This is a genomic window from Burkholderia sp. BCC0397 (genome assembly GCF_902832865.1).
Classification (GTDB): Bacteria; Pseudomonadota; Gammaproteobacteria; order Burkholderiales; family Burkholderiaceae; genus Burkholderia.
In genome coordinates, this window is sequence record NZ_CADFDL010000011.1 from 173015 (window position 1) to 228621 (window position 55607).

Genomic DNA, 55607 nt, shown 5'->3' on the forward strand with positions numbered 1-55607 from the left:
TTGCCGGATGCGTTCGAGTGCCGCCACCTCGAGCTGACGAACGCGTTCGGCCGACAGGTTCAGTTGCCGGCCGATCTCACGCAGCGAATACTCGTTGTCGACATCGATCCCGTAGCGCAGGCGAAGAATCCACGCTTCGCGGGCGGGGAGGCAATCGATCAGCGCCGCGACCGCCGTGCGCAACTGGCCGGCGCTCGCGGCTTCTTCCGGCGTCGGCGCGTCGGGGTCGATCGTGACGTCGCACAGCGTGAGGTCGTGATCGGGCGAAACCGGCAGGTCGGCCGAGATCGGTTCGCGCACGATGCCCATCAGCTCGCGCACCTTGTCGACCGGCAGCCGCATCTGCGCGGAAAGCGCCCGCGCGTCGGCGACGTCGCCGGTTCGTTGCCGATGGATGCGCGCGAGCCGCGACAGCTTGTTGAGCGTATCGACCGTATGCGCGGGCACACGTATCGTGCGCCCCAGATCGGCGAGCGCATGCGTGATCGCCTGCCGGATCCACCAGGTCGCATAGGTCGAGAATTTGAAGCCGCGCCGGTGGTCGTAGCGATCGACGGCCTTCATCAGGCCGATATTGCCTTCCTGGATCAGATCGGCGAACGGCAGGCCGCGATCGGCATAGCGTTTGGCGACCGAGACGACGAGACGCAGGTTGCTCTGGAACAGCTTCGTTCTCGCGGGTTGCATCGCCCGCTCGATACGCGAGAACCGCGTGTCGAGCGCGATCGCGATGTCGAGCGGCAAGAGCGACTGGTCGGCGAGGCGAGCGAGTGCGCTGCGTGCGTCGATCAGCGCCGGCGCATGGCGGGAGAGGGCGGCGGCGCAGTCGGGGTGCGCGGCGCTGCATGCGTGCAGCCATGCGTATACGTCGTCGCACGGCGTGAAGCGGTCGTGGCGTGCGGATTCCGTACGGATGCCCGAGGCGGCCAGCGTGTCGACGAGCCGCTTTTCGAACGTGCGCGCTCGGCTCGCGCGCTCGGCTCGCGCGCTCGCGGTTCGCTTGCCCGATGCGTTCGATCGCGCGCGAGGTGAAGCGGATTCTGCCGGTCGATACGGCAGCCTCGCGCAGCAGCACCCGGTAAGCGGCCGACGCGAAACCGTCGGCGTGCAACGCATGCTGCATCGCCGATGCCAGCACACCGGCGCGCTCGAGTGCTTCGACGACCGTATCGCGCCACGCCGGGGTGTCGAGGGAAGGACTGGCGTCGTCGTCCGGCGCCGGCGATTCCGCGGTTGAATCGTTGGGCAACATCGTCGGCGCACTCGCGGGCGGAGCGATATCGCCGGCGAATCCCGTCACGTAAACCGACGCCGCCACCTTGCCGGCACGGATGTCGTCCGCGATCGCTGCGACGGCGGCGAGCGCCGCCGGATCGCGGCTCAATGCGTCGATGCATGCGGCACGGCCGCTTTCCAGACGAAGCGCGAGCGCGATCTCTTCGTCGCGTTCGAGCAGCGGCGTCGCGCTCATTTCCCGCAGATAGAGCCGGACCGGATCGTTGGTCCGGCCCGCGAGCAGGTCGTCGGCCGCGAGCGGCGTCGATGCGTCGGCGAGCGACGACGCGACTTCCGACACCGGAGAAAAATGGCGGTCGAGCGTCCACGCAGTACGCGCGCCGGCATGCTCGCGTACGTCGATGCCGAACTCGCGCAGCATCGACGCGGCCGCGTCGACAGCCGCGCGTTCGGCCGCGTCATCCGGCAACGCATCGGGCAACGCATCGGCGATTTCGCCGTGCGTCACGTATCCGCGGTCGATGCCCAGCGCGATCAGCGCATGCAGATGGTCCGCGCGTTCGGCGTCCGCACCGCGACGCGACGCGTCGTCGCGCTCGCGGGCGGGTCCGGCATCAAGCGAGCTTCGCATAGACGTTGCACCAGCCTTCGGCGGCAACCGTCTTGCCCGCGAACATCGGGCACGTACCGACGGATTCGCCCGCGGCGGCCTTGTAGAAGCGGCAGTTCGAACACGTCTGGCCGGCCTGATACTTCGGGAACTTGCCTGCGTCGACGGCCGTCGCCTTTGCGCGGTAGCCGAGCGTTTTCGCTGCCGCGTCGTTTTCGTCGACGGGCGGTGCGGCGGCGAATGCGCGCGGGCTGGTCGCGAGCGCGGCGCACAGGCCGGCGGCCTGCACGAAGAAGGTTCTGCGATGGCGGGAGATCATGGTGTCGTCCTGGATGAAATGACAAGAAAAAATCCGGCCCGCGCGCCGGGCATGCTGCCCGGCGCGGCGGTCGACCGAAACGAAAGCGGGCGGGAAAGTTACTTGCGCGGCCCGGCGATGAGCGGCGCCTTCGACGCGTTGGCGAGATCGGCGGTCAGCTTGCTCTGCGACGCGTCGTAGCCGTTCGAGTAAAGCAGGAACGCCATCAGGTCCTCGTATTCCTGCGCGGTCATCTTGCCGGGGCGATCGGCCGGCATGTTGCTCGACATGTACAGGAAGATTCCGCCGACCGTGATGTGGGACTTGCCTTCGGGCGCGAACGATTCACCGCTCAGCGCGGGCGCGGTATTGCCTTCGAGCTGGTCTCCGTGGCATTTCGCGCACGCATCGGTATAGAGCTTCTTGCCGTGTTGCACCTGCGCCTGGTCGAACGACGGGACGCCGCTGCCTTCGCTCGTCGAAACCTTGATGAAGCCGCTCTTTGCCGGCCGCTGCGCGGACGCGATCGCGCCGTCTAGAAACCGGCCGGGCACGGGCGTGGCGGCGGCTTGCGCGATGTCGTCGGGAAGCGTCCAGCCGCGCGTGAGCGACGCGAGACGGCCGTTGCCGCTCATCTGCGACAGCGTGGCGTCGATGCGCTTTTGCAGCGCGTCCTTGCCCGGCCCGAAGGCGAACGACAGTTGCCAGTCGGAGTACGGCGATGCAGTCGCCGCCACCTTGAACCGTTGTTTCGGATGTGCACGCTCGTAGGCGACGACGCTCGGATACCAGACGATCGCGCGCTGCGCGCGACCCGCGGCGAGCGCGCCGATCGTTTTCTCGCTCGTGTTCTCGAGGTCGAAGCGGGCGTTCGCCTGCTGCGCGGCGATCAGTTGCGACGGGCTGCCGTACGTGGCCGCGATCGTTTCCTTCGCGCCGGTCGGCGCTTGCGCATCGCGCAGCGACACGCTGACGTAGCCGGAGCGCAGATAGCCCTGCGAGAACGTCATTTTCGATCCCGACGCATCGGCGATCGCCGAACGCGGGAAGCCGGCGATCACGTCGCAGTCGCGTTCGAGCGATTTCGTCAGCTCGCTGGCGGAGATGCCGTCGTCGTCGCCGTTGTCGTCGACGCCGCGTTGGTTGAAGGTCGCGGCGATGCCCGCGGTGCGGAACACTTCGCGCGCCACGGAGCGGTCGAGCGCGGTGGTCGGGCTGCCGGGCAGCGTGCAGACGCGCACGCCGGCCGATGCGGCTGCGGGTGTCAGCGCCACGCCCACGGCGAGCAGACTGGCGACGGTGACGGAAGTGAGACGAGTATTCATGATCGTGTGTCCGGTTCAAGCGGGTGGGGCGTCGCGCCCGCATCGGGCGCATGCGGGCGCGACTGGGGCGTGGCGCCGGTTCAGTCGAGCGCGAACACGTAGAGCGTGCCGCCGCGCGGAACGTCCTTCGCGATGTCGGCCATCGGGCCGCCCCAGATCGGGTTCGCGCCGCCGTAGCCGGCGAGCACGGCGACATATTCCTTGCCGTCGACCTCGTACACCGACGGCTGCGAAATGATGCCGCTCGCCAGTTGCGGGCTTTCCCACAGCACCTTGCCGGTCGCCGTATCGAACGCGTACAGGTGGCCGTCGAGCGAGCCGCTGAACGCGAGGCCGCTCGCCGTGGTCGCGACGCCGCCGTTCCACGGCTTCTTCGACCAGTGGCTCCACAGCTTCTTGCCGGTGTTCACGTCGATGGCCGTCAGCTCGCCGTAGCCTTCGCTACCCGGTTCGGGCTTGATCTCGAAGCCTTCGCCGAGATACGGCAGGCCTTCCATGTAGCTGACCGACTTGCCGGTCAGGCTCATGCACGCATGCAGCGCGGGCACGACCGCGATGTTGCGTTCCTGGTCGTACGAGATCGACCACCAGTTCTTGCCGCCGAGGAAGCTCGGGCACGTTTCGATCGTCGTGCCGGCCTTCGGGAACTTCGATGCGTCCTGGATCGGCTTGCCGTCGGCCGTGTAGCCGGTGACCGACAACGCCTTCACGAACGGCGTCGCGTAGATCAGCTTGCCGGTCGTGCGGTCGATCGCGTGGAAGAAGCCGTTGCGGTCGGCGTGGATGATCGCGTCGTAGTCCTTGCCCTTGTACTTGATGTCCGCGAGGACGGCCGCGTTCACGCCGTCGTAGTCCCACGTGTCGTTGTTCGTGTACTGGTAGTGCCACTTCAGGTTGCCGCTCTTCGCATCGAGCGCGAGCAGCGAGTCGGAATACAGGTTGTCGCCGGGGCGCAGCGCGGCGAGCCACGGGCCGGGGTTGCCGACCCCCCAGTACAGCGTGCGCGACGCGGCGTCGTACGTGCCGGTGAGCCACGCGGCGCCGCCACCATGGCTCTGCATGCCGTCGGGCCAGGTTTCCGCGCCCTTTTCACCGGCGGCGGGGATCGTATAGCGTTTCCAGACCTGCGAGCCGTCCTCCGGATTCAGCGCGGCGATGTAGCCGCGAATGCCGTATTCGCCGCCGGACGTGCCGACGACGATCGCGCCGTCGATCGCGAGCGGCGCGAGCGAGAACGCGTAGCCGAGGCCCGGCTCGAACATCTGCTTCTTCCACACGAGATTGCCGGTCTGCGCGTCGAGCGCCGCGATTTCGCCGTTCAGCATCGCGATATAGACGTTCTTGCCGTACAGCGCGACGCCGCGGTTGACGACGTCGCAGCACGCGGTCTTGAACGACGCCGCGCCGAGCTTCGGCTCGTATTTCCACAGCTGCTTGCCGGTCTTGGCGTCGAACGCGTAGACGTTGTCCTTCGGCGTCGTCACGAACAGATAGTTGCCGTTCACGATCGGCGTGGCCTCGAAACCCTGCTTCAGGTCGGCGGGGAACTTGTACGCCCACACCTGCTTGAGATCCTTCGCGTTCGACGTGTCGATCTGCTTGAGCGGCGAATGCGAGCGGCCGTCGTAGGTGCGGTAGTAGGTCAGCCAGCCCGGATCGCCGTGAGCATCGGTCAGGCGCTGGTAGGTCACGGCCGGGTAGTCCGCGGCCGCTTCGACGAGGCCGGGGTTCAGCGCGACGGCGGCCGCCACCGCGATGCCGATCGTCGCCAGCCGGCTCGCTGAAGCCGAGAGTTTCTTCATGGTTGTCTCCTGGGTCATTGTGGTCGCACCGCCGCGAACGATTCGTCGCGCCGGCACGGTTGGGGTTCCGGGCCGAGTGCACTGCCCGTCACGCAAGTCGCATGCCATCGCGGCTGGAAGCCGGTGTGGCGCGGCACACCGGCGCATCGCCGCTGATGCGTCGATCGACGACGCGCGCCATGGCGTCAACGAAGGTGTTGCATTCAGGTACACCGTCGCGCGCGAAGTGTTGCCAAACATGACAGGTGGTGCAGTCCGCAGAACAGCGGGCCGTCGGTCGCACGCATGCCGGTCCAAATCGATGTGCGGCGCAGCGCGCACCGCTTGCGCTCGCGGCGCTGGCACGGTTCTCGCACGCCGGCTTCGCGACAACCCGTCGCCGCGCGGTGCATCGCACGGGCCGGCGGAATACAGGTGCGGAGACAACGGAAATGATCAGGAGACCAAAGGCAGCCGGGCGCGACGGCGCGACGCGGCGCGGCCGGCGTGCGCGATGCGTCGGCACGACCCTCGGCGCGCTGGCGCTGTTCGGCCTGCCGCCCGGCAGCGTGCGCGCGCAGCAGCAGGCGGACGGCGCCGCGATCGCGCTGCCCGCATCGACCGTCGTGCTGCCCGCGGTGGTGGTCGTCGGCACGACGCCGCTGCTCGGGATCGGCACGCCGCTGTCGAAGGTGCCGGCGAACGTGCAGACGGTGCGTGCGGCGGAACTCGACGTGCAGCACCGCGCGACGCTCACCGATTTCTTCGCCGCGAACCTGCCGAGCGTGACGATCTCGGACGCGCAGGGCAACCCGTATCAGACGGACGTCAACTATCGCGGCTTCACCGCGTCGCCGCTGCTCGGCACGCCGCAGGGGTTGTCGGTGTTCGTCGACGGCGTGCGCGTGAACGAGCCGTTCGGCGACGTCGTGAACTGGGACATCCTGCCCACGCAGGCGATCGACCGCGTGCAGCTGATCCCGGGCTCCAACCCGGTGTACGGGCTCAACACGCTCGGCGGTGCGCTCGCGATCACGACGAAGAACGGCAAGTCGAGCCCGGGCGGCGAAGCGGAGGTATCGGGCGGCGCATGGGGCCGCAAGACCGCCAGCGTCGAGCAGGGCGGCACGATCGGCCCGAACCTCGACTACTACGCGACCGCGAACGTCGCGAACGACGGCGGCTGGGCCGACCATAACGCGAGCCGCGTGCGGCAGGCGTTCGGCAAGCTGCGCTACATCGATGCGGACACGACGCTGTCGATCGCCGCAGGCGGAGCGGACAACACGCTGTCCGGCACCCAGACGATCCCGCGCTCGTTCCTCGGCAACCCGAAGCAGGCGTATACGTATCCGGACCGGAACCGCAACAGCGCCGGCTACCTGACGCTGTCCGGCGACCTCTTTTTCGGCGAGCACGTTGAGCTGAGCGGCAACGCGTACTACCGGCACCTGCGCAACGCGAACACGAGCAGCAACAACAATACGGATTACGGATCGGTGGACGAGGACGGCACGGTCGACACGGTGCAGGGCAGCAACGCGCAATCGACGATCGTCACCGACAGCTACGGCGGCAGCGTGCAGCTCACGCTGCTCGGCAAGCTCGGCGGGATGGCGAACCGGCTGGTCGCGGGCGTGTCGGCCGACGTCGCGAACTCGAGCTACGTCGCGTCGTCGCAGGACGCGTCTTTCACCGATGCGCGCGCGGCGATCGGCATCGGCGAATTCGTCCGGCAGACCAGCGCGAAGACGCGCAACGCGAACGTCGGCGTGTACTTGAGCGATGCACTGTCGCTGACGCCGCACTGGACGCTGACGCTGTCGGGCCGCTACGACTGGTCAAAAGCGCAGATCGGCGACGAGAGCGGCGTGCAGCCGCTGCTCGACGGCAACCATGTGTTCTCGCGCTTCAACCCGGCGGTCGGACTCAACTGGAACCCGGTCGCGGGCTTCACCGCGTATGCGGCCTACAACGAAGGCATGCGTTCGCCGACCGCGATCGAGCTCGCATGCGCGGACCCGGCCGCGCCGTGTTCGCTGCCGAACGACTTCATCGCCGACCCGGCGCTCAAACCCGTGATCTCGAAGACGTTCGAAGCCGGCGTGCGCGGCCGCTTCGGCGCGGCGACGACCTGGAGCGCTGCGGCCTACCGCACGACGCTGACGGACGACATCCAGTTCATTAGCAGTCCGGCCAGCGCGCAGGGCTATTTCCGCAACGTCGGCGATACGCGGCGGCAGGGTATCGAGCTCGCCGGCCGCACGCGGCTCGGCCCGCTCGGTGTCGGGCTGTCGTATAGCTATGTCGATGCGACCTACCGTTCGTCATGGACCGAACACAGCCCGGCGAATTCGGCGGCCGACGCGAACGGCAACGTGACGGTCAAGCCGGGCGACCGCATCCCCGGCATTCCCGCGCATACGGTGAAGCTGCGGCTCGACTACGAGGCGACGCCCGCGTGGGACATCGGCGCGAACGTCGCGTGGCGCAGCGGCGTGTACGCGCGCGGCGACGAGAACAACGCGGACGTGAACGGCCGGATCGCGGGCTATGTGCTGGTCGATCTCGACATGCGTTACCGGGTCACGAAGCGGTTCGAGGTGTTCGCGAGCGTGACGAACCTGTTCGACAAGCGCTATGTAAGCTTCGGCGCGCTCGGCCAGAATTTCTTCAACGGGCCGAACCATACGTTCGACGGCGCCCATCCGGTGAACGAACAGTTCGTCGGGCCGGGCGCGCCGCGTGGCGAGTGGGTCGGCGTGCGCTATGCGTGGGACTGAGCGTGGTGCGGCCGCGTGTGTGGTCGCGCCGTGACGCGAACGAGCGCCGGGTCGTCACGTGAACGGCACCGTCGCGAACATCGCATTCACCGCCCGTGCGACGCTGCGCGCCAACGCGGGCTCGCTTGCCAGATGCCCGGCCTTCACGCGTTCGATTTCCGCTTCGGGGGCGGCTCGCGCGAGTCGCTCGACATTGCCGACCGGGCAAACGGGATCGTGCATCCCGTGCGCGGCGAATAGCGGCACGCGGGCCTGTGCGGCCCGTCGCGCGAGCGCGAGTACGCGGCGCTCGCCGAGCCAGCAATCGTGTTGCAGGTAGTGCGCCTGGATCCGGTATTTGTCGATCAGCCGGCCGACGGTCTTGTTCGACCGGACCGCGCGCACGGGCGAGCGGCGCGTTCGCGCCGATGCGAGGATGGCGTTTTCGTACGCGTGCCACGCGAGCGCCACCGCGCGCTGTCGGGCCGCGCTCGCGCCGTGGCGCAGTCGCTGCGCGCAGCGCGACAGCAGGCGATCCGGCCGGCCGCCGCCGGCCGCTGCATGCAGGCGTCGCCATTCGCGCGGCGCACGCGTGCGGGAGGTCATGAAGAGTCCGCGAACTTCGCGTGGCGACGTCAGGAACAGGCCGCGCAATACGACGCCCGTCACCCGCTCTGGATGCGTGCCCGCATACGCGAGCGCAAGCGCGGCGCCCCACGATCCGCCGACGACGCCCCAGCGTGCAATGCCGAGCTGCTCGCGCACCGCCTCCAGATCCGCGATCAGCCGCGCGGTGTTGTTGTGACGCGTGCCGCCGCGCGGTGTCGACGCGCCCGCGCCGCGCTGGTCGACGAGCACGACGCGCACGCGGGTGAGGTCGAACAGCCGCAGGATGCCGGCCTGGCTGCCGCTGCCGGGCCCGCCGTGCAGCACGACGACCGGATGGCCCTGCGGAGCGCCGGCCACGGCGAATGCGATCGATTGCGCGTCGCGGTGCAGGCGCCGGCGCGCTGGCGTGGCCGGCGACGCCGGCGTGTCGGGCAAGGCCCGAGGCGCGGGCGACGGCGTGGATCGAATCGGGCGACGCGTCATGTCGATAGGGCTCGGGCGGAATCGGGAGGGCAACCGTCACTCGGCCGGCCAGTGGCCGGATCGGTTCTGCGATAAAGCCAGAAACGCGCCAGCCGCGCAGATCCGGATTCGCACGGGTAGTCACGCGTCGGGAAATCGCGGTATCACGAAGGCCTGGCCGTCGCGTGACGCGACACGCCGCCGCCGCGCCCGGCCGATTCATTACATCGTGCTTTCAATTCGTGCCCGGGCGCCGGCGTGGCCCGATGCTTGCTTGCAATGACGGCAAAGAGTCCGGCAGTTGACCGGAAGGATCCCCCGGAGGAGACAATGCGCGACGACGTAGAGCAGGCGGCCGGGTCACGGGCCGCGCATCCCGCTGGCTGGCCCGCGCCGTCGATCCAGAAGGCCCACGAGCGCTCGGAGACGTTCGGCCTGCAGGTATCGGCACGGCCCGACTACGACGTGCTGTCGAACGCGGCGCTGGTGCTCAAGCGCGAGCAGAGCCGGGTGCTGTGCGTGCACGCGATGCCGGTGATGGAGACGCTGCACGAGCAGATCGTCAACACGCAGAGCATGATCGTGCTGACCGATGCGGAAGGGCTGATCCTGCATTCGATCGGCGACGACGATTTCCTGCGCCGCGCGGAGAAGGTCGCGCTGCGCCCGGGCGCGAACTGGGCGGAGAACCGGCAGGGCACCAACGCGATCGGCACGGCGCTGGCCGAGCTGTGCCCGATGGTCGTCCACGGCGACCAGCACTTCCTGGCCGCGAACCGCTTCCTGACCTGTTCGAGCGTGCCGATCCTCGATCCGTACGGCGACGCGATCGGCGTGCTCGACGTGACGGGCGACCACCGCAGCTATCACCAGCACACGATGGCGCTCGCGAAGATGTCGGTGCAGATGATCGAGAATCACCTGTTTACGACGACCTTCCAGGAAACGCTGCAGGTGTCGTTCCATGGCCGCCCCGAGTTCCTCGGTACGCTGATGGAAGGGATCGTCGCGTTCACCGCCGACGGCCGCTTCCTGTCGGCCAATCGCAGCGCGCAGTTCCAGCTCGGCATGCCGCTCGCCGCGCTGCGCGCGCACACGCTGTCGTCGCTGTTCGACATCACCAGTGCGCAACTGATCGACCGCATGCGCGCGAGCACCGACCGGCACCTGATGCTGAATCTCGGCAACGGCGCGGTGGTCTGCGCGCGCGTGCACTTTCGCCGCGCGACGCTCGCCGAAGGCAGCCGGCCGACGGACGTCCGCGACGCGGGGGCGCCGGCCGCGCGCGCGAACGCGGTGCCCGCGCCGGCGGCGGGCACGTCGGCCGGCCTGTCGCGGCTCAACTATCTCGACACCGGCGATGCGCACGTCGCGTGCGTGATCGCGAAGGTGCGCAAGGTGATCGGCAAGGACATCCCGATCCTGATCACCGGCGAGACCGGCACCGGCAAGGAGTTGCTCGCGCAGGCGATCCACAACGACTCGCCGCGGCGCGACGCGCCGTTCGTCGCGGTCAACTGCGCGTCGATTCCGGAGACGCTGATCGAGTCCGAGCTGTTCGGCTACGAGGAGGGCGCGTTCACCGGCGCGCGCCGCAAGGGGGCGATCGGCAAGCTGCTGCAGGCGAACGGCGGCACGCTGTTTCTCGACGAGATCGGCGACATGCCGTATCCGCTGCAGGTGCGGCTGCTGCGTGTGTTGCAGGAGCGCCTCGTGAACCCGCTCGGGTCGACGAAGACGATCGCGGTGGACATCGCGATCATCTGCGCGACGCACCGCGATTTGCGCGAGATGATCGCGCAGAACCGTTTTCGCGAGGATCTCTACTACCGGCTGAACGGCCTCGTGGTGCGCCTGCCGCCGTTGCGCGACCGCACGGATCTCGCGGTCGTCGTGCAGAAGATGCTGCAACGCGAGGCGTTCGCGGGCCCGGGCCGGCCGCCGCTGTCGGTCGCGCCGGACGTGATGGAGTTGTTCGTGCGCTGCACGTGGCCGGGCAATTTCCGCCAGCTCGGCAACCTGCTGCGCACGGCGGCCGCCATGGTCGACGACGACGGCGAAATCCGGCGCGAGCACCTGCCGGACGACTTCTTCGACGACCTGCGGCGCGGCGATGTACAGGCCGTGCCGGCCACGCCCGATTCGCCCGCCGCGGCGAGCGCCGGCGCCGGGCCCGGCGTCGCGGACGTGTTGCCGCCCGCCGATGCGCGCCTGCAGGACGTCGCCGCGTCCGCGATCGCCGCCGCGTTGGCCCGTCACGGCGGCAACGTATCCGCCGCGGCGCGTGCGCTCGGCGTCTCGCGCAACACGATCTACCGGAAGATGCCGGGCGCCGACGCGGGGCGCCATCCGTCCGACGAAAGCTGACGCGCCGCCGTCGTGCGGTGCGCGACCTGTCACAGCCGGTGTGTCAAGTTGCAACACCGGTGTTCAACGATTCAACACCTGTCACCACTCGCGGACATCGTGCCGCCGGGGTGGTGGCACGCATTCGCGCGAATCGTGTCGGCGATTCGTAAGGATTCCGCCCCGCTGCCCGGATGACGGCGGTCTACCGCCGCTGCACCGCCGAAATACGGCTTCGGCACGCTCCTTGCTGAAGATGAATCGACCGCTCGATTGCCGCGGTCGTTCGACTCACCCAGCAACGCATCCATCATCAACTCGACAGGAGACACACCATGCAGTGGACGACACCGTCTTACACCGACCTGCGCTTCGGCTTCGAAATCACGATGTACATCGCCAACCGCTGATCGCCGTGCGTGCCGCCCGTTTCGCCGTGGTCGGCGCGGGCGGCCTCGGGAGCTGACGCCATGAAGATCAAGATACTCGGCTCGGGAGCCGGCGGCGGGCTGCCGCAATGGAACTGCAATTGCGCGAACTGTCGCCGTGCGCGCAGCGGAAGCGGCCACGTGCTGCCGCGCACGCAGTCGTCGATCGCGGTCAGCGACGACGGCATCGACTGGGTGCTCGTCAACGCGTCGCCCGACATTCTTTCCCAGTTGCGCGCGGATCCGGACCTGCAACCGGCGCGCGCGATCCGCGACAGCGGCATCGCCGCCGTCCTGCTGTGCGACGCGCAGATCGATCACGTGACGGGCCTGCTGATGCTGCGCGAGCGCTCGACGCCGCTGCCGCTCTACGCGAGCGCGCCGGTGCTCGACGACCTGTCGACCGGCTTGCCGCTCGTGCCGCTGCTCGGCCATTACTGCGGCGTCGCCGCGCACACGATCGTGCCCGGCGAGCCGTTCGCGGTGCCGGCGGCGAGCGGGATCCGTTTCACCGCGATCGCCGTCGACAGCAAGCCGCCGCCTTATTCGCCGCGACGCGCGTCGGCCGCGCCCGGCGACAACATCGCGCTGTCGATCGAGGACGTCGCGAGCGGGCGGCGCGCGTTCTATGCGCCGGGGCTCGCGTCGGTCAGCGACGACGTGCGCGCGGCAATGGACGGCGCCGATCTCGTGCTGGTGGACGGCACGTTCTGGACCGGGACCGAGATGATCGATCTCGGCCTGTCGGGCAAGCACGCGGCCGACATGGGGCATCTCGCGCAGTGCGCGGAAGCCGGGCGGCCCGGCATGATCGACTGGCTCGACAGGCTGCCCGCGCGAACGCGCAAGGTGCTCACGCACATCAACAACACGAACCCGATTCTCGATCCGCATTCCGTCGAGCACGCGCAGCTGCGCGCGCATGGCATCGACGTCGCACACGACGGCATGCAATTCCAGGTCTGACGATGAACGCACCGATCCCCGCTACGGCGTTGCACGCGACGCCCTGGACCGCGACCGAATTCGAGGCGCGCCTGCGTGCGCTCGAATCGCGCTATCACATCCATCATCCGTTCAACCGGCGGCTCAACAGCGGCGCCTGTTCGCCCGCGCAGATCCGCGGCTGGGTCGCGAACCGCTTCTACTATCAGATCTGCATCCCGCTCAAGGATGCGGCGATCCTGTCGAACTGCCCCGACCGCGAGACGCGGCGCCGCTGGATCCAGCGGCTGATCGACCACGACGGGCAGGGCGACAACGAAGGCGGCATCGAGGCGTGGGTGCGGCTCGGCGAGGCATGCGGCCTCACGCGTGCCGAACTGTGGTCGCTCGAACACGTGCTGCCCGGCGTGCGTTTCGCGGTGGATGCGTACGTGAACTTCGCGCGGCGCGCGCCCTGGCAGGAAGCCGTGTGCTCGTCGCTGACCGAGATGTTCGCGCCGCAGATCCATCTCGACCGGCTCGCGGGCTGGCCGTCGCATTACCCGTGGATCGAGCCGGCCGGGCTGCATTACTTCCGCAGCCGCGTGCCGCTCGCGCAGCGCGACGTCGAGCATGGGCTCGCGGTGACGCTCGCGCATTTCACGACACCGGACGCGCAGCAGCGCGCGCTCGGCATTCTGCAATTCAAGCTCGACATCCTGTGGTCGATGCTCGACGCCGTCGAAAAGGCCTACCCCGTATGAACGCGATCGAAGCCGCCAGCGGCGTGCCGCTGCGCCCCTGCCTCAGGGGCATGTACCGCCTGCAATGGGAGGCGGCCCAGGATGCGTACGTGCTCCTCTATCCGGAGGGCATGGTCAAGCTCAACCCGAGTGCAGGCGAGATACTCGCGCGCTGCGACGGCACGCGCGAACTGGACGACATCATCGGCGAACTCGAGCGCCTGTTCATGCAATCGGATCTCGCGACCGACGTCTACCGTTTCCTCGATCATGCGCGACTGCGCGGCTGGCTGGACTGACATGACGCCCGACACTTCCCGTCCGTCCGCGCCGCTGTGGCTGCTCGCGGAACTCACGTACCGCTGCCCGCTGCACTGCGCGTTCTGCTACAACCCGGTCGACTTCGCGACGCACGGCGCGGAACTCGACACCGACGCATGGCGCACGGTCATCAGCGATGCGCGCGCGCTCGGCGCCGCGCAAATCGGCTTCTCGGGCGGCGAGCCGCTGCAGCGCGGCGACCTCGAGACGCTCGTCGCGCATGCGCGCGGGCTCGGCTTCTATACGAACCTGATCACGTCGGGCATCGGGCTGAACGTCGCGCGCATCGAGCGGCTCAAGGCCGCCGGGCTCGATCATATCCAGTTGTCGCTGCAGGATTCGACGCGCGAGCTGAACGATTTCCTGACCAGCACGCGCACGTTCGGACTGAAGCGCGACGTGGCGCGGCTGATCAAGGCGCATGGCTACCCGATGGTGCTGAACTGCGTGCTGCATCGCTACAACCTGCCGCACGTGGGGCAGATCATCGAGATGGCGCTCGATCTCGGCGCCGATTACCTGGAACTCGCGAACACGCAGTACTACGGCTGGGCGATGCTCAATCGCGACCAGTTGATGCCGACCGTCGAGCAGGTGCGCGAGGCCGAGGAAACGGTCAACCGCTATCGCAAGCTGATCGGCGAGCGCTGCAAGATCCTGTTCGTCGTGCCCGACTATTTCGAGCGCCGCCCGAAGGCGTGCATGAACGGCTGGGGCTCGGTGTTCCTCGGCGTCGCGCCGGACGGCACTGCGCTGCCGTGTCATGCCGCGCGGTCGCTGCCGGGGCTCGCGCTGCCGAACGTGCGCGACCGGCCGCTGCGGGAAATCTGGTACGACAGCGATGCGTTCAACGCGTTTCGCGGCGACGACTGGATGCGCGAGCCGTGCCGCACGTGCGACGAGCGGTATGCGGATCACGGCGGGTGCCGGTGTCAGGCCTACCTGCTGGCCGGCGATCCGAAGGAGGCCGATCCGGTGTGCGCGAAGTCCGCCCATCACGGGCAGGTCGAACAGGCCGTGCAGTTCGCGCGACGTCGCGCGCCGAGCGACGAACAGCCGCTGGTTTTCCGCAGCAAGGAGAATTCGCTCGCGCAATGCGGCGCGGCGTGCGACGGCTGAGGGGGCACGGCCAGGACGAAAGCCGGGCGAGTGAGACAGCGCGACGCGATGGATATCGGGAAGATCGATATGCAGTCCTCTTCATATCCCCAGAGCGATTTGCGTATGCAAGAACGGCCGGACGCTGGACGGAGCGCGTGATGCGGACCGCTGCTTTCGGTATGCGACAGACGAGCGGGGTACGCAGTGTCGTCGACGATCGCGCCGGCTCGCGTGGCATGCGCATCGCGTTGGCTGTCGTTGCGCACGGCACCGCGCTCGTCGAACTGGATGCCGATGCGGCAGGGCGGGTGGTCGCCGCGCGTGTCGTGACCGGCAGCGGCTATCCGCGTCTCGATACGGCGACGCGGTGCTGGCGAGCCGCTGCGCGACGCATGCAGAGAGCGGCGCGCCGTCGCCGATGCGGGCGCGCGTGCCGATCACGTTCAATCTCGATGAAGGACCGCGCACTTGCGCGACATCACCCGTCATCCGCCTTCGCCTGCAAATCCTTCAGCCCCCGAATCACGACCAGCAGCGCGCGCCCGTGCTCGTCCGAGCCGTCCCACGCGTCGACGATCGCGTCGCGCAGCAGGTCGTTGTACCGGCGGCGCGACGGCTCCGCATCGACACCATAGAAACTGCATAGCTTGTTGAATGGTGCGCTGCGACGCAGCCGGCGTCCGTTCGACAGCCGAAGGCGCGACACGGTTGGCTGGCTGACCCCGGAAAGTCGCGCGATTTCGCTGGACGAGCGTGTATCTGCCATCAGGCGGCGCAACAGGTCTTGAACGGGAAAATCTTGGTCCGGGGCTTCCATGCGATGCATTATACCTATACAGTTACGGCTGTTGAATGGGCTTGCTGTCAGCAGCGAGGCTGTATCCCGAGAAAGTTGATGACACTGAAACACCTCCCACCCACGTTCTGCTGGACCAAGATCGGTACCGAGTCCGGCGAGGAACTGCCGACCGTCGTGCTCCGCAAGGAATGGGAGCGCCGGCTCGGGGGCGGGCGTTTTCTGTGGGGCATCAACCAGCCGCTCGGCAGCAGCGCGCAAGTCGCCGCGCATCGCACGGGCTCGCTGCTCGCGCTGTTTTCGCCGGTCGCGTCGCGCCCGCGCGCGGGTGAGCGCAAGGACGCGCTGCTGTGGAATGCGTGGGTCGACGCGAGCGGGCAGGTGCGGCCGTTGCCGCCGCATACGTTCATCGCCAGCCGCTCGACGTTACCGTCGGGCCGGCGCCGCGAGCAGCACTACGCGCTCGTGTGTGCGTCATCCACCGCGCTGACGGTCGGCACGCAGTTGCGCGTGTTTCCCGACCATCTGCGCAGCGTGAGCACCGGCAGGCCGCTGGGCGCCGCGCAGGGCGCGGCCGTGGTCGACTGCCTCGGGCGTGCGAAGGAACAGACGGGCAAGAGCTATCCGCTCGCGCTGTCGGTCGAGCTCGAGGCACCGTATTTCGTGCGGCTCGCGCAGCCATGCGTGCTGAAGGCGCGCGATCTCGCGGAAGTGAACAAGGCCACGCGCGCGGGCGATTTCGATCGCTTCGTCGAGCTGGTCGCGCGCCTGCGCGGCCGTTCACCGACGGACGCCGTGCGCGGCGTCACGCGTGATCTGTTCGACGTGCCGCCGCTCGAAACGGCCGCCGCGTACGTGGCGCCCACGCATGCCGCGCGCATGCGCAACCGGCCGGCGGCCGAGCATCCGCGCGATCTCACCGGCGATCTGTTCGACCTGTCGCCGGGCGAGGCAGCCGCGTTCGCGGGGCTCGCGCATCCGCCCGTCGGGCGCGCGTGACCCCACGCGCGAAGTCGTTCGCGCAAGAATTTGTTGCAATCTCGCCGTAGCGGATCGGCGAGCGCGGAGGGACAATCGGCACGAAGCGCGCGGCGCGGCGGCCGATGCGTCGACACGCGACGGGTCGTGGTTCACGCCGCCGACATGCGTACCACGCACACTGAGCGTCGGCGTGCTTCACACTGCAATCCTGAGGGAGGAGTGTCGATGTCGACCCACATCTGTTCGCGGGAAGCCCGGGCCGCACAACGCTTCGTCGAAGCGACGCGCAACGTCGATCAGGCGTTTCGCGCGGTGCGCGGCGAAAGCGACGACGACGGCTCGTCGGTCGAATACGCACGCGCGATGTCGCGTCTCGATCGCGCGCTCGACGAGTTGGCGCGTGCACAGGAATTCTTCGATCGCATCGTCGGCGCGGACACCGCGCACGACAACTGACGGCTTCGTCGTTTCTCTTTTTCGCGCGTCGGGCGACGCGCGTTCATCTTCTTGCCGGGCGCGCATGCCCGGCATGCCGGTTCGTCATCCCGTTTCGACTTTCGACGTCAGGCCTTGCAGCCTTCGGCCGGATCGCCGCCGTAAGGGGGGAGCCGTGCGTCAGCCCGCGCGTGTCATGCCCGGCGCGGACGGCGCGGCACGAGACGCGTAGCCGCGATGCTGGAACGACGTCGCGAAAAACCGCATCTGGTAGCGGATCGCATTCGCCCAGTAATCCCACGTATGGCCGCCCGGCCGCTCCGCATAGTCGTGCGGCACGCCGAGCGCGACGAGCCGTTCGTGCAGCGTGCGGTTCGAGTCGACGAATGCATCGTCGCGGCCGCAATCGATCGTCAGGTCGAGATGCGCGCGCACGAACGCCCGCGCGCTTTCGGCGATCACGTTGCGGTTCCAGAACGACGGATGGCGGTCGGGATCGCCGAACACGTGGGCGATCCCCGGCTCGTCCGTGCAGCAGCGCGGATCGACCGCGCCGCTGATGCTGCCGACCGCGCCGAACGTGTCGGGCCGGTCGAGCGCGATGCGCAGTGCGCCGAAGCCGCCCATGCTGAGCCCGGTGATCGCGCGCGCGTGCTGGGCCGCGATCGTGCGGAAATGCAGGTCGACATAGGACACGACTTCATCGCCGATGAAGGTCTCGTAGCGGCTGCCCGAATCGAACGGGCTGTCGATGTACCAGCTTTCATGTCCGCCGTCGGGCATCACGAGGATCACGCGATAGCGGTCGGCCAGCGCGGCGATGTGCGTGTTCGACGTCCAGTCGGTATGGTCGCCGCCCGAGCCGTGCAGCAGATAGACGACCGGATAGCGTTCGCCGTGGTTGTCGCGTGCGTAGTCGTCGGGCAGCACGATGGTGGCCTTCAGCGTTTCGCTCATCGCGGCGCTCGGAATCGCGACGACCCGCGCGTGGAACGCGAACGCAGGGCTCGTGACGGCGAGCAGCAGAAGCAGCCAGAAGGTACGTGCCAGGCGCATCGATCCTTGCATGTGTCGACCCAGTCCGGCCGGAGGCCGGGAAAACCCTGTTCCGACGACTCTAGCAACCGCGCCTTTCAACCATATTTCGGCGAATCCTACGGGTTGTCAGGCAGACGGCTTGCATACGATGCGTTCGATGGCGGCGCGCAACGCGTCGGGCCGCTCGGCCGCGATCAGGTGCCCGCAGCCGGCGATCGTGTCGAAGCCGGCGCAGCGGGCGAGCGCGTGCCCGGGCACGTGCCAGCCCGCGCGCGAGCGTTCGCCGGCGATCAACCAGACGGGGTGACGCTCGAACACCTGCGCGAGCGCCGGCAGGTAACCCGCAGCGCCGGTCGTCTCGATCACCGAGCGGCCCATCGCACGCAGCGTCGAGGCCGGCTGATGCACGAGCCAGCGGCGCGCGTCGTCGAGCTGGCCCGGCGACGGTGCGTCGATCGCGCCGCGCAGCCAGGCGAGCGGGGCCGCGCGCAGGCCGTCGAGCATCGCATCGGCTTCGTCGGGCGTCATGCGGCCGACCGATGCGGACCAGAACGCATCGTCGAGCGTGAAGTTGCCTTCGACGTTGACGATGCGCCGCACGCGTTCGGGGTGCGCGTGCGCGAACAGCATCGCGATCGCGCCGCCGACCGAATGGCCGACGACGTCGACCGGCTGCATGCCGAAGTGCGTATCGACGGTGTGCTGCACGTGCTCGACCTGCGCGGCAAGCGAGATCGCGTCGGGCGGCGTGGCGCGATGCGCGCCGTAGCCGAGCAGGTCGGGGCAGAGATGCGGGCCGTTCCATCCGCGCACGTCGAACGTGCCGATGAAACCGTGAATGAAGACGACGGGCGTGGGCGGGATCATGCGGCCGCCGCTGAAGGCAGGGGCGGCAATTCGAGTTCGGCGAGCAGTTCGTCGAGTTCGAGCACGTGCGTGCGGTCGTGGTCGAGCAGCTCGCGCACCAGTTCGTCGAGCGACATGCGGCGGATGCCGTCGCGCAGCCCGCAGCGTGCGAGTTGCGACGGTTCCAGCGCGGCCGCGGTGGCGCACAGCGCGGCGCGGCCGCGGCCGAACGCCGCGACGGCGAGATCGAGCGGCTGCGCGAGATAGTCGCGTTGCGCGGCGAGCACGGTGCCGTCGACGGACTCGATCACGGGCAGCTCGGCCGTGCGCACGGCGTCGATGCGCGCGGCGAACACCGCATCGAGATCGCGCAGGTGGCACGCATGTTCGACGAGCGAGAAGCCGGTGCCGGCCGGGCGGCGCGTGGCCAGCCCCGCCGGCACGTGCGCCGCACAGGCAGCGAGCCGGGCGGGCATGCGAGCCAGCGCGGCGACGACGTCGGCGAACGGCAGCCGGTGCGGGTACGCGCTGAATACCGCGCCATAGCTGAACAGCGCACCGCCGAGCCGCCCGCGCGCCTGCACGACCTCATGGCCGTGGCGGCGCATGACGTCGGCGACCATCGCGCCGCAGAACTGGCGGGCCGTCGTGTCGGCTTCGACTTCGGGGAAGGTGCGCGCGATCTCGTCCTGGATCGCGCCGATCGCGGCGACGCCGACGCGCGACAGCGCCGCGAACTCGAGATAGCGCTCGGGCTGTTCGATCAGCGCTTCGAGCTGGGCGCCGAGCGCGGTCAAGCGGAAACGGTCGAAACGGGAATGCATGACGAAGCCCTGCCGAATAACGTGTCAAAACGATACGTTACTTGGCAGGGCTCCGTCAACCGGTTCCTCCGAGTGCGTGCGAGGCGGCTCTCGCCGCCCGCCGCCCGCCGGCCGTTTCAGGGCTTCTGTCGGGCGTCGACTTCCGCACGCATCCGCGCTTCCTGCTCCTTCAGCTCGGGCGTGAATGCGTCGCCGAAATCTTCAGCCTCGAACAGCGGGCGGATCTCGATGTCGGAGTCGCCGGGCATCGGGTTCGGGCAGCGCTTCACCCATTCGACGGCTTCTTCCATCGATTTCACCTGCCACAGCCAGTAGCCGGCGACGAGCTCCTTCGTTTCGGCGAACGGGCCGTCGATGACGGCGCGGTTCTTGCCGGAAAAGTGCACGCGCTTGCCGCGGCTGCTCGGGTGCAATCCGTCGGCGGCGAGCAGGATGCCGGCTTTCACGAGTGCTTCATTGAAGCGGCCCATTTCGGCCATGAGTTCGGTGTCGGGCATCCGGCCGGATTCGGAATCGGCGGTGGCTTTGACGATGACCATGACGCGCATTGTCGTATCTCCTTGAACGGGAAGAGGGCGTTTGCCGGCGGTGCGATGGCAAAACGATCGGTTACGACAATACGACGCGCGACGGCGACGCGAATCGACATCGCGGACGAAAAATTTTCACGCGCGGTCGGAACGGTGGGAGCACCGCGCGGCCGTTCCGTTGTCACGGAGTGCATCGGCAAAACTGGTATGCTGATCCGCATCACGTGTACGCGGAGGACGCCATGGCTGCTAAGGAAGTGTCGAAGAAGAAGTACCTGAAAATCCTGAACAAACGCCTGCGCGCGGAGCCGGCGGCCCCGGCCGGCGCGTCGTTCGTCTTTTTCCCGCTGGGAGCGAAGGCGAAGCATGCGACGGGCGTCGTGTCCGGCGACACGCGCAGCAAGCGCGAACTGGCCGTGCTGGCCGCGGTCCAGCGCAAGGCGGCCGAAGAGTTCGTCGTCGCCGACGCCTGACGGGCTCCGCTGCACCCCTGCCGGATGACCGCTGCCGCGGCCTACGCGGCGGCGGCTTCGCAGTGAGCGATCGCGCCGGCGAGCACGCGTGGAATGTCGTGCGCGCCGGATGCGAAGCCGGTCGATTCGCGCAGCAGGCCGGGCACGGCGGTGAACGCCCGCCCGGCCTGAATCGGGCTCAAAGCCAACCCCGCGATCAGGACGCCTCGTCCGCTGCCGCCGCCGGATACCGGCCGCTGCCGCCCGCTTCGTCGCCTGCCGCCAGTTGCTCCAGCGCGAGCCCCTTCGTCTCGATCCCGAGCGTCCACACGGCGATTGCCGCCGCGATGAACGACAGCGCGCCGAGCGTGAACACGCCGCCCTGGCCGAACACCGGCAACACGACGCCGACCACGTAAGGCCCGATCAGCGAGCCGACGCGACCGATCGCCGACGCGAAGCCCGAGCCCGTCGCGCGTGCGCCGGTGCCGTACAGCTCGGGCGTGTACGTGTACAGCGCCGCCCACATCCCGAACAGGAAGAACTGCATCGCGAGGCCCGTGACGATCAGCAGCGTCGTGCTGCCGCCGTACAGCGCGCTCTGGCCGTACGCGTACGCCATCACGCCGCCGCCGATCAGCGACGCGATGCAGGTCGGCTTGCGGCCCCAGCGTTCGACGAGCCACGCGGCGCACAGGAAGCCCGGCACGCCGCCGAGCGAGATCAGCACCGTGTAGAACACCGATTTCGTGACTTCGAAGCCGGCCTGCTGCAGCAGCGCGCCGAGCCACGACGTGAGGCCGTAGAAGCCGAGCAGCGCGAAGAACCACAGCAGCCATACCATCACCGTGCGGCGGCGGTACACGCCGCTCCAGATCTCGCGCAATGCGCCGCGGCCACGCGCTGCGGCCGGTTCGGCGAGCCGCGACGGCGGCGGCAGCGTCGTGACGCCGGCCGAGCGCATCACCTTCGCCTCGATCGTATGCATCACCGTGTCGGCTTCCGCATGCCGGCCCGCATGTTCGAGCCAGCGCGGCGATTCCGGCACGATGCGGCGCACGACGAGCACGAACACGGCCGGAATCGCGAGCAGCGCGAACACGGTGCGCCAGCCGAATTGCGGCAGCACGAAATACGCGACGATGCCGGCCGTGATGAAGCCGAGCGGCCAGAAGCCGTCCATCAGTGCGATCAGGCGGCCGCGCTTTGCGGCCGGCACGAATTCGGACAGCAGCGTCTGCGCGACCGGGAACTCCATCCCCATCCCGATGCCGAGCAGCACGCGGTAGACGATCAGCGCGTCGACGCTCTGCGCGGTCGAGCACAGGTACGACGCGGCGCCCCACAGCACCATGCTCCACTGGAACACGGGCCGGCGGCCGAAACGGTCGGCGAGCAGGCCGGCGACGGCCGCGCCGAGCACCATCCCGAAGAAGCTCGCGCTCGCGACGAGGCCGGCGGCCGCGGTCGACAGTCCGAACTCCTTGCGGATCGAACCGAGCACGAACGTCATCGTGCCGAGATCGACCGAGTCGAAGAAGAACGCGATCGCGATGATGAAGAAGATGCGCTTGTGATAGCCGGAGAACGGCAGGCGTTCGAGCCGGGCGGCGGCGGAGGCGGGAGCGGTGGCGGCGGGCATGGCGTCCTCTGAAATGAAAAGGGGCCGTGCAGCGCATGCTCCAGGGCCCCGATGCTTCGTATTCAGTAGACGCGACCACAAACTGCCGCATCAGAGGAAAAGCGCCGCCTGCTTGCCCAAATGCGTCATAGGCGGGGCGGCGCGCGTGACGCCGGCCGGCGTCAATTCTTCAGTTTGTAGCCGGTGCGGAACATCCACGCGACGATCGCGAGCAGGATCACGAGGAACAGCGCGGTCGCGGCGAGGCTGATCCACACGTGCACGTCGGCGATCCCGTAGAACGACCAGCGGAAGCCGCTGATCAGGTAGACGATCGGGTTGAACAGCGTGATCACGCGCCACGCGGGCGGCAGCATGTCGACCGAGTAGAAGCTGCCGCCGAGGAACGTGAGCGGCGTGATGATCAACAGCGGCACGAGCTGCAGCTTCTCGAAGCTGTCGGCCCAGATGCCGATCACGAAGCCGAACAGGCTGAACGTGATGGCCGTCAGCACCAGGAACAGCACCATCCAGAACGGATGCAGGATGTGCAGCGGCACGAACAGGCCGGCCGTGGCGAGGATGATCACGCCGAGCAGGATCGACTTCGACGCGGCCGCGCCGACGTACGCGATCACGATCTCCCAGTACGACACGGGCGCGGACAGGATCTCGTAGATCGTGCCGGTGAAGCGCGGGAAGTAGATGCCGAACGACGCGTTCGAGATGCTCTGCGACAGCAGCGACAGCATCACGAGGCCCGGCACGATGAACGACCCGTAGCCGATGCCGTTCACGTCGCTGATGCGCGAGCCGATCGCGGAACCGAACACGACGAAATACAGCGACGTCGAGATCACCGGCGCGATGATGCTCTGCATCAGCGTGCGGCGCGTGCGGGCCATTTCTGCGCGGTAGATCGCGCGGATTCCATGCCAGTTCATACGTCAGGCTCCTTGCACGCCGTTGCGGCGGTTGTCGATCAGGCTGACGAAAATGTCCTCCAGCGAGCTTTGCGTCGTGTGCAGGTCGCGAAAGCCGATGCCGGCCGAGCCGAGCGCATTGATCAGCTTCGCGATGCTCGCGTCGTCGCGCTGCGAGTCGTACGTATAGACGAGCGCGGCGCCGTCTTCCGCGCGTTCGAGCCCGAACGGCGCGAGCGCGGGCGGCACGTCCGCGAGCGGCTGCTCGAGCTGCACGGTGAGCTGTTTCTTGCCGAGCTTGCGCATCAGTTCGCGCTTTTCCTCGACGAGCACGAGCTCGCCGCCGAGGATGATGCCGATCCGGTCGGCCATCTCTTCGGCTTCCTCGATGTAGTGCGTGGTCAGCAGGATCGTCACGCCGCTTTCGCGCAGCGAATCGACGAGCTTCCACATGTCGCGGCGCAGCTCGACGTCGACGCCGGCCGTCGGTTCGTCGAGGAACAGGATGCGCGGCTCGTGCGACAGCGCCTTCGCGATCATCACGCGGCGCTTCATGCCGCCCGACAGCGTCATCAGCTTGTTGTCGCGCTTGTCCCACAGCGACAGCGCCTTCAGCGTCTTCTCGATGTACGCGGGATCGGGCGCCTTGCCGAACAGGCCGCGGCTGAACGACACGGTGGCCCAGACGGTTTCGAACGCGTCGGTGGTCAGCTCCTGGGGCACGAGGCCGATCATTTCGCGGGCCGCGCGGTATTGATCGCGGATGTCGTGGCCGCCGACCGTCACGCGGCCTTCGGTCGGCGTGACGATGCCGCAGATCGAGCCGATCAGCGTCGTCTTGCCGGCGCCGTTCGGCCCGAGCAGCGCGAAGATCTCGCCGGGGCGGATGTCGAGGGTCACGTGCTTCAGCGCCTGGAAGCCGGACGCGTAAGTCTTGGAGAGATCGGAGACGGAAAGGATCGGTTGCATGCTCACGGATGGCACGGGCGCCCGGCGCGACGGCGGGCGCCGCGCGTGCCCGGCGCCGCCGCCGCTGCGAAGCGGCCGGGACCGGGGACGGCATGGCGAACGGGCGTCATGTCGAACGGTATTGTGGTGCGGGATCGCGGGACCGCCATATTAGCAATCGGCAGATCGAAATGCATTCTGATGGAAAGGCCGGGCCGTGCCGGTGCCGGATTTGCGTGAATTTCGGCGATATCGCTCGATGATTCGGTGATTTATTTGAGTGGCGCGAACAATCCGGATTGTTTTCCGCGAATCGGGCCACGACCGCGTGGCCGCCCGGCAGGCCGGCCGACTGTGCTGCCCGCCGGCCCGCGCGCCGTACCGGGACGGCACGCGTGGCGCTCGCGATAATGCATTCCTTTCACGATGATACGGAGCGCGGCGCATGTCCTTGATCGATTTCAAATCCGTGGCGGACGCGCAGGCTACCGCATGGAAATCCATGATCGTCGGCGAAGTCGGGCCGGCCCGGATCAAGGTGCTGCGCATGGATGCGCAGCCTTACGAAGCGGAAGTGCACGACTACAACGAGGGGCTGCTGGTGCTCGACGGCACGCTGATGCTCGAGGTCGACGCGGAAACGATCGTGGTCGGGGCCGGGCAGATGTATCTCGCGCGCGCCGGCACGTTGCACGCGGTGCTGCCCGGCAGCCACGGCACGCTCGCGATCATCGACGTCTAAGGTTGCGGCGCAGCATGCGTGCGGGCCGCTGAGGGCCGGCCGGCTTGGCTCGGCGCGGATTGGCGGTCGCCGTTCAAACGCGTGTTCTACAGCCTGGGTATTTGTCTGAGCAAATAAAATGAAGGCTGTTTGAAAATCTGTTAAATACCGTATGAACGCTAGGATCGCGCGGTTTCATTCGTTTGGAACTCTGCATCCATTTACTTGTGTGAATGGTCCGATCATAGTCTCGACACACGACGCATCACGATAACGAATCAAGCGTACGTATGGAGACCACACCATGAGACGCCTATCCGCGGGGCCAGCGGGACTGCCGTTTTCCGATTTTTCGCCGAATGCAGGCACGACGCAGGTTGCGTGGCTGCATCGTCACCTCGCCGTGTAGCGGCGAACCATAGCGGCAAGCCGTAGCGGCAAGCCACTTTCCGTTTCGATCGTTCCGACGGCGCCGTGCCGCATGACGGCGCTGCGGGAGCGCGCTTGTCTGCCGCCGCGGCGTGTGCCGCATGTGCCCGACCGGCATCGCGGCCGCCTTGCGTGCATCGTCATGCGCCGCGCCTTCGTGCGGCGGCGCGATACCAACCGGCGGGCCATGCAGCCCAGCCGGACGAGACTTGTCGTACCTGAAAAGGAGGGGTTGATGATTTGCATTCCTGAATGGCGGAAGGCGATCCTGTCGTGCGCGATGCTGGCGCTGCCGTTCGTCGCCGGTTGCGGCGGCGGCGACGATCCGGGGCCGATCACCGTGCCGCAGTGCTCGGGCAGCGCCTGCGGGCCGAGCGGCGCCGAAACGACGCCACCGGTCGTGACGAAGCTGTGTCCGGACGCGCTCGATTACACGACGACGTATACGGGGGGGGCCGGCAGCGGCGAGTACGTGAAGGTGAAATTCGACACGACGAAGCTCACCTATCAGATGCAGTTCATCGAATCGTCGGTGCCGACGTCGGCGGGGCAGGTCAACAACACGCGCGCGGGCCTGACGATCAGCGGCGCGTTCCACCATCCGACCAATCTTCCGACGGCCGAGCAGAACCGCTGCGCGTTCGTGCTCGACAGCGGTGCGACGAGCGACGGCGCGTATGCGGTGACGATCAAGCGTACCGATCCGCCGATGCTGTTCGTCGGCAATGGCGTGGTGGGCGGCGGGATTCCGGGGGCGACGATCGCGTTCAAGGGCCTCGAGCCGATTCCGGGTCTGGTACTCGGCGTGGTGCCGTCGCGCACGTTCGATTTCTATCCGTTCATCGGCTTCATCGAAACGGAAACCGACTTCACGAAGGTCGCGGGCAACTACAACGAGGTCGGCATTCACCTGTCGCCGGTCGGCTCCAGCTATCAGGATTTTCTGGGGCCCGTCGGCTGGCAGCCCGACGTGGTCAACTGGAACCAGACGCTCAACGCGGATGGATCATGCACGATCACGCCGAGCAGCGACTACTCGTGTCAGACCACCGGAACGCCCTGGACGTTGCGCAAGAACGCGGACGGATCGGCCGATAATGTCTTCGTGAGCAATGCGAAAGCCAGCGGGTTCGGCCCGGTCGTCTATCCGTTTGCCGGACAGGGGTCGGCCATCGTGATTCTGTCTCCTAGCCAGGCGAAGGGCATCATGATCGTCGGCAAGCTGAATGGCGTGCTCGTGCCGGTGGTGATTCGTGTCGGTTACACGCATGTCGACGAGAGCAACGCCCTTGCGTCGGTTGCCGATGCCGAAGTCGGCATCTCGATGCTCTCGTCGAGCAAGGCGATCACGGCGAATTCGCTGAAGGGCGGGTACATCGGTGCGACCAGCGCGTCGGCGTGCGGCATCGTGACGTCGGCGGGTGTGACAGGGGCCTTCGCGACAGGCGGCCCGAGTTTCAACGTCAATATCCCGCATCCGGACTTGCCCGGTACCTTCAACGGCAGCAACTTCCTGCCTGAAGCGGGCACCTGCAACGACGGCACCGCCGTGTCGACGCTGGCCGCGAACTATACGTCCACGCTGTTCCAGGGCAATACCGCGGCGTTCATCGATCCACAGACGTCGTCGGTCACCTCGCAGTTCGCGCTCGACTATACGCAGGCCACGCCCGGCAAGATCAAGGTCACGGCCACGCAGGACTTCAACGCGAAGGGCGCGAACGGCAACGTGGCGATCTTCAGCAAGGGCGACACCGGCTGGCTCGTCACGGCCGGCAACGTCTACGCGATGGTCGTCGACAACAACAAGGTCAACCCGTTCTTCACGGTCGGCGCATTCGTCCAGTAACCCTGCACTGAACACGTCACACCGGCGGCGCATGCGCTGCCGCCGGCGAATCGAATTTCAAGAGGATTCCTATGAATTTGAAGCAATGGATGGCCGCGGCGTCGCTCGCGCCCGTGCTGGCCGCATGCGGCGGAGACGGCGACCCGCCGCCCGCGCCGGCAGTCCGGTTGTGCCCGCAGACGATCGACTACAACACGGTGTTCATCGGCGGCTCCGGGTCGGGCGAGCTCGTGAAGGTGCAGCTCGACACGACGAAGATGACGTACCGGATGACCTACCTCGCGTCGCCGGTGCCGACCACCACGGGCACCGTGCAGCCGACCCGCGACACCGCGCCCGCGAACGTGGTCGACGGCACGCTGGCCGACGAAACGGGGCTGCCGACGGTGAAGCTGAACCAGTGCACGTTCCGGATGCAGAACGCGAGCCTCGACCCGAGTCGGCCCGCGCGGCTGTTCCTCGGCGAAGGCGTGCTGGGCGGCGCGATCCCCGGCGCGGCGATCCAGTTCGACGGCGTGATCGGCGTCGGCAAGATCCCGAAGACGACGTTCCCGTACTACCCGTTCATCAGCTTCTCGTCGCTGGAAACCGACCTGACGAAGATCGCCGGCACGTACAACCAGCTCGGCTATCACCAGGTGCCGTCGCAGAGCTTCCAGCCGGTGGCGCTCGACCAGAAGGTGACGATCAACGCGGACGGCAGCTATACGGAAACCGACAACTTCGGCAAGAAGAACGGCGGGCAGCCGCTGGCATCGAGCGCGACCGTGAACCAGCCGTTCACGCTGCGCCCGGATGCGCCGGCATTCCAGTCGCTGAACTACCAGCCGCAGATTCCGCCGACGCTCGCCGCGCTCGATCCGGCGAAGGCCGGCAAGGGGATCCTGATCGTCGGCAAGCTGCGCAACCAGCTCGTGCCGGTCTTCATCCGCACCGGCGCCGCGAACGCGGACCTCACGCAAGGGCCGCCGAGCGCGGACGACGAATCGGGCATCTCGTTCCTGAGCCCGCAGACGGCGATCGCGCAGGGCTCGCAGGACGGCGAGTACACGGGCGTCGACAGCGCGTTCAACTACCGCGCGACCGCGCTCGTCGGCGCGCAGGCCACGCTGCTCGATCCGTTCAACGCGTCGCAGGCCGCGCTCACGCGCGCGCTGAACCTCGACTACACGCAGAAGGTGCCGGGCGTCGTGACGACCGTGCACGCGGATGCGGCATCGGGGCCGGCGACCGGCAAGTTCGCGTTCACCGGCGGCGTGTTCGGGTTCCTCGACATGGCCGATCCGAGCAACCCGTACTTCACGGTCGGCGCGTTCGTGCAGTGACCGCAGGGATGGAGACACGGCGGCGCCGCGCGCAGGTGCGCGGCGCCCGGACAGAATGAGGGGGAGACTTCATGAAGAAGCTGATTGTCGCGGGTGTCGTCGCAGGCGTATCGACGCTCGCATCGGCCCAGCAGGCGGGCGACAACGTCGCGACGCTGGGCTGGCTGCACATCATGCCGCAGGATTCGACCAACGGGCTCACGACGAATCTCGCGAGCATGCCGATCAACGGCCCGCTGCGCCTGCCCGGTTCGTTCACGTCGCCGGGCACGAGCCTGACGGTCAACAACGCCGACACGGTCGGCCTCACGCTCACGCACTTCTTCACCGATCACATCGCGGTGACGTCGGTGCTCGGCGTGCCGCCCGAGTTCACGCTGACCGGCCATGGCGTGATCAAGCCGCCGGGGCCGGCCGGCGCGCTCGGCAACGTCGACATGGACAAGTCGGCGAACCAGCCGGCCGTGAAGAACGCACGGCAGTGGAGCCCGACGATCATTCTGCAGTACTACTTCAATTCGTCGACGGCGAGGTTCCGCCCGTTCGTCGGGATCGGCGTGGCCTACAGCTGGTTCAGCAACATCGAACTGAACGGCAACTTCGCGAAGGACATCAACGAGAACCTCGGCAGCGTGCTCGCCGCCGGCGCCGGCAAGCCGGGGGCGACGTCGGTGGAGGGCAAGGCGTCGTCGTCGTTCACGCCGGTCTACAACATCGGCGCGAGCTACGCGATCGACAAGCACTGGGGGCTCACGGCGACGCTGACGTACATGCCGCTGAAGACCTACTCGTCGCTCGTGATCAAGGCGGCGGACGGTTCGACGCTCGCGACCACGCGCACGAAGCTGAAGGCCGACCCGCTGATCACGTTCGTCGGGATTTCCTACAAGTTCTGAGCCGACCGGCGCGCATGACGCGTGCCGGCGGCTTCCTGCGACCGGCTGGCCGGATCGTTCCGGCCGGAAGGTCGCGTTCCTGGCGGCGTGCCGCCATTTGTGAAGAGAGGGGGCAGTTCAAATGAGCATTCGCAAAATCGTATCGCTTGTTGCTGCAGTGGCTTTCACCGCGGTTTCGGCCGCGCCTGCTTTTGCCGTCACCGTTTCGCGTGCCGATGGCCAACCGATGAATCCGAACGGCGAGCCGTTCTCGGCGACGGGGCTGACGGCCCTTGCCAAGGGGGCGATCAACGCAAATTGCAACGCGACGTTCAACGGCACGATCACGTCGACCGGCATCCTCAACATCACGTCGGCGACGTTCTCGGGCGGCGCGACGTGCGGCCTGATCAGCGGCAGCGCGAGCAGCACGTCGCCGTGGACCGGCCAGGCCGACAGCACGACGCAACTGTCGATCAACAACGTGAAGGTGAACGTCACGCTGCTCGGCACTTGCGGGCCGAGCAAGGTCGTGACGGCGTGGAGCGATGCGAACTCGTCGCTGACGTTCAACAACGCCGCGCTGACGCCGGACTGTACGGTGGGCGGCACGGTCCTGACGTCGCCGAAGTTCCACGTGCAGTAAGCGTCGCGAACCGAAGCGGAACCCCGCCGCGCGCGAGGGCCGTGCGGTATGCGCGGCGGGTTTCCACGGTTTTGATGGGCTCGTGCCGTCGCGCGTATCGGCGCGGCGGCCGCTTGACCCCCCGTGTCGCGATCCGACACGGGCGGAGTGGCAGGGCCGGCGTGGCGTACTGCGCCGCCCGATTCGATTGAACAAAACCAAGCCAATTGAATTGGCCAGAACCATCCCGGACGACCCATGCTGACCGATCCAGCAAAGTATGGCGACGCCCGCGGCGCGACGCCCGACCGGCTGCGCACGGCCGCGTGGTTGCAGTACCTGATCGAACATCTCGACGCGGCGGCGGGAGACGGTGGCGACGCGGCCTTCGTTGCGTCGCACGCGATACGTGCGGGGACGGGTGCGAGCCTGTCCCGCGAAGCGACTGCGGTTCTCCAACGGCTGGTCCCGTGGATCGCGACGGACGGCGGCGGCTGTGCATGCGAGCCGGCCGATCCGCTCGGCGCATGCTCACATGTGCCTTCCGCGCAGCAGCTCGCGGAAGCCGAACGCTGCTGCCCCGGCTCGCGTGCCGTATTCGACACCGCGCACGGCGTGATCGATGCATGCGCATTCGACGATCCCGACGTCGGCTGGGCCGCGCTCGAACGGATTGCCGGCGAAGTCGAGCGCAGTGGCGACGACGCGCGCGCAAGCATCGCGAACGAACATGACGGGCCGCGCGAGACGCCGCCTGCGAAGAACCTGAGAGAAAGGCTGACCGCTGTCGTGGCAGCGAGTGCGGAAACGCCGGCCCGTCCCGGCACCGTCATCGATGCGATCGTGCTGCGCGCGTGCGGCCCGCGCGACGATGCAGCGCGCGTCGACGAGATGGCCGCGCTCGCGATGTTCTCGGCCGAACTCGCGGCCGGCAACGGCGTTTCCGTTCAGGCATACGGCGGGCAGCACAACCTCGTCGCGCGGGCGATCCGCACGCATCGCGCCGATCTCGCGTCGGTGGACGGGCTGATTGCCGCGCTCGCCGTGTGCCGGCTCGATCAACTCGTCGGCGCGGGCAGCTTCTGGGCCTACTACCTGTTGGCGGGCATCGCGATCGCCGCGCCGGACACGGTGCGGGAAATCGGCCGCCGCTTTCAAGGCGACACCTGGCAGACGTGGCTCGACCACGTGCTCGCGTGGCCGGCGGTCAGCCGCTTCGGGGCGCGGGAGGATGTCGCGTTCGACCGCCTGCGCGACGCGATGAGCCTGACGTCGCGGTGGAACCCGATCGTTCGCGCCAAGCGGATGCGGACGCGCACCGTCGCGATACCCCGGTTCGGCGAAGACGAGGGCAAGGGCAAGGCGGGCTGACACGAAGCCTTCGCCGAATCGAGACGACCGGAAACGCGTCGCGCGAGTACCCAGCTCACGCTGAAGAAATACCGAGCCCCGTTCGCATGCGCGAGGGGGGCGTCGTGCCGCCGGCATCGACGCGCGACCGCACACCCTCCCAACCTGCCCGCCCGCGCGGCATCATCAGTTCCGGGCCCCATCGACCGGACGCAGTATGATTCCGCAGACGATGCGGGCGATCGGCCGAACCGGGCCAGCCGGCCGCCCGCATCGCTGAAGATCCGGCAGGCTTGTAGAAAGCCGGACGCAAGCTGCCGCTGCGCGATCGCGCCGCTGCCGATCCGCATCCGGGCCACCCTCATCGAAACGGTCAGTCAGATGTCAAAGCAAAACAAGAAAATCCTGCTCCTGAGCGTCAGCGCCGGCGCCGGGCATACCCGCGCGGCCGAAGCGATTCGCGCGTTCGCCGACCACCATCCGGCCGGCATCGACGCTACGCACCTGGACGTGATGGACTTCGTGTCCACCGGCTTCCGCAAGCTCTACACCGATCTCTACATCAAGCTCGTCAGCAGCCAGCCGGCGCTGTGGGGCTACCTGTACCAGAAGACCGACGAGGTCGATCCTGCGGCCGCTTCGCAGAAGATCCGGCGCGCGATCGAGCGGCTCAATTGCCGGCAACTGCTCGCCGAGATCGAGCGGCAGCGCCCGGACGCGATCATCTGCACGCACTTCCTGCCGGCCGAACTGCTGTCGCGCGAGATCCGCAAGGGACGCGTCGACACACCGGTGTGGGTGCAGGTCACCGATTTCGACCTGCACAGCATGTGGGTCGTGCCGCACATGCGCGGCTACTTCGCGGCCAACGACGAGATCGCATGGCGCATGCACGCACGCGGCATGGCACCGGAAACGGTGCACGTGAGCGGCATTCCGATCATGCCGGCGTTCGGCCAGCCGCTCGATCGCACGGCCTGCGCGGCCGAGTTCGGCCTCGATCCCGCGCGCCGGACCTTCCTGATGATGTCCGGCGGCGCGGGCCTCGGCGGGCTCGACGTGCTGGCCGCGCGCCTGCTCGGGATGGACGACGATTTCCAGCTGATCGCGCTAGCCGGCAAGAACCAGGCGATGCTCGCGTCGCTGCAGGCGCTCGCCGCGCAGCATCCGGGCCGGCTCTTTCCGCAGGGTTTCACGCAGCAAGTCGAACGCCTGATGGCCTGTGCCGACCTCGTCATCACGAAGCCGGGCGGCCTGACGACCTCCGAATGCCTCGCGATGCAGTTGCCGATGATCGTCAACTCGCCGATTCCGGGCCAGGAGGAACGCAACGCGGATTTCCTGCTCGAACAGGGCGTCGCGCTGAAGGCCATCGACGACGATGCGCTCGTCTACCGGATCCGTGCGTTGCTGCAGACGCCGGAACGCCTGGCCGACATGCGCCGCCGCCTGGCGCCGCTCGGGCGGCCGCTCGCCGGCCGCTTCGTGCTCGACCGCGTGCTGGGCCTGGAGCCGGCCGCATGAGCGGCGCGCGTTTCGTGCCGACGCGCCATACGCTGTTCGTCGTCGCATGGGTCATGCTGCTCGCGTATTTCTTCGCGAACGTCGAGATCCAGATCGAGGGCAGCGCGGGCTGGGCCGCGAACCTGCCGACCTGGCGCATCGAGCATCACTGGCTGCTCGACCTCTTCTGGGGCGGGCGGCCGATGACCGGCTACCACGCGTGGGTGTTTCCGTTCGTCGCGCTGTTCTTCCACCTGCCGCCCATCTTCAATGCGCGCTGGTCGTGGCGCATCGAGGCTCGGATCATCGCGTGCATCATGGTGTTCTGGCTGACCGAGGACTTCCTGTGGTTCGTGCTGAATCCGGCGTATGGCCTTGCCCGCTTCAACCCGGCCAACGTGCCGTGGCATATCCACTGGCTGGGCGTGGCGCCGACCGACTACTGGACCATGAGCGCCGCCGCGATCGCGCTGTTCGTCCTGTCCCGCGAGCGCAAGCGCGCATTCTATTGAACCAACATGAAAATCGCCTTCATTGCCTCGCTCGCCGTCGTGCTTGCCGCGCTCGTGCAGCCGGCCCATGCGGACCCGGCCTCCGAGGTGTCGGCCCGGCCGATCAAGTGGGCGCAGAGCGTCGTCGATGCGCGCGTGAACAACCTGCATCGCATCACGCCGACGCTGTACCGCAGCGCGCAGCTGTCGCGCGCCGACGTACCGGAACTGCAGAAGCTCGGCATCCGCAAGGTCATCAGCTTCCGGTCGTTTCACGCGGACGACGCCATCCTGGCCGGCACGCAGATCCGGATGCAGCGCATCCGCATCAACACGTGGGACATCCGCGACCAGGACATGGTCACCGCGCTGAAGGCGCTGCGCACGGCCGACCAGGACGGCCCGGTGCTGATCCACTGCCAGCACGGCGCCGATCGCACGGGCCTCGTGTCCGCGCTGTACCGGATGGTGTACCAGGGCTGGACGCGCGAGCAGGCGCTCGATGAACTGCAGCACGGCGGCTACGGATTTCATCCGGTCTGGCGGAACATCACGAATTACCTGAAGCAGGTCGACGTCGAGCGTTTGCGGCAGGAAGTGAACAGCGGCTGACGCAGGAAAGTAAAACGCCGCCGACATCGCTGTCGGCGGCGTTTCATCAGGACACCATCGGAGGTCGGGCCGGGCGCCCGTCTGCGTCAGACCGTCTCGGGTTGCCGCACGGCCTTCGCGACATTGCGCGCCAGCGCGCCGTTCGCGACGAAGTACGGCACGTCGACACGCGCGAGCGGCGTGCGGCCGCGGATCTTGTCGGCGATCTTCTCGGCGATCATGATCGTCGGCGCGTTCAGGTTGCCGGTCGTGATGATCGGCATGATCGACGCATCGACGACGCGCAGCCCGTCGAGCCCGTGCACGCGGCCTTCTTCATCGACCACCGCCATGTCGTCGTAACCCATCTTGCACGAGCATGACGGATGGAACGCGGTTTCCGCGCGGGCGCGCACGAATGCGTCGAGTTCCTTGTCCGACTTGCAGTCGGCGCCCGGGTTCAGCTCGCGGCCGCGATAGCGGTCGAGCGCGGGCTGCCGCATGATCTCGCGCGTCGCGCGGATCGCATCGCGGAACTCGCGCCAGTCGAGCGCTTCGGCCATGTAGTTGAACAGGATGCTCGGATGGTCGTTCGGGTCGCGCGAGCGCAGCTTCACGCGGCCGCGGCTCGGCGAGCGCATTGAGCCGACGTGCGCCTGGAAGCCGTGCATCTCGATCGCGTTCGAGCCGTTGTAGTTGATCGCCACCGGCAGGAAGTGATACTGGATGTTCGGCCACAGGTCGTCGTCGCGCGTGCGGATGAAGCCGCCCGCCTCGAAGTGATTGCTCGCGCCGAGGCCCGTGCCGTTCAGCATCCATTCGAGGCCGATCTTCGGCTGGTTCCACCACTTGAGCGCCGGGTACAGCGAGACCGGCTCCTTGCACTCGTACTGGATGTACATCTCCAGGTGGTCCTGAAGATTCTGGCCGACGCCGGGCAGGTCGAGCACGACGGGAATGTCGAGTGCCTTCAGCCATGCGCCGGGGCCGACGCCCGAGCGCTGCAGCAGTTGCGGCGACGCGATCGCGCCGCTGCACACGAGCACTTCGCGGCGCGCCCGCGCGGTCGCGCGCTCGCTGCCGCGCAGGTAGGTGACGCCCGACGCGCGCTTGCCGTCGAACAGGATGCGGTCGGCGAGCGCGTGCGTGACGATCTCGAGGTTCGGTCGCACCTTCGCCTGGTCGAGGTAGCCGCGCGCGGTGCTCGCGCGCCGGCCCTTCGGCGTGACGGTGCGATCCATCGGGCCGAAGCCTTCCTGCTGATAACCGTTCAGGTCGTCGGTGCGCGGATAGCCGGCCTGCACGCCCGCATCGACCATCGCCTCGAACAGCGGGTTCACGCCCGGCTTGCTGGTGGTGACCGACACGGGGCCGCTGCCGCCGTGATAGTCGTTCGGGCCGACGTCGCGCGTCTCGGCTTTCTTGAAGTACGGCAGGCAGTCGAGATACGTCCAGTTCTCGAGGCCCTTGTGCGTCGACCAGTTGTCGTAGTCGAGCGCGTTGCCGCGGATGTAGCACATCCCGTTGATCAGCGACGAGCCGCCGAGCCCCTTGCCGCGCCCGCATTCCATCCGGCGGTTGTCCATGTGCGGCTCGGGGTCGGTCTCGTACGCCCAGTTGTAGCGGCGGCCCTGCAGCGGATAGGCGAGGGCGGCCGGCATCTGCGTGCGGAAGTCGAAGCGGTAGTCGGGGCCGCCCGCTTCGAGCAGCAGCACCGTGACGTCCGGATCTTCCGTCAGGCGCGTTGCGAGCACGTTGCCCGCGGACCCTGCGCCGCAGATGATGTAGTCGTATTCGCGTGTCGTCATGACGGCTCTCCTTGTCTTAGAACACCGGGTTGTAGCGGCCGAGCTCGACCTGCACCGACTTGATTCGAGTGTAGTGCTCGAGCGTCGTGATGCCGTTCTCGCGCCCGACACCGGATTGCTTGTATCCGCCAACCGGCATTTCGGCCGGCGATTCGCCCCACGTGTTGATCCAGCAGATGCCGGCTTCGAGGCGATGGATCGTGCGGTGCGCGCGCGACAGGTTCTCGGTCACGACGCCGGCCGCGAGCCCGTAGTGCGTGTCGTTCGCGCGGGCGATCACTTCGTCCTCCGATTCGAAATCGAGGATGCTCATCACCGGGCCGAAGATTTCCTCGCGCACGATCTTCATGTCGTCGCGGCAGTCGCCGAACACGGTCGGCGCGACGTACTGGCCGCTGCCGAAGTGGCCGTCGGTCAGGCGCGTGCCGCCCGCGAGCAGCTTCGCGCCTTCGGCCTTGCCGCTGTCGATGAAGCCGAGCACCTTGTCGAGCTGCGCGGCCGACACGAGCGGGCCGAAGTTGGTGTCGGCATCGGTCGGCTTGCCGACGCGAATGCGCTTCACGCGTTCGAGCACCTTCTGCGTGAATGCGTCCTTGATCGAGCGGTGCACGAACACGCGCGTGCCGTTCGTGCAGACCTGGCCCGAGCTGAAGAAGTTGGCGGTCACCGCGATGTCGGCCGCGCGGTCGAGGTCCGCATCGTCGAACACGATCAGCGGCGACTTGCCGCCGAGCTCCATCGTCACTTCCTTCAGCGACGATGCGCCGGCCAGCGACATCACCTTCTTGCCGGTCTCGACGCCGCCGGTGAACGACACCTTCGCGATGTCCGGGTGGCCGGTGAGCAGCGCGCCGACCGAGCCGTCGCCCTGCACGACGTTGAACACGCCGGCCGGCACGCCGGCTTCCGTATAGATTTCCGCGAGTTTCAGCGCGGTCAGCGGCGTGACTTCGCTCGGCTTGAACACCATCGCGTTGCCGGCCGCGAGTGCAGGCGCGGTCTTCCAGCACGCGATCTGGATCGGGTAGTTCCACGCGCCGATGCCCGCGCACACGCCGAGCGGTTCGCGGCGCGTGTAGACGAACGACTCGGCGCGCAGCGGCACCTGCAGCCCTTCGATCGCGGTCGCGAGGCCCGCGTAGTACTCGATCACATCCGCGCCGGTGACGATGTCGACCGCGAGCGTCTCGCCGATCGGCTTGCCGGTGTCGCGCGTCTCGATCGCCGCGAGTTCGTCGTTGCGCTCGCGCAGCAGGTCGACCGCGCGGCGCAGGATGCGCGAGCGCTGCATCGCGGTCATCGCCGCCCATTCGCGCTGGCCTGCCTGCGCCGATGCAACCGCCCGATCGACGTCGGCCGCGCTCGCCTGCTGCACTTGCGCGAGCAGTTCGCCGGTGGCCGGATCGAAGGTGTCGAAAGTCTTGCCGCTCGTGGCGTCGACGTAACCGCCGCCGATGTAGAGGCGCTGCAAACCGTATACGGACATGAGGATCTCCTTGAGGGCGACTGCGTCGCGCGTCAGGCGGACGCGAGCAGCAGGTCGATGTAATCGTGGGCGAGCTTCAAAGCGGCTCGGGTGTCGATCGGGCCGCCGGCGAGCGCGCCGCGCAGCCACAGGCCGTCGATCAGCGCGGCGAGGCCGCTGGCGGCTTCGCGCGCCTTCGCGAGCGGCAAGGCCTTCGCGAATTCGGCGCACAGGTTCGAATGGAGGCGCCGCGTGTTGACGTGTTGCAGGCGCTTGAGCATCGGGTCGTGCATGCTCTGCGACCAGAACGCGAGCCACGTCTTCATCACGGGCGCGCTGACCTGCGTGTCGTCGAAGTTCGCGGCGACGACCGCGCGCAGCCGCGAACGCGGATCCTTGCGTGCGGCGACGCGGCGGCGCGTGGTGGCCGACCACAGGTCGCGCAGCACGTGCCGCATCGTCGCTTCGAGCAGGCCGTCCTTGTCGCCGAAGTAATGGCTGACGATGCCCGTCGAGATGTTCGCGCGTTGCGCGACCGATGCGAGCGTCGTGCCGGGCAGGCCCGCTTCGTCGATCGAGCGCAGCGTGGCATCGATCAACTGTGCGCGGCGTATCTCCCGCATTCCGACTTTCGGCATCGCGACTCCCTTCGCCCGGACGGGCCGTCCATGGAAGTCGAGAGCTTAGCGGTTTTTTATTGATCGTTCAATCAACAAAAAATCGGGGCTGAACGGCGTGTCGCGTTCCAAACGGGAGGATTCGTCACGCCCGCAGCCCATGTGCAGGTGCGGAAAAACGAATTGAAAGAAGGTTAATTAAGTTTGAATCTGTTTAAAACGGCTCATGAAGAAATGACGCAATGCGGAGAACCGTTTCTGCACTCGTTTCTATTACAAAGCGAAAGAATGTCGAAATATGCAATATTATTCACAATGTGAAATTGTTAAACCGGATTGTGAAGGTGTGCAGTTTTCTAAAAACCGTTTCAATCAGGCGATTTAAATAATGCAACTCATTGAAAAAAATAGAGAATATGAAATTTGTGAGCGTTGATGAGGACTGTTCGCAAACGATTGCGTTCGCCCTTTTGGCGATTCTGCATACCATAGAAATCGATAAATAAATTTGAATCTGGCGTATTTCCGGTCCGAGTAGAGGGATTTTTGGAATGACTTGAGTAAGTAATATCGACCGTATTAGTATGGCGCCGCACCACAAGGAATGAATGGCGCCGCCGGCAATTGCCGCGGTGCGTCGGCAATCGGCGCGTCGATCGACCGCGCACGGGGTCGGCGCCAGCCATTGCGCACCTGCAGCATGCCGCGACGTCGAGACGCCGCATCCACCGGAGAACGACGATGCCGACCGAAAAACACGTGGTCCCGCTGCCGAATGGTCTGAAGGTCTACGTCGAACGGAACGTGTTCGACCCGGCCTTCGACACGGCGATGCTCGTCAACGGCGCGCTCGCGACGACCGCGTCGTTCGGCCAGACTGTCCAGTATCTCGGCGAGCGGATGAACACGATCTGCTTCGACCTGCCGTATGCGGGGCAGTCGCGCCAGCACAACCCCGGCTGCTTCATCCTGACCAAGGACGACGAAGCCGCGATCCTCCAGTACCTGGTCGAGCGCTTCGCGCCGGCGTTCCTCGTGTCGGTGTCGTGGGGCGGCGTCGCGTCGCTGTTCGCGCTCGCGCGCGGCTGCCCGAGCGTGCGGCGTGCGGCGATCTGTTCGTTCTCGCCGTTCCTGAATGATGCGATGGTCGACTACGTGACGCGCGCCCGCGACCACATCGCGGCCGGCGAGAACCTCAAGGCCGCGCAGTTGCTGAACGACACCGTCGGCCGCTATCTGCCGCGCATCATGAAGCTGTACAACTACCGGTATCTCACGCGCCTGCCGCGCGACGAACAGGACCAGGTCGCGTTTCACGTCGACCAGATCCTGTCGTTGCAGCCCGAGCGCTACTTCAGCGAGTTCTCGAACATCGGCTGCGAGCTGCTGTTCCTGAACGGCGAGCGCGACGAATACACGACGCCGGCCGACGTGCGGCAGCTCGGCGCGCACGTGGCGCGCGCGCGGTTCGCGACGGTGCCGGACGCCGGCCATTTCCTCGACATCGAAGGCCGTGCGCAGCGCGAATACACCCGTGCCGCGTTGCTCGATTTTTTCTGCGGCGAGGCGTCCGTCGCGAACGGGGTCGCCCGCGCTGCCGCGCATGCGTGCGTGCCCGCGCCGATGCATGCGCTGTCGTCGTGACGTCATCCGTCGTGCAGCGGGCGCGTCCCGCGCATCCGAATTCCCATCCCAACGAGGCAGGCCAGCCGTGAATATCGTTCAGACCATCGCCATCGTCGTTCCGTGGGCCGCGTGGCTCGCTTACTGGATCGCCACGTCGCAGGGCGTCAAGACGACCGTGCGCAAGGAGGCGTCGCGCTCGCGCACGCTGCAGTCGATTCCGCTGATCGTCGGCGGCGCGCTGATCATCCTGCCCGATCCGTCGTGGCAGGCGCTCGCGCCCGACTGGCAGCGCTTCGGCCTGCAGGCGCAGTGCGGGCTCGCGGTGCTGGTGGCCGGCCTGCTGTTCTCGGTATGGGCGCGGCTGCACCTCGGCACGAACTGGAGCGTATCGGTCACGCTGAAGGAAGACCACGAACTCGTGCGCACGGGGCCGTATGCGCTCGTGCGTCATCCGATCTACACCGGCTGCCTGATCGCGCTGGTCGGCGCCGCGCTGATCGGCGGCGAATGGCGCGGCGCGATCGGCGTGCTGCTCGTGTTCGCGTCGCTCGCGTACAAGGTGCGCGTCGAGGAGAACTGGCTGACCGGGTATTTCGGGCCGGCCTATGCGCAGTATCGCCGCGAAGTGGCGGCGCTGATCCCCGGCTTCTACTGACCCCCGCGAGGCGCGCGATGGCGAAGATGATCGTGACCGCGATCGGTTCGGCGGGCGACGTGCATCCGCTGCTCGGCATCGCGCGCACGCTCGCGGCGCGCGGTCACGAGGTCGTGTTCTGCACGCATGCGCCGTTCGAGACGGCCGTGCGCCGCTGCGGGTTCGCGTTCGTGCCGGTCGGTACCGCGGCCGACTACGACGCGGCGATGGCGAACCCCGCGCTGTGGGATCCGCGCACGTCGTTCCGCACGCTGTGGCAGGTGATTGCGCCGACGCTGCGCCCGCATTACGACGCGCTGCGCGCGCTGACCGATGCCGACACGGTGCTGGTCGGCACGCTGTGGGCATTCTCCGCGCGCTTCATGCAGGAACTGCACGGCACGCCGTACGTGTCGGTGCAGGTGTCGCCGTCGACGCTGCTGTCCGCACATGCGCCGCCGACCCACCCGCGCCTGACGATTCCCGCGCGCTGGCCGTTGCCGGTGAAGTCGGCGCTGATGACGCTGATCGAGCGGCAGGTGCTCGACCGCGTGTGCGGCCCGGCGCTCGACGCGGTGCGCCGCGCGCTCGGGCTCGCGCCCGCGCGGCGCGTGCTCGGCCGCTGGCTGCATTCGACCGACGGCGTGCTGTGCCTGTTTCCCCGCTGGTTCGCGCCGCCGCAGCCCGACTGGCCGTCGAACCATCTGCAAAGCGGTTTTCCGCTGTTCAACGATATTGCGACCTCCGACGATGATGCGGCACTCGATGCGTTTCTCGCGGCCGGCGAGCCGCCGGTCGTGTTCACGGCCGGTTCGACGCTCGTCGATCACGCGGCGTATGCGCGCACGGTGGCGGACGCGCTGCGCGCGACCGGCGCGCGCGGGATCCTGTTGACGCCGCATGACATCGCGCCGGACGGCGACCGGCTGCTCGTGCGCCGCTTCGTGCCGATGCGCACGCTGCTGCCGCGTTGCCGCGCGCTCGTGCATCACGGCGGGATCGGCACGGCGGCGCTCGCGTGCGAAGCCGGCATCGTGCAGGTCGTCACGCCGTTCGCGCACGATCAGTTCGACAACGCGCAACGCGTCGTCGCGAACGGCTGCGGCGTGCGGGTCGACGGCCCGCTCGACGGCGCGCGGCTCGGCGCGGCGCTCGCACGCGTGCTCGACGAGCCCGCGTTCGCGGTGCATGCGGAGCGGACGCGCGCGCTGCTCGCGGCCGCGCCGGACGGCTGCGGCGCGGCCGCCGATTTCATCGAACGGTTCGTGCCCAGGCGCGGGCGATCGGCCGCGCGGGCCGATGTCGCGGTGGCCGGCGCATGAGCACCGCGTCGCCGCTTCACGACGGGCCCGTCGCGCCGTCCGCGTTCGACGTGCCGGCGCCCATGCCGGCCGCGCAGCCGGTGCGCGGCATCCGGCTCGCGCTGCTGACGTTCGCGCTGTCGCTCGCGACCTTCATCGAAGTGCTCGACTCGACCGTGACGAACGTCGCGGTGCCGGCGATCTCCGGCAGTCTCGGCGTGTCGAATAGCCAGGGCACGTGGGTGATCAGCTCGTATTCGGTCGCGGCCGCGATCGCGGTGCCGCTCACCGGCTGGCTCGCCCGGCGCGTCGGCGAGCTACGGCTGTTCGTCGGCGCGGTGCTGCTGTTTACGCTGACGTCGCTGCTGTGCGGGCTCGCGCGCGACCTGCACGTGCTCGTGATCTGCCGTGCGCTGCAGGGGCTGTGTTCGGGGCCGATGGTGCCGCTGTCGCAGACGATCCTGCTGCGCACCTTTCCACCGGACAAACGCACGATCGCGCTCGCGCTGTGGGCGATGACGGTGCTGCTCGCGCCGATCTTCGGGCCGGTGGTCGGCGGCTGGATCGTCGACAACTTCTCGTGGCCGTGGATCTTCCTGATCAATTTGCCGATCGGGCTGTTCTCGTTCGCGGTGTGCACCGCGATGCTGCGCCCCGACGCGCAGCGCGGCGCGGCCGGCCCGATCGACGTGCCGGGCATCGTGCTGCTCGTGATCGGCGTCGGCTCGCTGCAGGCGATGCTCGATCTCGGCCACGACCGCGGCTGGTTCGATTCGCCGCTGATCGTCACGCTCGCGGTGGTCGCGGCGCTCGCGATCGTGTCGCTGCTGATCTGGGAAGCGGGCGAGGCGCATCCGGTGGTCGACCTGAGCCTGTTTCGCGACCGCACGTTCTCGTTCTGCGTGCTGATCATCTCGCTCGGGATGATGAGCTTCTCCGTGGTCGGCGTCGTGTTTCCGCTGTGGATGCAGGCCGTGATGGGCTACAACGCGTTTCATGCGGGGCTCGCGACCGCGTCGCTCGGCGTGCTCGCGCTCGTGTTCTCGATCCTCGTCGGGCTGCATGCGCACCGCTTCGACGCGCGCGTGCTAGCGACGTTCGGCTTCCTCGTGTTTGCGGCCGTGCTCGCGTGGGACGCGCATTTCACGCTGAGGATGACGTTCGCGCAGATCGCCGCGCCGGGGCTGATCCAGGGGATCGGGCTGCCGTGCTTCTTCATCCCGCTGACCGCCGCGACGCTGTCGCGCATTCCGGACGACCGGCTCGCCGCCGCGTCGAGCCTGTCGAATTTCCTGCGCACGCTGTCGGCCGCGTTCGGCACCGCGATGAGCGTGACGCTGTGGGACAACCGCGCGACCTATCACTACGACGTCGTGTCGCAATCGGTTACCCATGCATCGGCGAACACGCAACGCTTCGTGCATGCGTTGAACGCGATGGGCGTGGACGGCGTGCGCGAGCTGACGACGCTGCATCAGGTCGTGATGCAGCAGGCCTACATGATGGCGACCAACGACATGTTCTGGATGGCGAGCATGACGTGTCTCGCGCTCGCGGCGATGATGTGGCTGACGCGGCCCAAGCGCGGCGCGGCCGCGTCGTTCGGGCATTGAGGAGCAGACCATGACGACACTCGGCGCACTCGTGATCCTGTATCACCCGAGCGACCCGCAGCTCGACGCGCTGTGCGCATGGCGGCACGCGTGCGACGCGCTGCTCGTCGTCGACAACACGCCGCAGCCCGATGCGCGGGCCCGCACGCTGTGCGCGCGCGAAGGCATCGCACTGCTGCACCACGGCAATCGCGGCGGCATCGCGGGCGCGTACAACGCGGGGCTCGCGGCGCTGTTTCGCGACCGCGTCGACGCGGTCGCGCTGTTCGACCAGGATTCGTCGGTGCCGGCCGCGTATTTCCCGACGATGCGCGATGTCTGCGCGGGGCTCGCCGGGCGTGCGTTCCTGGCGGGCCCGCGCATCTTCGACGAGAACGCGCGCAGCTTCCTGCCCGAACTCGCGACCAACGGGATCAGCTTGCGTCGCCTGCGCATCGAGCCGGGCACGCCGATGCAGCGCTGCGCGTTCCTGATCTCGTCGGGCTGCGTCGTGTCGCGCGACGCGTTCGACGTGCTCGGCCGTTTCGACGAGACGTTGTTCATCGATCACGTCGATACCGAATACAGTTTCCGCGCGCTGTCGCGCAACGTGCCGCTCTATGTCGTTCCGTCGCTGGTGCTGCCGCACCGGATCGGCGCGAAACAGCGGCATGCGATCGGCCCTTTTGAAATGACGTCGATGAATCACTCGTGGCAACGGCGCTACTACAGCGCGCGCAATGCGGTGCAGCTCGGGATGCAATACGGGCTGCGCTTTCCGGTGGCGTTCGTGCCGAACCTGCTGACCGTGTGGCAGGTCGTGCAGATCGCGCTCGTCGAGCGCGACAAGCGCGCGAAGCTGGCCGCCATCATCCTCGGCGTCGCGGACGGCCTGTTCGGCCGGCTCGGCCCGCTCGAGCGCACGCGGCCGCGTCTGGCCGCGCGGGCGCAGCGCGTTCGGCAGGGGTGACGATGCGGCGTTTGACGAAAGCGGCCGATTCGGCGCGTGGTGTGAAGGGCGGCTCGATGATCGCGGCGGCCGCGGCATTGCTCGCATTGGGCGGTTGCGTGCCGTCGGGCTTCCTGCCGTCGCTGTCGCTGCGCGCGCCGGCCGACGATGCGCTCGCGCATACCGCAGGCCCCGGCGCGAACGGCGCGTGGCCGGCACCCGACTGGGTGAAGCAGTTGCAGGATCCGCAGCTCGACGACCTGGTCGCCGAGGCGTCGCAAAACAGCCCCGATCTGCAGGTCGCGCAGGCGCGGCTGCGGATCGTGCAGGCGCAGCTTCAGCAGTTCGATTCGCTGACTGGGCTGACCGGCACGGCCGGCGCGACGGTCAGCCGCGCGCGGATGCCGAAGCCCGGCGACATCGCCGACGTCACGGCCGGCGGCTATCGCGTGCCGGTGCAGATTTTCGGCGATCCGAACGTGTCGCCGTCGTCGATCTTCGTCGGGCTGAACTACCAACTCGACCTGTGGGGCAAGAACCGTGCGGCGACCAAGAGCCTGATGTCGCTGCGCGACGCGGCCGGCGTCGAGGCCGAACAGGTGCGGCTCACGCTCGCCGTCGCGATCGTCACCGTGTATTGCCAGCTCGACCAGGCGTACGCGGTGCGCGACCTGTTGCAGCAGAAGCTGAAGATCAGCCAGCGCGTGACGGCCGTGCTGCGCGAGCGCACCGCGCGCGGCCTCGACAACGCGTACGACGCGAGCGATGCATCGATCAAGCGCAGCCGCCTGCTCGAACAGATCGCGCTGAACGACGAGCAGATCAAGCTCGCGCAACTGCAACTCGGCGTGCTGTCGGGCCGTGGCCCGGAGCGCGGGCTCGCGCTGCAGCGGCCGCGTGTCGGCGCGTTCGCGGGCGGCGCGGTGCCGGCGTGGCTGCCGGCCGATCTGCTCGGCCGCCGGCCCGATATCGTCGCCGCGCGGCTGCGGGTCGAGGCCGCGTTCGCGAACGCCGACTCGACGCGCGCGCAGTTCTATCCGGACGTGAACCTCGTCGCGCTCGGCGGCGTGTTCGCGTTGACGCCCGCGTCGCTGTTCTCGCGCGATTCGCTCGCGGGCTCCGTCGGCCCCGCGATCTCGCTGCCGATCTTCGATCGCGGCCGGCTGAAGGCGAAACTCGGCGCGGACGTCGCGCAGGCCGACGTCGCGATCGGGCTGTACAACAAGACCGTCGACGACGCGCTCGGGCAGGTCGCGCAACTCGTCACGTCGCTGCAGACGTCGCAGACGCTCGTCGCGCAGCAGCAGGACGCGGTCGCGGCCGCGCAGAAGATCGTGCAGATCGCGGCGGATCGGCATCGGCGCGGCGTGCTGATGCAGAAGGATGTCGATGTCGCGGATCTCACGCTGATCGACGAGCGCGCGCAGATGATCGCGTTGCTCGGCAAGCAGCGGACGCTGCGGGTCGGGCTGATCGGCGCGCTGGGCGGCGGGTTCGATGCGGGCGCAACGGTCGCGCAGGCGCAGACGCCGGCCGTGCATCGGGCGCGCAGCGGGGCGACTAGGCGCGGGGCAGCGGCTGCCGTGGCCGCGAACCGGGTGCCGGTGGCGAGTCCTTCGAACGACGCGCCCGCGGGGAGCACGGCCACGGCCCCGACGACGACCGCACCCGCGCCTGAATCCGCACGACGCGACGACACGGCGCGCCCGTCCACGATCGGCGCGACCCACCCCGACGCGACGCCGCGCGGCACGCCCGTTCTTGCGCGCACGGCCTCGGCGAGCGCGACGCGGGGCGCGTCGCCGATGCCCGCGATCCCTGTCTTCCAGCACGATCGTCTGATCGTTACGCAAAGCGACTGATGCACCACGACAACCTTCATTCCGCCGCGCCGCCGGCCGCGCTGAACGACCCGGCTCTCGACGCGCGCCGCGCGACGCGCCGCAAGCGCTTCACCGTGTTCTTCGCGATCGTGCTGCTGGCCGCGATCGCGTGGATCGCATACTGGGTGCTGAGCGACCGCTACTACGAAGACACCGACGACGCGTACGTCGCGGGCAGCATCGTGCAGGTCGCCGCGCAGATCCCGGGCGCCGTGACCGACGTGGTGGTCGCCGATACGCAGGCCGTGCGCGCAGGGCAGACGCTCGTGAAGCTCGACGATACCGAGGCGTCGGTCGCGTTCGCGCAGGCGAAGGCGCAGCTCGCGCAGGCCGTGCGCCAGGTCGCGAACGCGAAGATCTCGAACACGATGTACGTCGAGGCCGTGAATGCGCGGCGCGCCGACCTGTCGCTGGCGCAGCGCGCGCTCGCCGCGCGTTCGGGCGCATCGGTCGAGATCGTCGCGCCGGAAGAACTGGCGCGGGCGCACGCGACTGTGGCCGGCGCACAGGCGAACCTCGCGGCCGCACAGGCGCAGCTCGACGCGGCGCGCGCGCTCGGCAGCAAGTTGCCCGTCGACGAAAGCCCGGCCGTCGTGCAGGCGGCCGCGCAGTTCAAGCTCGCGTACCGGAACCTGAAGCGCACGACGATCGTCGCGCCCGTCGACGGCACGATCGGGCAGCGCTCGGTGCAGGTCGGCCAGCAGGTCGGGCCCGGCGTGCCGCTGATGTCGATCGTGCAGCTCAACCGGCTGTGGGTCGAGGCGAATTTCAAGGAAGGGCAGATTCGCCACATGCGCGTCGGGCAGCCGGTCGAGGTCGTGTCGGATCTCTACGGCTCGCGCATCGCTTATCGCGGCCGCGTGCAGGGTTTCTCGGCGGGCACGGGGAGCGCGTTCTCGATGCTGCCGTCGCAGAACGCGGCGGGCAACTGGATCAAGGTCGTGCAGCGCGTGCCGGTGGTGATCGCGCTCGATCCGCGCGATCTCGTCGCGCATCCGCTGCGCGTCGGGCTGTCGATGCGCGCGACGGTCGACACGCACGACCGCAACGGCCACGCGCTCGACAGCGAGCCGCCGACGCCGGCCGTCAGCACGCGCGTGCACGACGGCGTCGCGAGCGACGCGGAAGCGGCCGCCGCCGCGATCATCCGCGAGAATCAGGGCGGGTAGCGCCGGCCGGTCAAGGCAGGGCCGGCCGCAAGCGCCGGTCCGATCCCCGGTGCATCTCGCGCCCGAAGCTTTCCCGTCGTTTCCCGCCCGACTTTCGTATTTCCGCCATCGATGTCGGCGCCGATCAAACGCATGTCGCGTTTGAGACATCGGCGCCCCTGCCTCCCGGACTACTCTCGAACAGCACGTTGCGCGTGCGCCGCATGGCGCCGGCGCGCCGCGGCGCCATCCAACGAGACATGGAGACAATACGATGAGCAGCAATCGAGGTGTCGTCTATCTTGGGCCGGGCCAGGTCGAAGTCCAGAAGATCGATTATCCGAAGATGGTCGATCCGACTGGCCGCGCGATTGGCCACGGCGTGATCCTGAAAGTGGTCAGCACGAACATCTGCGGCTCCGACCAGCACATGGTGCGCGGTCGCACGACCGCGCCGGTCGGCCTCGTGCTCGGTCACGAAATCACCGGCGAAGTGGTCGAAGTGGGCCGCGACGTCGAGACGCTGAAGCTCGGCGATCTCGTGTCGGTGCCGTTCAACGTCGCGTGCGGCCGCTGCGCGATGTGCAAGGACACGCATACGGGCGTGTGCCTGAACGTGAACCCGTCGCGTGCCGGCGGCGCGTACGGCTACGTCGACATGGGCGGCTGGATCGGCGGCCAGGCCGAGTACGTGCTCGTGCCGTATGCCGATTTCAACCTGCTGAAATTCCCGGATCGCGACCAGGCGATGGCGAAGATCCGCGACTTGACCTGCCTGTCCGACATTCTGCCGACCGGTTATCACGGCGCGGTGAGCGCGGGTGTGAAGCCCGGCTCGACGGTCTATATCGCGGGCGCGGGCCCGGTCGGGATGGCGGCGGCCGCATCGGCGCGCCTGCTCGGCGCGGCGGTGACGATCGTCGGCGACATGAACGCGGAACGCCTCGCGCACGCGCGGGCGATGGGGTTCGAGACGGTCGACCTGTCGAAGGACGCGTCGCTCGGCGAGCAGATCGAACAGATCCTCGGCGTGCCGGAGATCGACTGCGCGGTCGACTGCGTCGGCTTCGAGGCGCACGGCCACGGCTCGTCGGGCCATTCGGAGGAAGCGCCCGCGACGGTGCTGAACTCGCTGATGGAAATCACGCGCCCGGCCGGCGCGATCGGCATCCCGGGCCTGTACGTGACGGACGATCCGGGCGCGAAGGACAAGGCCGCGCAGCACGGCAGCCTGAGCATCCGCTTCGGCCTCGGCTGGGCGAAGTCGCATTCGTTCTTCACGGGCCAGACGCCGGTGCTGAAGTACAACCGCAACCTGATGCAGGCGATCCTGTTCGACCGGCTGCCGATCGCGAAGATCGTCAACGTCGAGGTGATCTCGCTCGACCAGGCGCCGGAAGGCTACAAGAAGTTCGACGGCGGCGCGCCGCGCAAATTCGTCATCGACCCGCACGGGTTGCTGGCGGCGTGATGCGCTAGCGTTCGACACGCACGATGCGTGACGTGAGAACGGGCGGTTCCGGAAACGGGCCGCCCGTTTTCGTTGCGGGAGCGACGGCGAGTGCAGCGCAACGCGGCGCACCCCGATCCCGGCCGCGCGGAATTGCTGCGATAATCATCGCCCGTTCCCGAACCCTCCACCGCCGCGCGGCGGCGATCCCCGGATGGCCAAGTCACTTCCCCTCGCCGCGTTGCACACGTTCGTCGAAGTGGCGCGTTGCGGCAGCATGAAACAGGCGGCCGACCTGCTCTGCATTTCGCCGGGCGCCGTCAGCCAGCACGTCCGCAATCTCGAGGATCGCCTCGCCGTGCGCCTGTTCGAGCGCACCGGCCGCGAGCTCGAGCTGACCGGCACCGGTCGCGCGCTGTTCGACCAGCTCGCCGGCGGCTTCAACGAGATCGAGGCCGCGTGGGCGAACGTGCATGGCGCGAATCGGCGCATCGTCCGCCTCGCGGTGACGACCACCGCGTCGTTCGCGAACACGTGGCTCGTGCAGCGGCTCGGCTCGTTCAACGCCGCGTACCCCGAAATCGAAATCACCGTCGAGACGCGCGCGCAACTGGTCGATCTGCGTCGCGACTACGTCGACGTCGCGATCCGGCACGGGCTGGGCCGCTATCCCGGGCACGCGTCGTTTCGCATCTGGACGCCGGAGCTATGGCCCGTGTGCAGCCCGCGACTACTCGATCCCGCGCGCCCGATCGGCGCGCCCGCCGACTGCCTGTCGTACCCGCTGCTGCAGGACGCCGACCGCGCCGACTGGGTGCTGTGGCTGCGCGCGCAGGGCATCGAGGATGCGCGTGCGCCGCGCGGCGCGAGCTTCAGCGAGGATGCGTTGCTGATCAAGGCCGCGGTCGCGGGGCAGGGCATCGCGCTGGTGCGCGACATCTATGCGCGCGACGAAGTGGCGGCCGGGCGGCTGGTTCGCGTGCTCGCGCGGCCCTGGCCGACCGAGTTCTCCTATTACGTCGTGTGCAGCGAAGCGCGCCGGCACGAGTGGAAGATCGCCGCGTTTCGCGACTGGCTGGCCGGGGAGATCGGCGACGACGATCGTGGCCCGCCCGACCTACTGGCGTGACCCGCGCACGGCGGCCGTGGCGAAGCCCTTGAGCTTGCCGGTCGCGAGCGCGGTGCCGAGCAGGATGATCGCGCAGCCGGCGACCGTCTGCACGGTGATCGTCTCGTGCAGGAAGATCGCGCCCCACACCACGCCGAACACCGGAATCAGGAACGTGACCGACGCCGCGTATTGCGCGCCCGCGTTGCGGAGCAGTCCGAAATACAGCAGGTAGGCCAGCGCCGTGCAGATCACACCGAGCAGCACGACCGCGATCCACGCGGACGCGTGCACGGGGCCCTGCGGCCACATCGGCAGCGCGAGCGGCACGAGTGCGACGGCCGCAAATAACTGGCTGCCGAACGCGGACACGAACGGCCGCACGTTAGCGAGCTTGCGCTTCGAGTAGTGCGCGGCAAATCCGTACGACAGCGTCGCGAGCATCGCGGCGGCGATCGCGAGTGGCGCGCCGGGCGTGCCGGCGCCGAGCGCCGAGCCGGCGAGCACGACGACGCCGGCGAAGCCGAGCGCGAGGCCGACTGCCTGCGGTTTCGTTAGCGGTGTGCGCAGCCACACGTACGCGACGATCGCGGTCCATAGCGGGGTCGTCGCATTCAGGATCGAATCGGTGCCGGCCGTCACGAACAGGGCCGCGTAGGTCAGCAGGCAGAACGGCAGCGCCGAATTCGCGATGCCGACGACGAACAGCGGCACGACGTGCGAGCGGAATTCCCGTCGCGCCTGCGCGTGGCGCAGCACCGGCGACAACAGCACGGCCGCGATCGCGACGCGCAGCGCGATCAGCGGGACGACGCCGAATTCCGGCGCGCCCATGCGCATGAACAGGAAGGACGCGCCCCAGATGGCAGCCAGGGTCACGAGCTGCAGTGCATTCATCGACAGGCTCCGTTCGGTGGATCGGGCGACCGGCGTGCGATACGCGCCGGCGCGGGCGAATGACCCATTGAACGTCATGCGTCCGTCGCGACGCAAACGAGGTTTTGTGACGGGCGGTTTAGAAAATTGAATCGACGGGCGCGCGGGCCTGGATCACGCGCTCAGTGGCCGCGATAGAGTTGCGCGATTTGAGTGTTGCTGGGTGCGGCGCGACGTGGGTGCCCGGTGTGCAGGCTGACGCGGCGGACCGCGCGCGTGCGATGGGCGGTGTTGCGGCTGCCTTTCCAGTCGGCCGCGCGGACTGCGCTGGCGCGTGTCCGGTCAGGCGCGCGCAACGACGGCGCGGCTTGTGCAACCGCCATCCTGCGAGCGGGTTTGACGGCGAGCGGGGCGTCCGGTGGCGGATTGGCCGCCACTTGCGTTTGATCAGGCGAATGAAACGGGTAGACAGGGGCGGGCACGACCGGCAGGAGCGGATCGTTCGACGCGGGCAGCCTGGTTTCGGTCGCGACGGCGGTCGGCGCACCGGACCCGCGACAAACGGGATCGGCCTTGCAGGTCTGGTCGACCGTCACGTAGCCGCCGACCATCAGCACGAGCGTGAGGATGCTCAGGATCGGCGCGCTCGACGCGCGCGGCCGCTGGAAAGCCGCGTTGCGCAGCGCGCGGGCGACGCGCGACGACCACGTATGGAACGACCGCGGCGCATGGGCGGCGTGCGCGTCGGCCGGTGTGCGGTCGATCGGCTCGAACGGCCAGTTCCATCGACCGCAGACGGGGCAGTGCTCGAGCGCGCGGAACGCCACGAAACCACATTCGCGGCAGCGGCAGCACGTCGCGTGCCGCGATTCGGCGCGTGCATTCAGCACGGCACGCCAGGCATCGCGCGCGCGGACACTTCGGTTGGGCAGGACGCGCATGTCAGCGACCGGTGGACGCTATCGTCGGGCTACACATCGGCGGTCGTTCGCATGCGGTGTTCATGCCATTCTCCATAACATCGGACGCGTGGAACCCGTTCGTCCGCAACTGCCTGCCGCTTAATTTTTGGTCGTTCGCGCGCGAAACGCAAGTACATGTCGCGCGTCGCGTTCCGCATGTTTCGCGCTAGCCGCCGTGCCGCTGTCGGGCCGCGAGCGTGCCGAGCGTCTCCAGCGCACGCTCGACGGCCGGTGTCCATGGCCGCCCGTAGTTGAGTCGCAAATAGCGGCGGAAGCCGCCGGTCGCGGAGAAGATCGGCCCGGGCGCGATGCTGACGCCGTGTTCCATCGCATCGCCGAACAGGTGCATCGCATCCATGTGCGGCGGCAGTTCGATCCACAGGAAATACCCGCCGCGCGGCGCGAACACTTCGGTGTCGGCCGGAAAGTACGCACGTACGGCCGAGAGCATCTGCGCCTGGTGCGCGGCGAGATTGCGTCGCAGCTTGCGCAGGAAACGATCGTATGCGCCGTCGCGCAGGTAGCTCGAAATCGCCATCTGCGCGGGTACGTCGGCGGCCGGTGCGCTCGCACCTTTGGCCTCGCGGATCTGCTGCACGAAGCGGCCGGCCGCGACCCAGCCGATCCGGAACCCGGGCGCGAGACATTTCGAGAACGATCCGCAATGCAGGACGAGCCCGCTGTCGTCATACAGTTTCGCGGGGCGCGTGGGGGCCGTGCCGAACTGCAGTTCACCATACACGTCGTTCTCGATCAGCGGCACGCCGCGCGACGCGAGCAGGTCGATCAGCGCGCGCTTGCGTTCGTCGGTCAGCGTCGCGCCGGTCGGGTTGTGGAATGACGTCATGAACCAGCACGCGCGCACCGGATGCGTGTCGAGCGCCTCGGCGAGCGCGTCGAGGTCGAGGCCCGTGCGCGGGTCGACCGGAATCTCGACGGCCTTCAGGTGCAGGCACTGGACGGCCTGCAGCACCGCGTGGAATGCCGGCCGTTCGATCGCGACGATGTCGCCCGGGCGCGTCAGCACCCGCAGGCTGAGCGTCAGCGCTTCGGTCGCCCCCGTCGTGATGACGATTTCCTCAAGAGGCAGCGACGCGCCCGCGTTCAGGTAGCGCAACGCGATCTGGCGGCGCAGCGCTTCGTTACCGGGCGGCAAGCCGTCCAGCAGTTTCGTGCGGTCCATGTTGCGGGCGGCCGATGCCACGTAGCGCCACAGGCTGCTCATCGGGAACAGCGAATAGCTCGCGAATGCCGAGCCGAGCGGCACGATGTCGTCGCGTTTGAGCGAGTCGAGCAGACGCAACAGCGCATCGTCGTCGCCGGTTTGCGCGGCGCCCGGCTTGCGCGGCGGATCGTGGCCGAAGCGCACGTGCTTGTCCGCGAGGTTCGCAACGAAATAACCGGAGCGCGCCCGCGCGACGATCAGGCCCTCGCTTTCGAGCGCGTAGTACGCACGAAACACCGTGGACGGGCTCACGCGATACGCGCGGCATGCCGCACGCACCGTGGGAATGCGCGCGCCGGGCGCCAGGTCGCCGCGTCGAATGGCGTCGGCAATCGTCTGTGCCAGCGCCGCATAACGCTTCATGCGTACCCTCCGGCCGTTGGACCTAGATGACAAAGAGTAGTACGGCAGCCGTCACGTGCAAGCGCGCCCCAAATCGCTGATCCGCATGTTTTTTGAGCGCTCTGATCCTGTTCTTTCGTCTGACGAACGGGCATCCTCTCGCAAGCTTTGTTCCCGCTGTCCGACCGATACGGAATTCACGCTGCTCGACCGCGAATCCGTGACGCCCGCGCGTGTCGCGCGAGTCCTTTTCTGTGGCGTCCTTACCTTACCCGGAAGCATCCAGCGTGAAACTGAAGACCCTGGTCGCGGGCCTCGTGGCCGGCATCGCCCTCAACCTGTTCAGCGGCGCGGCAGTCGCAGCCTGCGTCAACAATCCCGCCGCCCAGTCGAACGCGACGTTCCCCGCCGCGCTGACCGGCAAGCTCGTCTATCACAGCTACGTCAAGTACGGCGACGGCACGAGCCAGTTGTTCCTCTACGATTTCTCGGCCCATACGCTGACGCAACTCAGCAAGGGCGCGTGGGGCATCACCGATCCGATGAACGGCGTGTTCAGCCCCGACGGCAAGTGGCTCGCGTTCATGGGCATCAGCAACGGCGCATGGAACGTGTTCATGCTGCAGCTCGGCGCCGGCACGCCGCCCGTCAACATGACGAACAGCACGGGCGCCACCCGCAACGAAGACCCGAAGTTCAGCAGGGACGGCAAGACGCTCGTGTTCAAGCAGAACGGCGACGTCAAGCAGGCGACGCTGTCGTACACGAGCGCGGGCCCGGCGTTCACGTCGGTCGTGAGTCTGACGAACGCGCCGGCCGGCGCCGAATACTCGATGCCGTTCCTCGCGCCGGACGCGAGCGCCGTGTACTACGCGACCGGCACCGGCTCGAACATGGGGCTGATGAAGCGCACGATCGCGACCGGCGCGACCGCCGTGTTCGATCGTCCGGCCGGGCTGCAGACGTACTATCCGACCGTGCGTGCGGATGGCATGGTGTACTACGCACGTTGGAAGGACAGCGGCGGGGCCGACCAGATCTATGCGAAGACGGCCGACCCGGCCTCGACGCCGAGTGCGCTGGCGCTCAACGACTGCATGAGCAACAATTCGGACCCGGCACCGGTGAGTGGTACGAACTACCTGTTTTTCTCGTCGACGACGGCGGGCGGCTATCAGCTCTACGTCGGCGACGTGACGACCGGCCAGCGCTGGAGCTTGTCGCAGTTCGGCGTGAATGCCGACGCGACGAAGGCGAAGCTCGGCGCGAACTACTACGGCGGCCCGGCGGCCGCGCAGCCGACGCTGCTGTCACAGGGGCGTCCGGCCGCTGCATCGGCCAGCTACAACACGTCGCTGACGGCCGACAAGGCGTTCGACGGCAACACGACGAGCACGCGCTGGGATTCGCCGGAAGGCGCGGGCGTCGATCCGCAGTGGATCTCCGTCGATCTCGGCGTGGTGAAGAAGATCAGCAGCGTCGATCTGTACTGGGACGCCGGCGCGCTCGTTTATCAGATCCAGACGTCGAACGACAACGCGAACTGGACGACGGTCTACTCGACGAGCAACGGCGTGTCGTACGGCCACGTCACGCTGCCGAACCTCAACGCCCAGGGCCGCTACGTGCGGATGGTCGGCACGAAGCGAGCGACGCAGTGGGGGTATTCGCTCGATGAAATGCAGGTGTGGGGATCGTAAGCGCTAGCCGGAAGCTGTGAAAGGCAGAGGGAAGACGGCCCGCGTTGCGCGGGCCGGTAAATGGACCGTGTCGTGTCAGTGCGTCTTGGGTATCGGGTTCAGGTTCGGGCAACAGTGGTCAGGGCACCCTGGGCCGAACGTGATCTCGACGCGACGCCCCGTATCGTCGAACTCGCTCGCGGGAAACGGCAACTTATAGATTCGCGCGATGATGGAATTTCGTTCTCCTCGAATCGAAAATTGATCCAATGCAGCCTTGACGTTCGCGGCACGTTGTTGAGCAAGAGCCTTCGGATCTTTCTCCGTCGGTTCCGCCAGTCCGACAATCGACACCGCATCGATAATGGAAAAGCGGCTGCGCATGTCGGTCGACCATACTGACAGCTTCGCCAGTTCGGCGATGGACAGGTCGCTCGAATCCTTGCTGAATCGAACATCAAAATCCCAACCCGGCAAGTTCGACGGACCTTCACATGCCAATACTGATTGTGTGCAGCTCAACGCGAGCGCGAGCGCTGTTAGGAATTTAGTCAATGTCAACGACGTACCCCGCGATGCTGTCGGCGTTGTTGATTGACAACTCGGGATGTGATCGTCCCCACCCAGGGAGCAACGGGGTAATCGTGTATTGGTCATCGGTTGACGACATAGTGTCGTGGAAATGAGTCGCTTCGTGAATGATAGTTGATACGTGTGAATCGGCATTCGCGGTCCACGGGCGCATCGGAACCTGTCCGCATTTTTGTGGGCGAGGCGGTTGAACAGCACGTTATCCACGCGCCTGCATAAATCGCTCGCCGAACAGGATAGCAAACTGGTTCA

50 protein-coding genes and 1 pseudogene (1 of these 51 cut by a window edge) are annotated in these 55607 nt (G+C 67.8%); 29 read left to right on the top strand and 22 right to left on the bottom strand.

Translation table 11 applies throughout. The annotated features are described in order from the left end of the window. From HWX03_RS37060 to HWX03_RS27745, 5 genes and pseudogenes are all read right to left on the bottom strand, one after another. A protein-coding gene (locus HWX03_RS37060; RefSeq protein WP_244132797.1) for a sigma-70 family RNA polymerase sigma factor crosses the window boundary here: on the bottom strand, nucleotides 1–1116 show its 5' portion. Its footprint begins 39 nt before the window's first position; 1116 of the gene's 1155 nt are visible here — the first part of the coding sequence; the start codon lies at nucleotides 1114–1116; its stop codon lies beyond the left edge, outside the window. Between the two features lie 331 nt (nucleotides 1117–1447). Beyond that, nucleotides 1448–1867: pseudogene (locus HWX03_RS37065) on the bottom strand (RNA polymerase sigma factor region1.1 domain-containing protein); the annotation flags it as partial. Beyond that, a complete protein-coding gene (locus HWX03_RS27735) occupies nucleotides 1851–2165 on the bottom strand; it encodes a high-potential iron-sulfur protein (protein WP_175822096.1) in 315 nt (104 codons plus the stop codon). The gene HWX03_RS27735 and the pseudogene HWX03_RS37065, both read right to left, overlap by 17 nt. A 98-nt stretch (nucleotides 2166–2263) precedes the next feature. Further along, complete coding sequence (locus HWX03_RS27740) at nucleotides 2264–3469, bottom strand: c-type cytochrome (RefSeq protein WP_175873444.1); 1206 nt, start codon at nucleotides 3467–3469, stop codon at nucleotides 2264–2266. Between the two features lie 80 nt (nucleotides 3470–3549). Beyond that, the gene (locus HWX03_RS27745) at nucleotides 3550–5271 is read right to left on the bottom strand and encodes a methanol/ethanol family PQQ-dependent dehydrogenase (RefSeq protein WP_174430950.1); all 1722 of its coding nucleotides are present in this window, start codon (nucleotides 5269–5271) and stop codon (nucleotides 3550–3552) included. Nucleotides 5272–5702: 431 nt separating this feature from the next. On the opposite strand from HWX03_RS27745, the gene HWX03_RS27750 reads away from it, so the two are divergent. Continuing rightward, nucleotides 5703–8033 (top strand): TonB-dependent receptor, encoded by a 2331-nt coding sequence (locus HWX03_RS27750; protein WP_175873445.1) that lies wholly within the window; start codon nucleotides 5703–5705, stop codon nucleotides 8031–8033. A 54-nt stretch (nucleotides 8034–8087) separates the two neighbouring features. On the opposite strand, the gene HWX03_RS27755 is transcribed toward HWX03_RS27750, so the two are convergent. Next, nucleotides 8088–9104, bottom strand: a complete 1017-nt coding sequence (locus HWX03_RS27755; protein ID WP_175873446.1) for an alpha/beta fold hydrolase — start codon at nucleotides 9102–9104, stop codon at nucleotides 8088–8090. A 309-nt stretch (nucleotides 9105–9413) separates the two neighbouring features. Between HWX03_RS27755 and HWX03_RS27760 the strand changes: the two genes are divergently transcribed. The 6 genes from HWX03_RS27760 (at nucleotide 9414) to pqqE (ending at nucleotide 14964) form a co-directional block, all read left to right on the top strand. Next, nucleotides 9414–11450 carry a sigma-54-dependent Fis family transcriptional regulator gene (locus tag HWX03_RS27760; protein ID WP_175873447.1) on the top strand — a complete coding sequence of 679 codons (2037 nt, stop codon included), beginning with the start codon at nucleotides 9414–9416 and terminating at the stop codon, nucleotides 11448–11450. Nucleotides 11451–11764: 314 nt separating this feature from the next. Continuing rightward, the gene (gene pqqA / locus HWX03_RS27765) at nucleotides 11765–11839 is read left to right on the top strand and encodes a pyrroloquinoline quinone precursor peptide PqqA (RefSeq protein ID WP_006485436.1); all 75 of its coding nucleotides are present in this window, start codon (nucleotides 11765–11767) and stop codon (nucleotides 11837–11839) included. Between the two features lie 60 nt (nucleotides 11840–11899). Further along, nucleotides 11900–12823 carry a pyrroloquinoline quinone biosynthesis protein PqqB gene (gene pqqB / locus HWX03_RS27770; RefSeq protein WP_175873448.1) on the top strand — a complete coding sequence of 308 codons (924 nt, stop codon included), beginning with the start codon at nucleotides 11900–11902 and terminating at the stop codon, nucleotides 12821–12823. 2 nt (nucleotides 12824–12825) lie between these two features. Next, entirely contained in the window at nucleotides 12826–13545 is a 720-nt protein-coding gene (gene pqqC / locus HWX03_RS27775; protein WP_175873449.1) for a pyrroloquinoline-quinone synthase PqqC, read from the top strand. After that, nucleotides 13542–13823: a pyrroloquinoline quinone biosynthesis peptide chaperone PqqD gene (gene pqqD, locus HWX03_RS27780; RefSeq protein ID WP_006480620.1), complete on the top strand. Its 282-nt coding sequence runs from the start codon at nucleotides 13542–13544 to the stop codon at nucleotides 13821–13823. The genes pqqC and pqqD overlap by 4 nt, the downstream gene beginning before the upstream one ends. Nucleotide 13824: 1 nt before the next feature. Next, nucleotides 13825–14964: a pyrroloquinoline quinone biosynthesis protein PqqE gene (pqqE, locus tag HWX03_RS27785; RefSeq protein WP_175873451.1), complete on the top strand. Its 1140-nt coding sequence runs from the start codon at nucleotides 13825–13827 to the stop codon at nucleotides 14962–14964. A gap of 460 nt (nucleotides 14965–15424) precedes the next feature. Here the strand turns inward: pqqE and HWX03_RS27790 are convergent, their stop codons facing one another. Then, the gene (locus HWX03_RS27790) at nucleotides 15425–15763 is read right to left on the bottom strand and encodes a helix-turn-helix transcriptional regulator (RefSeq protein WP_175873483.1); all 339 of its coding nucleotides are present in this window, start codon (nucleotides 15761–15763) and stop codon (nucleotides 15425–15427) included. A gap of 78 nt (nucleotides 15764–15841) precedes the next feature. On the opposite strand from HWX03_RS27790, the gene HWX03_RS27795 reads away from it, so the two are divergent. Further along, nucleotides 15842–16741 (top strand): hypothetical protein, encoded by a 900-nt coding sequence (locus HWX03_RS27795; RefSeq protein ID WP_175873452.1) that lies wholly within the window; start codon nucleotides 15842–15844, stop codon nucleotides 16739–16741. Between the two features lie 207 nt (nucleotides 16742–16948). Further along, nucleotides 16949–17179: a hypothetical protein gene (locus HWX03_RS27800; RefSeq protein ID WP_175873454.1), complete on the top strand. Its 231-nt coding sequence runs from the start codon at nucleotides 16949–16951 to the stop codon at nucleotides 17177–17179. A 159-nt stretch (nucleotides 17180–17338) separates the two neighbouring features. On the opposite strand, the gene HWX03_RS27805 is transcribed toward HWX03_RS27800, so the two are convergent. From HWX03_RS27805 to HWX03_RS27820, 4 genes are all read right to left on the bottom strand, one after another. Further along, nucleotides 17339–18214, bottom strand: coding sequence for an alpha/beta hydrolase family protein (locus HWX03_RS27805; RefSeq protein ID WP_175822086.1), 876 nt, complete (start codon nucleotides 18212–18214; stop codon nucleotides 17339–17341). Between the two features lie 108 nt (nucleotides 18215–18322). Next, a complete protein-coding gene (locus HWX03_RS27810) occupies nucleotides 18323–19063 on the bottom strand; it encodes an alpha/beta hydrolase (RefSeq protein WP_175873455.1) in 741 nt (246 codons plus the stop codon). Next, on the bottom strand, nucleotides 19060–19866 hold the full coding sequence (locus tag HWX03_RS27815; protein ID WP_175873457.1) for a DinB family protein: 807 nt from the start codon (nucleotides 19864–19866) through the stop codon (nucleotides 19060–19062). The genes HWX03_RS27810 and HWX03_RS27815 overlap by 4 nt, the downstream gene beginning before the upstream one ends. 116 nt (nucleotides 19867–19982) lie before the next feature. Beyond that, the gene (locus HWX03_RS27820; protein WP_175822085.1) at nucleotides 19983–20414 is read right to left on the bottom strand and encodes a YciI family protein; all 432 of its coding nucleotides are present in this window, start codon (nucleotides 20412–20414) and stop codon (nucleotides 19983–19985) included. Between the two features lie 224 nt (nucleotides 20415–20638). On the opposite strand from HWX03_RS27820, the gene HWX03_RS27825 reads away from it, so the two are divergent. Continuing rightward, nucleotides 20639–20869 carry a hypothetical protein gene (locus tag HWX03_RS27825; protein ID WP_174430966.1) on the top strand — a complete coding sequence of 77 codons (231 nt, stop codon included), beginning with the start codon at nucleotides 20639–20641 and terminating at the stop codon, nucleotides 20867–20869. Nucleotides 20870–20910: 41 nt separating this feature from the next. On the opposite strand, the gene HWX03_RS27830 is transcribed toward HWX03_RS27825, so the two are convergent. The 4 genes from HWX03_RS27830 to HWX03_RS27845 all read right to left on the bottom strand — a co-directional run bounded on the left by HWX03_RS27830 (nucleotide 20911) and on the right by HWX03_RS27845 (nucleotide 24361). After that, entirely contained in the window at nucleotides 20911–21051 is a 141-nt protein-coding gene (locus HWX03_RS27830) for a hypothetical protein (protein ID WP_175822084.1), read from the bottom strand. Between the two features lie 14 nt (nucleotides 21052–21065). Beyond that, nucleotides 21066–22490 carry an MFS transporter gene (locus tag HWX03_RS27835; protein ID WP_175873458.1) on the bottom strand — a complete coding sequence of 475 codons (1425 nt, stop codon included), beginning with the start codon at nucleotides 22488–22490 and terminating at the stop codon, nucleotides 21066–21068. Nucleotides 22491–22651: 161 nt separating this feature from the next. Further along, nucleotides 22652–23413 (bottom strand): ABC transporter permease, encoded by a 762-nt coding sequence (locus tag HWX03_RS27840; protein ID WP_027781349.1) that lies wholly within the window; start codon nucleotides 23411–23413, stop codon nucleotides 22652–22654. A gap of 3 nt (nucleotides 23414–23416) precedes the next feature. After that, nucleotides 23417–24361 (bottom strand): ABC transporter ATP-binding protein, encoded by a 945-nt coding sequence (locus HWX03_RS27845; RefSeq protein WP_027781348.1) that lies wholly within the window; start codon nucleotides 24359–24361, stop codon nucleotides 23417–23419. A 424-nt stretch (nucleotides 24362–24785) separates the two neighbouring features. On the opposite strand from HWX03_RS27845, the gene HWX03_RS27850 reads away from it, so the two are divergent. The 9 genes from HWX03_RS27850 (at nucleotide 24786) to HWX03_RS27890 (ending at nucleotide 34120) form a co-directional block, all read left to right on the top strand. Next, entirely contained in the window at nucleotides 24786–25082 is a 297-nt protein-coding gene (locus HWX03_RS27850; protein ID WP_175873459.1) for a cupin domain-containing protein, read from the top strand. A gap of 643 nt (nucleotides 25083–25725) precedes the next feature. Further along, a complete protein-coding gene (locus tag HWX03_RS27855; protein WP_175873460.1) occupies nucleotides 25726–27339 on the top strand; it encodes a DUF2957 domain-containing protein in 1614 nt (537 codons plus the stop codon). A 71-nt stretch (nucleotides 27340–27410) separates the two neighbouring features. Next, complete coding sequence (locus tag HWX03_RS27860; protein ID WP_175873461.1) at nucleotides 27411–28664, top strand: DUF2957 domain-containing protein; 1254 nt, start codon at nucleotides 27411–27413, stop codon at nucleotides 28662–28664. Between the two features lie 71 nt (nucleotides 28665–28735). After that, nucleotides 28736–29560, top strand: a complete 825-nt coding sequence (locus tag HWX03_RS27865; RefSeq protein ID WP_175873462.1) for an OmpW family outer membrane protein — start codon at nucleotides 28736–28738, stop codon at nucleotides 29558–29560. 121 nt (nucleotides 29561–29681) lie between these two features. Continuing rightward, nucleotides 29682–30185 (top strand): activator protein, encoded by a 504-nt coding sequence (locus HWX03_RS27870; RefSeq protein WP_175873463.1) that lies wholly within the window; start codon nucleotides 29682–29684, stop codon nucleotides 30183–30185. Between the two features lie 237 nt (nucleotides 30186–30422). Next, nucleotides 30423–31535: a hypothetical protein gene (locus HWX03_RS27875; protein WP_175873464.1), complete on the top strand. Its 1113-nt coding sequence runs from the start codon at nucleotides 30423–30425 to the stop codon at nucleotides 31533–31535. Between the two features lie 360 nt (nucleotides 31536–31895). Further along, nucleotides 31896–33038 carry a glycosyltransferase gene (locus HWX03_RS27880; protein ID WP_175873465.1) on the top strand — a complete coding sequence of 381 codons (1143 nt, stop codon included), beginning with the start codon at nucleotides 31896–31898 and terminating at the stop codon, nucleotides 33036–33038. Next, entirely contained in the window at nucleotides 33035–33529 is a 495-nt protein-coding gene (locus HWX03_RS27885; RefSeq protein WP_174430975.1) for a hypothetical protein, read from the top strand. The genes HWX03_RS27880 and HWX03_RS27885 overlap by 4 nt, the downstream gene beginning before the upstream one ends. A 6-nt stretch (nucleotides 33530–33535) precedes the next feature. Further along, the gene (locus HWX03_RS27890; protein WP_175873466.1) at nucleotides 33536–34120 is read left to right on the top strand and encodes a dual specificity protein phosphatase family protein; all 585 of its coding nucleotides are present in this window, start codon (nucleotides 33536–33538) and stop codon (nucleotides 34118–34120) included. Between the two features lie 86 nt (nucleotides 34121–34206). On the opposite strand, the gene betA is transcribed toward HWX03_RS27890, so the two are convergent. Genes betA through betI form a run of 3 tightly spaced genes read right to left on the bottom strand, consistent with a single transcriptional unit; the run spans nucleotide 34207 to nucleotide 38010 of the window. After that, nucleotides 34207–35907, bottom strand: coding sequence for a choline dehydrogenase (betA, locus tag HWX03_RS27895; RefSeq protein ID WP_175873467.1), 1701 nt, complete (start codon nucleotides 35905–35907; stop codon nucleotides 34207–34209). A gap of 16 nt (nucleotides 35908–35923) precedes the next feature. Continuing rightward, complete coding sequence (gene betB / locus HWX03_RS27900) at nucleotides 35924–37393, bottom strand: betaine-aldehyde dehydrogenase (protein ID WP_175873468.1); 1470 nt, start codon at nucleotides 37391–37393, stop codon at nucleotides 35924–35926. A 32-nt stretch (nucleotides 37394–37425) separates the two neighbouring features. Continuing rightward, entirely contained in the window at nucleotides 37426–38010 is a 585-nt protein-coding gene (gene betI, locus HWX03_RS27905; RefSeq protein ID WP_174430979.1) for a transcriptional regulator BetI, read from the bottom strand. Nucleotides 38011–38730: 720 nt separating this feature from the next. On the opposite strand from betI, the gene HWX03_RS27910 reads away from it, so the two are divergent. The 9 genes from HWX03_RS27910 (at nucleotide 38731) to HWX03_RS27950 (ending at nucleotide 49701) form a co-directional block, all read left to right on the top strand. Continuing rightward, complete coding sequence (locus HWX03_RS27910) at nucleotides 38731–39633, top strand: alpha/beta hydrolase (protein WP_175873469.1); 903 nt, start codon at nucleotides 38731–38733, stop codon at nucleotides 39631–39633. Nucleotides 39634–39700: 67 nt separating this feature from the next. Continuing rightward, the gene (locus tag HWX03_RS27915) at nucleotides 39701–40270 is read left to right on the top strand and encodes an isoprenylcysteine carboxylmethyltransferase family protein (protein ID WP_027781337.1); all 570 of its coding nucleotides are present in this window, start codon (nucleotides 39701–39703) and stop codon (nucleotides 40268–40270) included. A gap of 17 nt (nucleotides 40271–40287) precedes the next feature. Further along, nucleotides 40288–41571 (top strand): nucleotide disphospho-sugar-binding domain-containing protein, encoded by a 1284-nt coding sequence (locus tag HWX03_RS27920; protein WP_175873470.1) that lies wholly within the window; start codon nucleotides 40288–40290, stop codon nucleotides 41569–41571. Next, a complete protein-coding gene (locus HWX03_RS27925; RefSeq protein ID WP_175873471.1) occupies nucleotides 41568–43163 on the top strand; it encodes a DHA2 family efflux MFS transporter permease subunit in 1596 nt (531 codons plus the stop codon). Before HWX03_RS27920 ends, HWX03_RS27925 begins: the two co-directional genes overlap by 4 nt. 10 nt (nucleotides 43164–43173) lie before the next feature. Beyond that, nucleotides 43174–44112 (top strand): glycosyltransferase family 2 protein, encoded by a 939-nt coding sequence (locus HWX03_RS27930; RefSeq protein WP_175873472.1) that lies wholly within the window; start codon nucleotides 43174–43176, stop codon nucleotides 44110–44112. Between the two features lie 2 nt (nucleotides 44113–44114). Further along, a complete protein-coding gene (locus HWX03_RS27935; protein ID WP_175873473.1) occupies nucleotides 44115–45953 on the top strand; it encodes an efflux transporter outer membrane subunit in 1839 nt (612 codons plus the stop codon). After that, nucleotides 45953–47143, top strand: a complete 1191-nt coding sequence (locus HWX03_RS27940) for an HlyD family efflux transporter periplasmic adaptor subunit (protein WP_175873474.1) — start codon at nucleotides 45953–45955, stop codon at nucleotides 47141–47143. The genes HWX03_RS27935 and HWX03_RS27940 overlap by 1 nt, the downstream gene beginning before the upstream one ends. Before the next feature lie 253 nt (nucleotides 47144–47396). Beyond that, nucleotides 47397–48593 carry a formaldehyde dehydrogenase, glutathione-independent gene (fdhA, locus tag HWX03_RS27945; protein WP_098551258.1) on the top strand — a complete coding sequence of 399 codons (1197 nt, stop codon included), beginning with the start codon at nucleotides 47397–47399 and terminating at the stop codon, nucleotides 48591–48593. A 193-nt stretch (nucleotides 48594–48786) separates the two neighbouring features. After that, nucleotides 48787–49701: a LysR substrate-binding domain-containing protein gene (locus tag HWX03_RS27950; protein WP_175873475.1), complete on the top strand. Its 915-nt coding sequence runs from the start codon at nucleotides 48787–48789 to the stop codon at nucleotides 49699–49701. On the opposite strand, the gene HWX03_RS27955 is transcribed toward HWX03_RS27950, so the two are convergent. From HWX03_RS27955 to HWX03_RS27965, 3 genes are all read right to left on the bottom strand, one after another. Then, on the bottom strand, nucleotides 49690–50577 hold the full coding sequence (locus HWX03_RS27955) for a DMT family transporter (protein WP_175873476.1): 888 nt from the start codon (nucleotides 50575–50577) through the stop codon (nucleotides 49690–49692). The two genes, HWX03_RS27950 and HWX03_RS27955, sit on opposite strands and share 12 nt — an antisense overlap. A 161-nt stretch (nucleotides 50578–50738) precedes the next feature. Next, on the bottom strand, nucleotides 50739–51497 hold the full coding sequence (locus HWX03_RS27960; protein WP_175873477.1) for a hypothetical protein: 759 nt from the start codon (nucleotides 51495–51497) through the stop codon (nucleotides 50739–50741). Nucleotides 51498–51684: 187 nt separating this feature from the next. Further along, nucleotides 51685–53106, bottom strand: coding sequence for a PLP-dependent aminotransferase family protein (locus HWX03_RS27965; protein ID WP_175873478.1), 1422 nt, complete (start codon nucleotides 53104–53106; stop codon nucleotides 51685–51687). Nucleotides 53107–53372: 266 nt separating this feature from the next. Here HWX03_RS27965 and HWX03_RS27970 point away from each other — a divergent pair, with 266 nt between their 5' ends. Beyond that, on the top strand, nucleotides 53373–54785 hold the full coding sequence (locus HWX03_RS27970; protein WP_175873479.1) for a discoidin domain-containing protein: 1413 nt from the start codon (nucleotides 53373–53375) through the stop codon (nucleotides 54783–54785). Between the two features lie 75 nt (nucleotides 54786–54860). On the opposite strand, the gene HWX03_RS27975 is transcribed toward HWX03_RS27970, so the two are convergent. Next, nucleotides 54861–55325 (bottom strand): hypothetical protein, encoded by a 465-nt coding sequence (locus HWX03_RS27975; RefSeq protein WP_244132798.1) that lies wholly within the window; start codon nucleotides 55323–55325, stop codon nucleotides 54861–54863. Between the last annotated feature and the right edge of the window lie 282 nt (nucleotides 55326–55607).

Coding starts and splice junctions, on each gene's coding strand:
- pqqD (WP_006480620.1), top strand. CDS start 13,542: ATGAACGCGATCGAAGCCGCCAGCGGCGTGCCGCTGCGCCCCTGCCTC.
- betI (WP_174430979.1), bottom strand. CDS start 38,010: ATGCCGAAAGTCGGAATGCGGGAGATACGCCGCGCACAGTTGATCGAT.
- HWX03_RS27835 (WP_175873458.1), bottom strand. CDS start 22,490: ATGCCCGCCGCCACCGCTCCCGCCTCCGCCGCCGCCCGGCTCGAACGC.
- HWX03_RS27880 (WP_175873465.1), top strand. CDS start 31,896: ATGTCAAAGCAAAACAAGAAAATCCTGCTCCTGAGCGTCAGCGCCGGC.
- fdhA (WP_098551258.1), top strand. CDS start 47,397: ATGAGCAGCAATCGAGGTGTCGTCTATCTTGGGCCGGGCCAGGTCGAA.
- HWX03_RS27930 (WP_175873472.1), top strand. CDS start 43,174: ATGACGACACTCGGCGCACTCGTGATCCTGTATCACCCGAGCGACCCG.
- HWX03_RS27925 (WP_175873471.1), top strand. CDS start 41,568: ATGAGCACCGCGTCGCCGCTTCACGACGGGCCCGTCGCGCCGTCCGCG.
- HWX03_RS27870 (WP_175873463.1), top strand. CDS start 29,682: ATGAGCATTCGCAAAATCGTATCGCTTGTTGCTGCAGTGGCTTTCACC.
- HWX03_RS27810 (WP_175873455.1), bottom strand. CDS start 19,063: ATGATCCCGCCCACGCCCGTCGTCTTCATTCACGGTTTCATCGGCACG.
- HWX03_RS27885 (WP_174430975.1), top strand. CDS start 33,035: ATGAGCGGCGCGCGTTTCGTGCCGACGCGCCATACGCTGTTCGTCGTC.
- HWX03_RS27840 (WP_027781349.1), bottom strand. CDS start 23,413: ATGAACTGGCATGGAATCCGCGCGATCTACCGCGCAGAAATGGCCCGC.
- HWX03_RS27745 (WP_174430950.1), bottom strand. CDS start 5,271: ATGAAGAAACTCTCGGCTTCAGCGAGCCGGCTGGCGACGATCGGCATC.
- betB (WP_175873468.1), bottom strand. CDS start 37,393: ATGTCCGTATACGGTTTGCAGCGCCTCTACATCGGCGGCGGTTACGTC.
- HWX03_RS27795 (WP_175873452.1), top strand. CDS start 15,842: ATGACACTGAAACACCTCCCACCCACGTTCTGCTGGACCAAGATCGGT.
- betA (WP_175873467.1), bottom strand. CDS start 35,907: ATGACGACACGCGAATACGACTACATCATCTGCGGCGCAGGGTCCGCG.
- HWX03_RS27850 (WP_175873459.1), top strand. CDS start 24,786: ATGTCCTTGATCGATTTCAAATCCGTGGCGGACGCGCAGGCTACCGCA.
- pqqE (WP_175873451.1), top strand. CDS start 13,825: ATGACGCCCGACACTTCCCGTCCGTCCGCGCCGCTGTGGCTGCTCGCG.
- HWX03_RS27855 (WP_175873460.1), top strand. CDS start 25,726: ATGATTTGCATTCCTGAATGGCGGAAGGCGATCCTGTCGTGCGCGATG.
- HWX03_RS27735 (WP_175822096.1), bottom strand. CDS start 2,165: ATGATCTCCCGCCATCGCAGAACCTTCTTCGTGCAGGCCGCCGGCCTG.
- HWX03_RS27820 (WP_175822085.1), bottom strand. CDS start 20,414: ATGCGCGTCATGGTCATCGTCAAAGCCACCGCCGATTCCGAATCCGGC.
- HWX03_RS27965 (WP_175873478.1), bottom strand. CDS start 53,106: ATGAAGCGTTATGCGGCGCTGGCACAGACGATTGCCGACGCCATTCGA.
- HWX03_RS27800 (WP_175873454.1), top strand. CDS start 16,949: ATGTCGACCCACATCTGTTCGCGGGAAGCCCGGGCCGCACAACGCTTC.
- HWX03_RS27755 (WP_175873446.1), bottom strand. CDS start 9,104: ATGACGCGTCGCCCGATTCGATCCACGCCGTCGCCCGCGCCTCGGGCC.
- pqqB (WP_175873448.1), top strand. CDS start 11,900: ATGAAGATCAAGATACTCGGCTCGGGAGCCGGCGGCGGGCTGCCGCAA.
- pqqC (WP_175873449.1), top strand. CDS start 12,826: ATGAACGCACCGATCCCCGCTACGGCGTTGCACGCGACGCCCTGGACC.
- HWX03_RS27940 (WP_175873474.1), top strand. CDS start 45,953: ATGCACCACGACAACCTTCATTCCGCCGCGCCGCCGGCCGCGCTGAAC.
- HWX03_RS27825 (WP_174430966.1), top strand. CDS start 20,639: ATGGCTGCTAAGGAAGTGTCGAAGAAGAAGTACCTGAAAATCCTGAAC.
- HWX03_RS27790 (WP_175873483.1), bottom strand. CDS start 15,763: ATGGAAGCCCCGGACCAAGATTTTCCCGTTCAAGACCTGTTGCGCCGC.
- HWX03_RS27815 (WP_175873457.1), bottom strand. CDS start 19,866: ATGCATTCCCGTTTCGACCGTTTCCGCTTGACCGCGCTCGGCGCCCAG.
- HWX03_RS27935 (WP_175873473.1), top strand. CDS start 44,115: ATGCGGCGTTTGACGAAAGCGGCCGATTCGGCGCGTGGTGTGAAGGGC.
- HWX03_RS27955 (WP_175873476.1), bottom strand. CDS start 50,577: ATGAATGCACTGCAGCTCGTGACCCTGGCTGCCATCTGGGGCGCGTCC.
- HWX03_RS27750 (WP_175873445.1), top strand. CDS start 5,703: ATGATCAGGAGACCAAAGGCAGCCGGGCGCGACGGCGCGACGCGGCGC.
- HWX03_RS27865 (WP_175873462.1), top strand. CDS start 28,736: ATGAAGAAGCTGATTGTCGCGGGTGTCGTCGCAGGCGTATCGACGCTC.
- HWX03_RS27860 (WP_175873461.1), top strand. CDS start 27,411: ATGAATTTGAAGCAATGGATGGCCGCGGCGTCGCTCGCGCCCGTGCTG.
- HWX03_RS27960 (WP_175873477.1), bottom strand. CDS start 51,497: ATGCGCGTCCTGCCCAACCGAAGTGTCCGCGCGCGCGATGCCTGGCGT.
- HWX03_RS27950 (WP_175873475.1), top strand. CDS start 48,787: ATGGCCAAGTCACTTCCCCTCGCCGCGTTGCACACGTTCGTCGAAGTG.
- HWX03_RS27890 (WP_175873466.1), top strand. CDS start 33,536: ATGAAAATCGCCTTCATTGCCTCGCTCGCCGTCGTGCTTGCCGCGCTC.
- HWX03_RS27920 (WP_175873470.1), top strand. CDS start 40,288: ATGGCGAAGATGATCGTGACCGCGATCGGTTCGGCGGGCGACGTGCAT.
- HWX03_RS27910 (WP_175873469.1), top strand. CDS start 38,731: ATGCCGACCGAAAAACACGTGGTCCCGCTGCCGAATGGTCTGAAGGTC.
- HWX03_RS27805 (WP_175822086.1), bottom strand. CDS start 18,214: ATGCGCCTGGCACGTACCTTCTGGCTGCTTCTGCTGCTCGCCGTCACG.
- HWX03_RS27845 (WP_027781348.1), bottom strand. CDS start 24,361: ATGCAACCGATCCTTTCCGTCTCCGATCTCTCCAAGACTTACGCGTCC.
- HWX03_RS27875 (WP_175873464.1), top strand. CDS start 30,423: ATGCTGACCGATCCAGCAAAGTATGGCGACGCCCGCGGCGCGACGCCC.
- HWX03_RS27760 (WP_175873447.1), top strand. CDS start 9,414: ATGCGCGACGACGTAGAGCAGGCGGCCGGGTCACGGGCCGCGCATCCC.
- HWX03_RS27740 (WP_175873444.1), bottom strand. CDS start 3,469: ATGAATACTCGTCTCACTTCCGTCACCGTCGCCAGTCTGCTCGCCGTG.